This window comes from Pseudomonas sp. LBUM1672 (genome assembly GCF_059695655.1).
Window position 1 is genome coordinate 454,514 of record NZ_CP166781.1, and the last position, 57,671, is coordinate 512,184.

General features: G+C 60.0%; 40 protein-coding genes and 1 pseudogene (2 of these 41 running past the window's edge). 20 read left to right on the forward strand and 21 right to left on the reverse strand.

What is annotated here, in order from left to right:
• The 9 genes from ACA053_RS02100 to ACA053_RS02140 form a co-directional block, all read right to left on the reverse strand.
• On the reverse strand, window positions 1-1,210 hold the 5' portion of the coding sequence (locus tag ACA053_RS02100; RefSeq protein ID WP_497394434.1) for an HAL/PAL/TAL family ammonia-lyase. It extends 335 nt beyond the left edge of the window; only the first 1,210 of its 1,545 coding nucleotides appear in the window; its start codon is at window positions 1,208-1,210; the stop codon falls past the left edge of the window.
• Window positions 1,191-2,138: a lysophospholipid acyltransferase family protein gene (locus tag ACA053_RS02105; protein ID WP_497394435.1), complete on the reverse strand. Its 948-nt coding sequence runs from the start codon at window positions 2,136-2,138 to the stop codon at window positions 1,191-1,193. The genes ACA053_RS02100 and ACA053_RS02105 overlap by 20 nt, the downstream gene beginning before the upstream one ends.
• The gene (locus ACA053_RS02110) at window positions 2,135-2,869 is read right to left on the reverse strand and encodes a glycosyltransferase family 2 protein (protein WP_109627624.1); all 735 of its coding nucleotides are present in this window, start codon (window positions 2,867-2,869) and stop codon (window positions 2,135-2,137) included. Before ACA053_RS02110 ends, ACA053_RS02105 begins: the two co-directional genes overlap by 4 nt.
• Before the next feature lie 155 nt (window positions 2,870-3,024).
• Window positions 3,025-4,707, reverse strand: a complete 1,683-nt coding sequence (locus ACA053_RS02115; RefSeq protein WP_497394436.1) for an ApeI family dehydratase — start codon at window positions 4,705-4,707, stop codon at window positions 3,025-3,027.
• Window positions 4,704-5,249 carry a COG4648 family protein gene (locus tag ACA053_RS02120; protein ID WP_497315100.1) on the reverse strand — a complete coding sequence of 182 codons (546 nt, stop codon included), beginning with the start codon at window positions 5,247-5,249 and terminating at the stop codon, window positions 4,704-4,706. Before ACA053_RS02120 ends, ACA053_RS02115 begins: the two co-directional genes overlap by 4 nt.
• Window positions 5,246-5,500 carry an acyl carrier protein gene (locus ACA053_RS02125; protein WP_007992314.1) on the reverse strand — a complete coding sequence of 85 codons (255 nt, stop codon included), beginning with the start codon at window positions 5,498-5,500 and terminating at the stop codon, window positions 5,246-5,248. Before ACA053_RS02125 ends, ACA053_RS02120 begins: the two co-directional genes overlap by 4 nt.
• A 9-nt stretch (window positions 5,501-5,509) precedes the next feature.
• Entirely contained in the window at window positions 5,510-5,770 is a 261-nt protein-coding gene (locus ACA053_RS02130) for a phosphopantetheine-binding protein (RefSeq protein WP_008149626.1), read from the reverse strand.
• Window positions 5,751-6,560 (reverse strand): lysophospholipid acyltransferase family protein, encoded by an 810-nt coding sequence (locus ACA053_RS02135; RefSeq protein WP_497394437.1) that lies wholly within the window; start codon window positions 6,558-6,560, stop codon window positions 5,751-5,753. The genes ACA053_RS02130 and ACA053_RS02135 overlap by 20 nt, the downstream gene beginning before the upstream one ends.
• Window positions 6,536-7,255, reverse strand: coding sequence for a beta-ketoacyl synthase chain length factor (locus ACA053_RS02140; RefSeq protein ID WP_497315102.1), 720 nt, complete (start codon window positions 7,253-7,255; stop codon window positions 6,536-6,538). Before ACA053_RS02140 ends, ACA053_RS02135 begins: the two co-directional genes overlap by 25 nt.
• Before the next feature lie 361 nt (window positions 7,256-7,616).
• Here ACA053_RS02140 and ACA053_RS02145 point away from each other — a divergent pair, with 361 nt between their 5' ends.
• Window positions 7,617-8,387 (forward strand): ParA family protein, encoded by a 771-nt coding sequence (locus ACA053_RS02145; protein ID WP_403103163.1) that lies wholly within the window; start codon window positions 7,617-7,619, stop codon window positions 8,385-8,387.
• A gap of 130 nt (window positions 8,388-8,517) precedes the next feature.
• Here ACA053_RS02145 and trxC read toward each other — a convergent pair whose 3' ends face one another.
• Entirely contained in the window at window positions 8,518-8,952 is a 435-nt protein-coding gene (gene trxC / locus ACA053_RS02150) for a thioredoxin TrxC (protein ID WP_497394438.1), read from the reverse strand.
• Window positions 8,953-9,224: 272 nt separating this feature from the next.
• On the opposite strand from trxC, the gene mazE reads away from it, so the two are divergent.
• Window positions 9,225-9,494, forward strand: coding sequence for a type II toxin-antitoxin system antitoxin MazE (mazE, locus tag ACA053_RS02155; RefSeq protein WP_109627633.1), 270 nt, complete (start codon window positions 9,225-9,227; stop codon window positions 9,492-9,494).
• A complete protein-coding gene (gene mazF, locus ACA053_RS02160; RefSeq protein ID WP_109627634.1) occupies window positions 9,494-9,856 on the forward strand; it encodes a type II toxin-antitoxin system toxin MazF in 363 nt (120 codons plus the stop codon). Before mazE ends, mazF begins: the two co-directional genes overlap by 1 nt.
• A gap of 6 nt (window positions 9,857-9,862) precedes the next feature.
• Here the strand turns inward: mazF and selO are convergent, their stop codons facing one another.
• The 4 genes from selO to ACA053_RS02180 all read right to left on the reverse strand — a co-directional run bounded on the left by selO (window position 9,863) and on the right by ACA053_RS02180 (window position 18,423).
• The gene (gene selO / locus ACA053_RS02165; RefSeq protein WP_497394439.1) at window positions 9,863-11,326 is read right to left on the reverse strand and encodes a protein adenylyltransferase SelO; all 1,464 of its coding nucleotides are present in this window, start codon (window positions 11,324-11,326) and stop codon (window positions 9,863-9,865) included.
• A 48-nt stretch (window positions 11,327-11,374) separates the two neighbouring features.
• Window positions 11,375-14,725, reverse strand: a complete 3,351-nt coding sequence (gene mscK / locus ACA053_RS02170) for a mechanosensitive channel MscK (protein WP_497315108.1) — start codon at window positions 14,723-14,725, stop codon at window positions 11,375-11,377.
• Window positions 14,726-14,759: 34 nt separating this feature from the next.
• Entirely contained in the window at window positions 14,760-16,502 is a 1,743-nt protein-coding gene (locus ACA053_RS02175) for a potassium/proton antiporter (protein WP_109627637.1), read from the reverse strand.
• Between the two features lie 295 nt (window positions 16,503-16,797).
• Window positions 16,798-18,423 (reverse strand): methyl-accepting chemotaxis protein, encoded by a 1,626-nt coding sequence (locus ACA053_RS02180; RefSeq protein WP_497394440.1) that lies wholly within the window; start codon window positions 18,421-18,423, stop codon window positions 16,798-16,800.
• Between the two features lie 274 nt (window positions 18,424-18,697).
• On the opposite strand from ACA053_RS02180, the gene ACA053_RS02185 reads away from it, so the two are divergent.
• The 4 genes and pseudogenes from ACA053_RS02185 (at window position 18,698) to ACA053_RS02200 (ending at window position 21,265) form a co-directional block, all read left to right on the forward strand.
• Window positions 18,698-18,928, forward strand: a complete 231-nt coding sequence (locus ACA053_RS02185) for a hypothetical protein (protein WP_497394441.1) — start codon at window positions 18,698-18,700, stop codon at window positions 18,926-18,928.
• Window positions 18,925-19,227, forward strand: a complete 303-nt coding sequence (locus tag ACA053_RS02190; protein ID WP_008149648.1) for a cell division protein ZapA — start codon at window positions 18,925-18,927, stop codon at window positions 19,225-19,227. Before ACA053_RS02185 ends, ACA053_RS02190 begins: the two co-directional genes overlap by 4 nt.
• A gap of 145 nt (window positions 19,228-19,372) precedes the next feature.
• Window positions 19,373-20,398: pseudogene (locus ACA053_RS02195) on the forward strand (HAMP domain-containing protein); the annotation flags it as partial.
• Window positions 20,399-20,533: 135 nt separating this feature from the next.
• Window positions 20,534-21,265 carry a methyl-accepting chemotaxis protein gene (locus ACA053_RS02200; RefSeq protein ID WP_371922071.1) on the forward strand — a complete coding sequence of 244 codons (732 nt, stop codon included), beginning with the start codon at window positions 20,534-20,536 and terminating at the stop codon, window positions 21,263-21,265.
• A 144-nt stretch (window positions 21,266-21,409) separates the two neighbouring features.
• Here the strand turns inward: ACA053_RS02200 and ACA053_RS02205 are convergent, their stop codons facing one another.
• Window positions 21,410-23,212 (reverse strand): acyl-CoA dehydrogenase, encoded by a 1,803-nt coding sequence (locus ACA053_RS02205; RefSeq protein WP_497394442.1) that lies wholly within the window; start codon window positions 23,210-23,212, stop codon window positions 21,410-21,412.
• 246 nt (window positions 23,213-23,458) lie between these two features.
• Window positions 23,459-27,409, reverse strand: coding sequence for a trifunctional transcriptional regulator/proline dehydrogenase/L-glutamate gamma-semialdehyde dehydrogenase (putA, locus tag ACA053_RS02210; protein ID WP_497315113.1), 3,951 nt, complete (start codon window positions 27,407-27,409; stop codon window positions 23,459-23,461).
• A gap of 462 nt (window positions 27,410-27,871) precedes the next feature.
• Between putA and putP the strand changes: the two genes are divergently transcribed.
• The 7 genes from putP (at window position 27,872) to ACA053_RS02245 (ending at window position 39,422) form a co-directional block, all read left to right on the forward strand.
• Window positions 27,872-29,356: a sodium/proline symporter PutP gene (putP, locus tag ACA053_RS02215; RefSeq protein WP_497315115.1), complete on the forward strand. Its 1,485-nt coding sequence runs from the start codon at window positions 27,872-27,874 to the stop codon at window positions 29,354-29,356.
• A gap of 365 nt (window positions 29,357-29,721) precedes the next feature.
• Entirely contained in the window at window positions 29,722-31,740 is a 2,019-nt protein-coding gene (locus tag ACA053_RS02220; protein ID WP_497394443.1) for a type VI secretion system Vgr family protein, read from the forward strand.
• On the forward strand, window positions 31,730-32,467 hold the full coding sequence (locus ACA053_RS02225) for a DUF4123 domain-containing protein (RefSeq protein ID WP_497394444.1): 738 nt from the start codon (window positions 31,730-31,732) through the stop codon (window positions 32,465-32,467). Before ACA053_RS02220 ends, ACA053_RS02225 begins: the two co-directional genes overlap by 11 nt.
• Window positions 32,467-37,227, forward strand: a complete 4,761-nt coding sequence (locus tag ACA053_RS02230) for an RHS repeat-associated core domain-containing protein (RefSeq protein WP_497394445.1) — start codon at window positions 32,467-32,469, stop codon at window positions 37,225-37,227. Before ACA053_RS02225 ends, ACA053_RS02230 begins: the two co-directional genes overlap by 1 nt.
• Window positions 37,228-37,234: 7 nt before the next feature.
• Entirely contained in the window at window positions 37,235-37,645 is a 411-nt protein-coding gene (locus tag ACA053_RS02235) for a hypothetical protein (protein WP_403103123.1), read from the forward strand.
• Between the two features lie 355 nt (window positions 37,646-38,000).
• A complete protein-coding gene (locus tag ACA053_RS02240) occupies window positions 38,001-38,324 on the forward strand; it encodes a hypothetical protein (RefSeq protein ID WP_497394446.1) in 324 nt (107 codons plus the stop codon).
• Between the two features lie 258 nt (window positions 38,325-38,582).
• A complete protein-coding gene (locus tag ACA053_RS02245; RefSeq protein ID WP_497394447.1) occupies window positions 38,583-39,422 on the forward strand; it encodes a 23S rRNA (adenine(2030)-N(6))-methyltransferase RlmJ in 840 nt (279 codons plus the stop codon).
• Between the two features lie 148 nt (window positions 39,423-39,570).
• Here ACA053_RS02245 and msrA read toward each other — a convergent pair whose 3' ends face one another.
• From msrA to aceE, 5 genes are all read right to left on the reverse strand, one after another.
• Window positions 39,571-40,218 (reverse strand): peptide-methionine (S)-S-oxide reductase MsrA, encoded by a 648-nt coding sequence (msrA, locus tag ACA053_RS02250; protein WP_497396114.1) that lies wholly within the window; start codon window positions 40,216-40,218, stop codon window positions 39,571-39,573.
• 214 nt (window positions 40,219-40,432) lie between these two features.
• On the reverse strand, window positions 40,433-43,126 hold the full coding sequence (locus ACA053_RS02255; RefSeq protein WP_497394448.1) for a putative bifunctional diguanylate cyclase/phosphodiesterase: 2,694 nt from the start codon (window positions 43,124-43,126) through the stop codon (window positions 40,433-40,435).
• Window positions 43,127-43,317: 191 nt separating this feature from the next.
• On the reverse strand, window positions 43,318-44,712 hold the full coding sequence (locus ACA053_RS02260) for an alkaline phosphatase D family protein (protein WP_497394449.1): 1,395 nt from the start codon (window positions 44,710-44,712) through the stop codon (window positions 43,318-43,320).
• 269 nt (window positions 44,713-44,981) lie between these two features.
• Complete coding sequence (gene aceF / locus ACA053_RS02265; RefSeq protein ID WP_497394450.1) at window positions 44,982-46,937, reverse strand: dihydrolipoyllysine-residue acetyltransferase; 1,956 nt, start codon at window positions 46,935-46,937, stop codon at window positions 44,982-44,984.
• 11 nt (window positions 46,938-46,948) lie between these two features.
• The gene (gene aceE / locus ACA053_RS02270) at window positions 46,949-49,594 is read right to left on the reverse strand and encodes a pyruvate dehydrogenase (acetyl-transferring), homodimeric type (RefSeq protein ID WP_109627652.1); all 2,646 of its coding nucleotides are present in this window, start codon (window positions 49,592-49,594) and stop codon (window positions 46,949-46,951) included.
• Window positions 49,595-49,978: 384 nt separating this feature from the next.
• Here aceE and glnE point away from each other — a divergent pair, with 384 nt between their 5' ends.
• The 6 genes from glnE to ACA053_RS02300 all read left to right on the forward strand — a co-directional run.
• A complete protein-coding gene (gene glnE, locus ACA053_RS02275) occupies window positions 49,979-52,918 on the forward strand; it encodes a bifunctional [glutamate--ammonia ligase]-adenylyl-L-tyrosine phosphorylase/[glutamate--ammonia-ligase] adenylyltransferase (RefSeq protein WP_497394451.1) in 2,940 nt (979 codons plus the stop codon).
• Between the two features lie 307 nt (window positions 52,919-53,225).
• Window positions 53,226-54,260, forward strand: coding sequence for a lipopolysaccharide heptosyltransferase II (gene waaF, locus ACA053_RS02280; protein ID WP_497315137.1), 1,035 nt, complete (start codon window positions 53,226-53,228; stop codon window positions 54,258-54,260).
• Between the two features lies 1 nt (window position 54,261).
• A complete protein-coding gene (waaC, locus tag ACA053_RS02285) occupies window positions 54,262-55,323 on the forward strand; it encodes a lipopolysaccharide heptosyltransferase I (RefSeq protein WP_497394452.1) in 1,062 nt (353 codons plus the stop codon).
• Entirely contained in the window at window positions 55,323-56,444 is a 1,122-nt protein-coding gene (locus tag ACA053_RS02290) for a glycosyltransferase family 4 protein (protein WP_497394453.1), read from the forward strand. The genes waaC and ACA053_RS02290 overlap by 1 nt, the downstream gene beginning before the upstream one ends.
• Window positions 56,444-57,250 carry a lipopolysaccharide core heptose(I) kinase RfaP gene (gene rfaP, locus ACA053_RS02295; RefSeq protein ID WP_497394454.1) on the forward strand — a complete coding sequence of 269 codons (807 nt, stop codon included), beginning with the start codon at window positions 56,444-56,446 and terminating at the stop codon, window positions 57,248-57,250. Before ACA053_RS02290 ends, rfaP begins: the two co-directional genes overlap by 1 nt.
• Window positions 57,250-57,671 carry the 5' portion of a lipopolysaccharide kinase InaA family protein gene (locus ACA053_RS02300; protein WP_497394455.1) on the forward strand. Its footprint extends 313 nt past the window's final position, so 422 of the gene's 735 nt are visible here — the first part of the coding sequence; the start codon lies at window positions 57,250-57,252; the stop codon falls past the right edge of the window. Before rfaP ends, ACA053_RS02300 begins: the two co-directional genes overlap by 1 nt.

A 57,671-nucleotide genomic window follows, 5' to 3' on the forward strand; every position in this document is an offset into this window, starting at 1 on the left:
CTTCGGCGGTCCAGGCGCTGGTGCCGATCTGCACGGCCTTGAAGCCGTGATTGAGCATCGCGCGGTCAGCCGTGGCACCGGACAGGTTGCTCGGCAGGCCATGGTTGTAACGCTCGTCCACCAGCAGCGCGAGTTGCCGGTCCAGCAGATCGGCAACGTTGGCCACCAGGTTTTTCAGGCTGTCCATGGCGAACGCAATGTGGCCGCCATAGAAGTGCCCGCCGTGCAGTACGCGTTCGGCTTCGGCATCAATGATCGGGTTGTCGTTGGCGCTGTTGAGCTCGATCTCGATGAACGAACGCAGCCAGTTCAGGCTGTCGGCAAGCACGCCGAGGACATGCGGCGCGCAACGCAGGGAGTAACGGTCTTGCAGACGATGCAGCGGCGCGGTCGGCGCGTCGATCGCCAGGTCCTTGCGCAGCCACGCGGCAACTTGCATCTGCCCCGGATGCGGTTTGGCGGCGAACAGGCGCTCGTCGAAATGCTCGGGATTGCCTTGCAGCGCGACCACATTCAGCGCGGTGATGCGCGTGGCCAGTTGCAGCAGGTAATCGGCGCGGGCATAGGCCAGGCAGGCGAGGCCGGTCATCACGGCGGTGCCGTTCATCAATGCCAGCGCTTCTTTCGGGCGCAGCACCAGCGGCGTCCAGCCGAGTTCACGATGCACGTCGCCGGCTTGGCGGCGTTCGCCACGGAACATCACTTCGCGCTCGCCGGACAAGGTTGCAGCGACGTAGGACAGCGGCGTCAGATCACCGCTGGCGCCCACCGAGCCTTCTTCGGGGATCAGCGGCAGGATGTCATGTTCGAGGAACGCCTGAAGGCGCTCCAGCAGTTCCACGCGCACCCCGGACACGCCGTGGCACAGCGACTGCAAACGCGCCGCCAGCACAGCGCGCGTGGCTTGCGCGTCGAGCAGTTTGCCCAGGCCGCAACCGTGGAAGGTATACAGATGACGGGGCAACGCCTCGACGTGATGCAGCGGCACCGCGACCACGCAGGAGTCGCCGTAACCGGTGGTCACGCCATAGATCACGCCTTCCTTGTCCAGCAGGGAGTCGAGGAATCGCGCGCCCTTGGCGATGCGCTCGCGGTACGCAGGATCATCCTGCAACTGCGTCGGCACCTGACGGTTGGCCGCGGCCAGCACGTCTTCGATGCGCAAAGGGAGTTCGCCGAAGGTTACCGGCTCAAGCGTTGGCGTCGTCATCGGTCTTCCAGAATGGGTAAAAGTTGAACCATTGTCGGGGCGCTTCGAGGCAATAGTGACCCAGGCGTTCAGCGTAGCGGGAAGCCCACTGATGAATGACATGCTCGCGGTCACTGCGTTTCCACACCACGGCCTCGGCAAACGGTTCGAGGGTTACTCGATATTGGCCCGTCGGTTTCTTCAGGCACATCAGCAGATGGATCGGGCATTTCAGCAAGCCGGCCAGCAGCCACGGCCCTTGCGGAAACGCGGCCTGATGACCGAGGAAGTCCACGGTCACGCTGCGCCCGCCGTGCAGCGGGACGCGGTCGCCGGCGATCGCCAGCCACTCGCCGCGCTCCAGGCGTTCATGCAGTTGCAGCATGATCACCGGGTCCAGCTCACTGACCTGAATCAGCCGCAGATTGGTCGCGCCGGCTTCGCCGAGCAAACGGTTGAACTGCTCGGCGTGCTTGGTGTGCACCAGCACGTTCATGGTGACTTTCTCACCGATTTCCGCCAGTGCGCGACAGACTTCGAGATTGCCCAAATGCGCGCCCACCAGCATCTGCCCGCGCGTGCCACGCAGCTGACTGCGCAGCAGAGCCGGGTCGACGATTTCGATGTGATCGATGCTCAACTTGCCGTTCCACACGTCAAGCTTGTCGAGCATCGAGTCGGCGAAGGCCATGAACTGGCTGAACACTCGCCAGTGGGTCGGACGCAAGTGCGGGCGCGCGCTCCAGTCCGCGAGGCGTTGCTGGTATTGCCAAGCGCTGCGGCGGGCGCTGCGACCGAACAGGAAAAAGTACAACACGATGCCGTACAGCAGCGGACTCAACAGCCGTCGGCCCAGCACTTTGGCGCCGAACGCGGTGAGTTTCATCAGCCAGAAACTGCCACGCTCCTGACGGTCGGCCCAGTGTTCTTTGTCTGTGTTGATGCTCATGCTCGCCACCGTCGCCAGAGGATCACCGGTGCCCGCAGCAACATGCCGAAGAACAGCCGGGTGTGCATGCTCGAAATCAGCACATTGTCGTGGAACATCCGGAAATGCGAGACACCGTCCAGCGGGTAATGGACCTTGGTCGGCAGCCACTGCATCGGCTGATTGCGCCAGGCCAGGCGCACGAGGATGTCCGAGTCGAAGTCCATGCGCTTGCCGATCTTCGCCGAGTCGATCAGCGCCAGGGTCGGAGGCAAGGGGTAGACGCGGAAACCGCACATCGAGTCGCGGATCTGCAATGACAGCGTGTTGATCCAGACCATCACGTGGGTCAGGTAACGGGCGTACAAGCGGCCTTTCGGCACGCTGGCGTCGTATTGCGGATAGCCGCAGATCACTGCGTTGGGGTGCGCGCGTGATTGTGCAATGAAGGTCGCGACATCGTGCAGGTCGTGCTGGCCGTCGGCGTCCACCTGCAAAGCATGGCTGAAACCCAGGCGCGAAGCTTCGCGCAGCCCGGTCATGACCGCACCGCCCTTGCCTTGGTTGGCGGCGAGGCGGATCAGGTTGACCATTTCACGCTGGGCCAGTTGGTCGAGCACCCTGGCGCAGGGCTGATCGCTGGCATCGTCCACCAGAATGCACGGCAGGCCACTGGCGATCAGCGCGTCGACGACCGTGGTGATCGCGGTTTCGTGGTTGTAGACCGGGATGATTGCGCAGGGGTTATGCATGTTTCGAAACCTCCCCTGAACCACTGTGGCGAGGGAGCTTGCTCCCGCCCGAGTGCGAAGCGCTCGCCATGAAATCTACGCCGGATGGTTTTGGGTCTGCTTCGCAGCCCAGCGGGAGCAAGCTCCCTCGCCACAATGATCTCCATTGCCACAGGTTATGCATCGGGCATTGCCTCCAGCAAAATCCGCCCACTTGAGCAGGTCGCGGTTTCATTGCGGTAGGCGAAATACAGTTTGCTGCGTTCCGGGTCGAAGCGCAGGTGCAACTGGACTTCATCGCCGGGGCGCACCAGTTGCTGGAACTTCAGCACTTCCATGCCGGCAAATTTGCCCGGCAGGTTCATCAATTGCTGGCCGAGGCTCAGCGCCCAATCCACCTGCACCACACCGGGCAGTACCGGCGTTTGCGGGAAGTGTCCGCTGAAGTAGGCCAGGTCCGGCGGCACGGCCAGTTGCAGGCTCCATTCGCCATCGACTTCGACCTGCTCCAGCACTTCCGGTACCTTGGGGCGGGGTGCCAGCAGCAAGGCCTCGACGTCGGCCTGCGGCAGTTTGCCCTGAGCGTTCAGGGGCAATTGCCGCAGCATTCGCCAGCGTCGTGGCAGGGCCAGGGCTTCGCAATGCTGGCTCAGGTGCTGACGCAATTCCTGCGTCAGGGTGCGCCGACCTTGATTGCGCAAGGCATGCAGGCCCGCGTCCGTCAGCACCAGCAGTGCACCCAGTGAGGCGCGGTTTTCCTGGACCACGCCGAGGCGCGCGTCGGCGACCCAGTCATGCTCCATAAGCGCCTTTTCCAGCATCGGCAACGAGATACGTTTTTCTTCCAGTTTGACGATCCGGTCCAGCCGTCCGAGCAGTTCGAATCGGCCGTCGGCAGCGATTCTGGCGGCATCGGCGGTGTGTTCGATATGGCCGGCAGGCAAGTAGGGCGAGGAGATCAGCAGCGCGCCCTCGCTGTCCTGACTCAGCTCAACCTCAGCAAACGGTTGCCAGAGATCGTGACCCTGACGCCAGGCGATGCCGCCGGTTTCCGAGCTGCCGAGGATTTCCGTCGGCCATTGTTGCAGGCGCTCGTGAAGACTTTGCGCAGCCTCGGCCGGTAGCGCGCCACCGGAAGAAAACACTCGGCAAACCGCACTCAAGGCCGGCCAGTCGAGGTTGTCGCCCATGCGCTTGAGCAGCGCCGGGCTGGCGACCCAGGCAAACGTCGGGTGTTCGCGACTGGCGCGCTGCAAGTCTTCCGGAAAGGCCAGTTGCTTGCGCACGAACGGGCGCCCGGCGCACAGCGGCCACAGCACCCGAAACAGCAAACCGTAGATGTGCTGGGTGGCGACACTGCCGATGATGCACGCCTGGCCCAGGTCGGCGCCCCAGAGCTGCTCCAGCGCCTGAACTTCATTGGCGAGCTGGCGCAGAGTCTTGTCGATACGCTTGGGTTCGCCGCTGGAACCGGAAGTACACAGGCTCAGCTGGCAGGTGTCCAGATCCAGTTTGGCGGGGGACAGGGGCGCCTGTCGATAATCGATAAGGTGCGCATCATCGGCCTGATCGGTCAGCCACAGATCGACTTCGCTCGACCAGCGTTGGCGAGTCTGTGGTTGCAGGTCAGCAGGCAGCAGCACGCTGACCCCGGCACGCCAGGCGCCGAGCAGGGCAATCGCCAGGTCAGCGGCGTCTTCAAGGTGCACGGCAATGCGGTGCACGCCTTGGGATTGCAGGCCGGCCGCGAGGCTCAATGCCTGTTCGCACAGCTGTGCGTGATTCAACGCCGGTTCGGCCGTCACGGCACGCTCCGGCTGAGCCTTGAGCAACAGCTGCTCAAGTGTTATCCAATTCATGGGTGGCCTCGTACCCGTTGTCGTATGAGCCATTCAATGGCAAACAGCAGGCCCATCAATCCATAGGAAATCAGGCCGGTGTACAACATCCACCAACTCAGCGGCGCCCACAGGGTCAGGGCGGCGGCGAGCAAACCGTTACAGAGGAAAAACACACACCAGACGATGGTCACCTGGCGGGTGTAGACAATCGCCTTGGCCGGCAAGTGCGGTTCCCGCAGGCGCGCCAGGCGTTCCACCATCGGCGGCCCGACTTTCAGGCTCAGGCCAAACAGGCCAAGCATGAAAGCGCTGATCAGCACCGGGTACCAACGCAGCAACAGCGGACTGTCGAACAACGCCAGCAACAGGCAAAAGCCAATCGCGGTGATCGCCATCCACAGGTTGCCGGGGCGACGCGCACCCAGCAGCGCCCGCGCCAGCCACAGGCTGCCCAGCAGCAGACCGAACTGCCACGGAGCAAAGTGTTCCATGCCGAAATACACCGCGAAGGGGTACAACAGGCCCGCCAGCAGCAGGCCAAGGCCGATCAGTCGACTCATGCGGCCGGTTGAACCAGACGGTAGACCGCCTCGACCACGTCGCTGACGGTACGCACCGATTTGAATTCTTCGGCGGCGATTTTCTTGCCGGTCTGACGCTTGATGTGATCGATCAGGTCGACAGCGTCGATGCTGTCGATTTCCAGATCCTGATAGAGATTGGATTCGAGGCTCACGCGCTCAGGGTCCAGCTCGAAGAGTTCGACCAAGGCATCGCGCAGGGTGTTGAAAATGTCATCACGAGTTTGCATGGTCCGGTCTCAAGCTGCCTGTTTTGCGGTGACGAACGCCGCAAGGCTCGCCACGTTACTAAAGTGATTACGGGTGTCTTTGGCGTCGGCGTCGATTTTGATGCCGTACTTTTTCTGGATCGCCAGGCCGAGTTCCAGGGCGTCTACCGAGTCCAGGCCCAGGCCTTCGCCGAACAGCGTCTGGTCATCGCCGATGTCTTGTGCGCTGATGTCTTCGAGGCCGAGGGCGTCGATGATCAGTTCTTTGATTTCACGGTGTAGATCGCTCATCTTCGGCGAGCTCCTTAATAAAGTAAGAATGCAAATAATCGTTGAGCTTGCGCGAAGCCTGAGGCGCAGGGCCACACGCGGCAAAGGCTTGTGGGTCTATATCGGCTCCCACACGAAAACTGAAGTGCACGCGACGTTTCGGGATGCGATACCAGGGTTCGGCCTTGGTCAATGTGGTCGGGCTGACCTTGATGATCACCGGGGTCAGGATTTTCGCACCCCGCAGGGCAATCGATGCACCCCCCCGATGAAAGGCTGGCGGTTCGCCTGGCTGGGTGCGAGTGCCTTCGGGAAAGATGATCAGCGTCTGACCGCTTTTCAGTGCGTCGGCCGCGGCATCGAGCATGTCCATGCTGCCGTCGTTGCTGATGTATTCGGTGCGGCGAAGCGGGCCGCGAGTGAAGGGGTTCTCCCAGAGGCTTTTCTTGACCACGCAGTTGCTGTGACGCACCAGTCCGATCAGAAACACCACATCGATCAGCGACGGGTGATTGGCCATGATCATCTGGCCCGGGCGACCAAGCTTCTCCGCGCCCTGGATGTCGTAGGTCAGTACGCCGGTACGGGCCATGAACCGGACAAAAAACCAAAAGCAGCGACTGACGGTTCTACGTGCCCGCAGCCGATGAGTCTGGGCATCGCCGGGCAGGCAACTCAGCAACGGGAAAACCACCAGGCGCAGGCACAGCCCGCCTAACCCGAACAGAGTGAAGCTCGCAGCGGTCGCCAGCAAACGCCAGTAATAGGCGTCGCGGTTTTTTTCGCTTACAGGTTGCGTTGCCAGGTCCATACACGATTTTTCCAGGCATGTTGGCAGGTAGTCTGCTGGCCGAGCAGGGTACGCAATAGATTCAGGGCATGGGGCCAGTGGGCTTTGGACAACGCATCCGAAGTGCTGTTCAGGGACAGCTGCCAGTCGGTACCCGGTGTCAGCAACAGACCGACGGCATACGGGAACGGCACGTCGTCGATCCAGGCCGAGTAGGCCTGGGGCGGTTTTTCTTCAGTGACGATCAGCAGTACCGCAGGCGCGCCTTCGGCAAGCAGCGCCGCGGCCTCTAGCATGCCGTGTTCAAGGCCGTCTCCGGCGGCGGCAAGGGCAGTCATCTCACTGGTTTCGCCACGCATGATCGACCACAGGCCAATCACCGCGTTGTGCACCGACAAGCTGAATTGCGTCGGTGACAACGGTTGTTCGGCTGCCAGATCGCGCAGGATGTCGAAGGTGCGGGGCGTTTCGCCATGACGGGAAATAAAGACCAACGGTAGGTCCTGGCGACCATCGGCCAGGGGCCAACCGACGCTGAATGCCATCCGCGCCAGACGGCTGAGCCGCCGGCGCTGCATGGCCGGCAAAAAAGACACGTCGGGGGCGGCATCGCTGCTCTGAAGCACGACCGGTTGTCGGCTCCAGGCCTGCCAATCGTCCACGCTTTCGAGCCCAGGGGCCCACGCGCGCCATTGGGCGATGTTGAAATTGATCACAGGCTTTCATCCCGCCCCTGCGGGCTATTCTGACGCGGCGAGTCGCAGAAAAACGCGACGACCTTACGTGGCGCTTGGCGCCGAGTGGCGCGCATTATCCCGTTGCGACGGGCGTGTAGCAAATGATGGTTACGTTTTGCGCAGTCAAATGAACTGATTAGTCCGCGAAAAGCTGTCGTTTGGCCATTATCCACATCGTGCTGAGCAAGTCTGTCGGCTCTGTCGGCGATCGATGGCAGAGTTGGCGGTTTTTTTATTGGGAGATTGCCGCTGACTGTGTAGTCCCCGTGCCGACGAGGTAGCTAAGCAGCGCCATGGACTACTACACTCGATCATTCTTTGATACACGGAGGTTTTTCACATGCGGCGCGTGGTGTTCAATCAGAAAGGTGGCGTGGGCAAATCCAGCATTGCCTGCAATCTGGCGGCGGTCAGCGCCAGCGAGGGGTATCGCACCCTGTTGGTGGATCTCGATGCCCAGGCCAACTCCACTCAGTACCTGACGGGACTCACCGGGGATGACATCCCGATGGGCATCGCCGACTTCTTCAAGCAAACCCTGTCCTCAGGACCGTTCTCGAAGAAGAACCAGGTCGATATCTACGAAACGCCGTTCGAAAACCTCCACGTCATCACCGCGACCGCCGAGTTGGCCGATCTGCAGCCCAAGCTTGAGGCTAAACACAAGATCAACAAGCTGCGCAAATTGCTTGAGGAGCTGGGGGAAGATTACGATCGCATCTACCTTGATACCCCGCCTGCGCTGAACTTCTATGCGGTATCGGCATTGATTGCCGCTGACCGGGTGCTGATCCCGTTCGACTGCGACAGCTTCTCGCGCCAGGCACTGTACGGGCTGCTGGCGGAAATCGAAGAATTGAAGGACGACCACAACGAAGGCCTGGAAGTCGAAGGCATCGTGGTCAATCAGTTCCAGGCCCGTGCCAGCCTGCCGCAGCAGATTCTCGACGAGCTGATCGCCGAAGGGTTGCCGGTGCTGCCGGTGTACCTGACCAGTTCGGTGCGGATGCGCGAATCCCATCAGGCCAATACGCCGCTGATTCACCTCGACCCACGGCACAAGCTGACGCAGCAGTTTGTCGAACTGCATAACCTGCTCGAAAACGCCTGAATCTGTCGACGTCGCCTAACCCAATGTGGGAGCGGGCTTGCTCGCGAAGGCGGAGTGTCAGTCAACATTGATATCGACTGACACTCCGCCTTCGCGAGCAAGCCCGCTCCCACATTAAATCGCGGTGGTTTTAGATCCCCTGGCTACGCAACCAGCTCATCAACTGCGGTAACGGAAACGCCCCGCTCTGACGCGCCACTTCCCGGCCGTTCTTGAACAGAATCAGGCTCGGAATCGAGCGAATACCCAACTGCGCCGACAATTGCTGGTTCGCCTCACTGTCCAGTTTCGCCAGCCGACATTTCCCCGCCAGTTGCCCCGCTGCCTGCTCGAACACCGGCGCAAACGACTTGCACGGCCCACACCACTCCGCCCACACGTCCACCAGCAACGGCAGATCGCCTTTGATCTGGCTGGCGTAATCGCCTTGTTTCAATTCGAACGGCTTGTTCAGCAAGACCTCGGCCTTGCAGCGACCGCATTTTGGGTGATCGTTGAGGCGTTCGGCGGGGATGCGGTTGAGGCCGTTGCAGTGGGGGCAGGGGATGAGGAGTGGGTCGGTCATGGTCGAGGCTCTGAATGTTTGGGCAGTCTAAAGCTGATTTGGAGTCGCAAGCTTCATTTATCAAGCCAGCAAAAGACGGGGGCAGGCGCAGTGATTGTCGTAAATGCTCACATATTCTGGAGTTTCGGGGCGGGATCGGTGGCTACGCTGGAAGCAACTTCACCGTTTTCTAATCTCTTTATGAGGAGTTCGCTTTGCCTTTAAGCTCGTGCTACTTTTGTTGCACTTATCGAGAAGTCGATATCTCTCAATTGTCGGATAGGAGTTATCCCGTGTCCGTGACTTCCAAAATCCGCCGTCAAGGTGGCGCTGCAGTGATTACTCTCCCGCCAACGCTGCTGAAGCTCCTGCACCTGGAAGTAGGAGCACAACTGGAACTGAATGTGGTCGATGGTGAGTTGATTGCCCGTCCGGTTGTACGGCCTTCTCGCAAGCGCTATAGCCTTGCAGAGTTGCTTGAAGGTTCCGAAGAAGTAGCCGAGTTGAATGCGCAGACGGCGTTTGCACGTGAAGGCGATCCAGTTGGCCGGGAGTTGGGTTGATGGTTCGGCGTCAGGCCCCACAGCGGGGGGATGTTTACTGGATTGATCCGAACCCGGTTGCGGGACGCGAAATGATGAATCGGCATCGATTCGTGGTAATTACGCCAAGGGAAATCAACGCCTTGGGTGTCAGCATGACTGTGCCGGTGACCAGTGGCGGCAGCTTCAGTCGAAACACCGGCTTGGCGGTCATCGTCTCCGGCCACGAAACGAATGGTGTCGCAGTTTGTAATCAGGTTCGTAGTTTTGATATAGAGCAGCGTGTGCGCGACGGCTCAGCCAAGTTCATTGAGCGACTTGATGACGTTACGATGGCAGACATCGTTGCTCGCGTCGTCAGTGCCATTGATCCGCTTGACTGACCAATCTCACGACGAACAACTGATCTCCAAATGCTTGCCCCACTCCGGCGGCCGCTCGGCGTAGCTTTCCATCCCCGCTTGCTCGTCGAATGGATTGCTCAATACCGCATGCAGTCGCCGAACCTCTGAATAATCGCCGCTCTCCGCTGCATCGATCGCCTTCTGCGCCAGGTAGTTGCGCAGGATGTACAGCGGATTGACCGCGTGCATCCGCTTGCGCCGCTGTTCCTGATCAACCTCGCCTTCACGGCCAACCCGGGCGACATACAACTCAGCCCAGGCATCGAAGCCCTTGATGTCGACGAAGTCATCGCGCAAACGGGCGACGGCCAATTCGGGTGATTCATCCCCTAAACGGCGGAAGAACAGCGTGTAATCGACGCCGCTGTTCTGCATCAGTTGCAGCAGCTGCTCCAGCAGTTTCTGGTCATCGTCTTCGGCCGTGGTGAGTCCGAGGCGACGGCGCATCAGGTCCAGGTAATGGGCTTGGTACAACGGCAAGTACAGGCCGAGGGTTTCGCGCAGGGCGTCGACGCTGATGAACGGCGTCAGGGCCTGGGCGAGGGCGCTTAGGTTCCACTGGCCGATCGGCACCTGGTTGCTGAAGGAATAGCGGCCTTGGTCATCCGAGTGGTTGCAGATGAAATGGGCGTCGAAGTCGTCGAGGAAGGCGAACGGACCGAAATCGAAGGTGATGCCGAGGATCGACATGTTGTCGGTGTTCATCACGCCGTGGCAGAAGCCGTAAGCCTGCCATTTGGCGATCAGCTCGGCATTGCGCTCGACGATTTCGCGGAACATCGCCAGGTACGGTTCCGGTTGTTCCAGACACTCGGGGAAATGCATAGCCAATACGTGCTCGCCGAGTTCTTTCTGCTTCTCCGGACGTTTGGTGTAGTAGAAATACTCGAAATGCCCGAAGCGCACATGGCTCGGCGCCAAGCGCAGAACCATCGCTGCGCGTTCCTGCTTCTCGCGCCACACCGGGGTGTCGGAGCCGATTACGCACAGAGCGCGGGTGGTCGGGATGTTCAGGGCATTCAGCGCTTCGGAGGCGAGAAACTCGCGGATCGAGGAGCGCAATACCGCGCGTCCATCGCCCATTCGCGAAAAAGGCGTCTGACCGGCGCCTTTGAGGTGCAGGTCCCAGTGTTCGCCGGCCTCGTTGTAGACCTCGCCCAGCAACAGGCCGCGACCATCACCCAGCTGCGGGTTGTAGGAACCGAACTGATGGCCGGAATAGACCATCGCCCGAGGCACTGCGTCGGCCCAGAGCTTGTGGCCGCTGAACAGCTCGGCAAACTCCGGGGTGTCCGCTACTGCGGGATCGAGATCCAGCAGCGCCATGGCCGCAGGGCTGGCCACCACCAGACGCGGGTTGTCGATGGGCTCGGGCAGCACATGGGCGGAAAACGTATCGCCAAGGCGGGCGAAGCGATTATCGAAGGTCAGTTCGTCGAGGGCTTTCAACGGCCATCTCCAGCAGAATGTCCGAGTATTCTGCTAGGGATAAGGCCGTTAGTCGAGCTTGGCGGGCGGTGGCTCAAGGGGCGACTTGCCATCCACCAGCGGCACGATGGTTTTGGTTTCCGGTTCGATCGGTACCATTTTGTATTCCTGGCCGTGAAGGTTCTTGAGATAGACCTCCATCTGCCGGAACGAGATGTTGATGTGCTGCTTCTTGAACTCGCGATTGATGAAGCGGTTGACCTCGTCCAGCACCGGGTTACGGTCACCGAGGTCGCGCACGTGCATGCGCAACTCGTGGTCGAGGGTGCTTTCGCCGAAGTTCAGGAAGTACACGTGGGGTTCCGGGTCTTTCAGGACACGTGGGTTGTCGCGCGCGGCTTTGAGCAGCAGCTCTTTCACCAGGTCCAGGTCCGAACCGTAGTCGACGCCGAGCTTGAGGGTCACCCGGGTGATGGTGTCGGTCAGAGACCAGTTGATCAGTTGCCCGGTGATGAACGTCTTGTTCGGGACAATGATGTCCTTGCGGTCGAAGTCGGTGATGGTCGTGGCGCGGATGCGGATCTTGCTGACCGTGCCCGACAGGTTGCCGATGGTGATGGTGTCGCCGATCCGCACCGGACGCTCGAACAGGATCATGATGCCCGAGATGAAGTTCGCGAAAATCTCCTGCATCCCGAAACCGAGCCCCACCGACAGCGCCGCCACCAGCCATTGCAACTTGTCCCAGCTCACGCCGAGGGTCGACAGGGTCGAGACGAAGCCGATGCCGGCGATCACGTAGGACAGCAACGTGGTCGTGGCATAAGCACTGCCTTGTGCAAGATTCAACTTGGACAGCACCAACACTTCCAGCAAGCCTGGCAAGTTGCGCGCGAGGGCGAAGGTGATACCGATGATGATCAGCGCGCCGAGCATGTCGCCGATGCTGATCGGCACCATGCTCATGTTGGCGCCGGTACCGCTGGTGTATTCGTACAGGGTGATGTTGTCGAGGTACGAGAACACCGAGATCAAATCGGACCAGACCCAGTACAGCGCCGCAATGAAACCGCCAAGCAGTGCCAGGCGGATCAGGCGCAGGGACTGTTCGTTGACCTTCTCGATGTCCAGCGTCGGCTCTTCGATCACCGCTTCGCCGTCGCCAGCCTCCTTGGCGGCCTGACGTTTGGCCAGGGCGCGCTGGTAGGCCAGGCGTCGTGCTGCAACGCTGAGGCCGCGAACGAAAGTGGCTTCAATCACCAGCCAGAACATCAGCAGGTAAAGGGTGTTGATCAGCCGGTCACTGAGTTTCAGCGCGGTGTAGTAGTAGCCGAAGCACACTGCCACAAATAACGCGACGGGCAGGACGGTGAACAGGACCCCGACCGCTTTGCGGAACAGCGACGCGTTCTGGTGCGTCGGGCTGGCGATCAGAAGGCGGCTGAGCAGCCAGGCCATCAAGGCGTAACAGATCAGCACCACGGGCATGCCGAGCACGTCATCCGCCAGCGTCGAGGGTTGCAGTTCGGCAACCGCTACCACGGCAACCAATGCCATCACCACCAAGCCGAGTCGGCGGACCCAGCCCTGCAGGAACTCGACCTGGGGTTTTTCCCAGCGGAAATGCAGTTCAGCGACGCCGCCCGGTGCGAGGATCCGGTAAGCGGTGTAGAACACCAGCCAGGCCTGGGCCATTTGCAGCAGCGCCGCGCCCATGTTGGCGTTCTGCCCGCGGGCGTCGATCTGCAACGCCAGGCCGCACAAGGCCAGGCCCAGCGAGACCGGCATTGCCAACAGAATATTGATCAGGATGGCCTGAGGCGTGTGCCACTGGCTGTCGCGCTTGAAGTGGCCGATGTCCTGGTGAACTTTGCTCAGTCGGGCATACAGACTTTTACGTCGCCACAGCAGGGCACCGATCAGCAACACCAGGGGCAGGAACAGCAGCGGTCGCTGTATCAGGCCATCACTCAATTCGCTCAGGCTGGAAGCCCACGGCAGCGTAGTGACCTGACGTTCCAGACGCTCCGGCACGGCGCGCATCCATTCCAGGTCCAGCGGCTTGTTGCTGGGAATCCAGAACATCTGCTCATCGAGGGTCGCCCGCAGGCTTTGCGCGGTACTGAGCAGCTGTTTCTGATTGAGTTGCAGGGTGATGGATTCGTTGAGCACCGCACTCAGTTCGCGGTTCAGGCGTTCCAGCAGGTCTGCGCGGGTGGTGGCCAGCTCCAGCAGGCTTTTTCGCAGCTGCGGGGTAACTTGCTCCGGCGGCTGGGTGGACAGCAGGTTGTCGACATAGGTCGCGGGGTTGCTGAGCAATTCCCGCTGCTGGCTCACTTCAAACTGGTACAGGCGAATATCGGCGATCTGGTCGGCCAGGTCGCGGTCGAGCTTGAGACGTGGCAGGGCCTGTTTCTGCTTATAGAGAATCTTGGAGAGCAGCAGGCTGCCCTTTAGTACGTTGATTTGTTCGTCCAGTGCCGAATCGCTTTGGGTCACGTTGTCCAGCTGCTGTTTGGTCTGCAGGTTCTGCTGGGTGACCTCATTGAGGCGGTCAGTGCTTTTGAGCAGGTAGTCCGAGAGCTTCAGGTTGGCCGAACTTTCGGTGGCCAGCAGCGCGCTGCCGCCGGATTTCTGCGCTTCGATGGACTGTTGCGTCACCGTCTCCTGGGACTGGGCCAGACGCTTCTGGTTGATCAGGGTTTGCAGCTCCTGGATTTCCTGATCCAGGCGATCGGATTTTTCGGTCAGCAAGTCGTGCTGGCTGTTACCCAGATCCTGCAACTGGTTGTTGCCGGCCAGTTCCTGGCGACGCAGCGGAATCAGCGCATTCAGTGCCGCGAGTTCGGCATTCAGGAGGTCACGCTGTTCACCGCTCAAAGTCTTGCCGGCGTCCTTGCCGGCTTTGAGTATGTTGTTGATCTGTTGAATACGCGTCTGGCTGGCGGAAATTTCGGCCTGTGCGCGCTCGGGGCGGGTCTGGGCGGTGATCACCAGACTGTTGGCGTCGGCCAGCGCCTTCTGCAGGTCGCTTTGCTGGGTCGAGCGCTCGGTGAGCATTTGCTCGAGCTGCTGGATCGACTGGTTAGCGTAGCGTTGCGGCACCGGCGGCATTCTGGTGGCTTTGAGCTTGGTCAGCTCACGCTGGTTTTCGATGTTCTGCTTGGGCGCGGTGGCGAGCTGCTGCTTGAGAGCGACCAGCTTTTGCTCGTAATCACGCTGGTTGCCGAGCTGGGTCAGCGTGCTTTGCAGGACGGATTGCAGGGCTTTCTGATCCGCTTCCGGCAGTTTGCGATCGGCGATCTTGTCCAGATTCGCCTGCACGGCTTCGCTGGTCGGCGGTTCGGCCGCTTGCAATGTACCGACAGAAAGACTCAAGCCCAGCAGGGCCATGATGAAAAAAGTGCGCAGGGTAGACATAGAGACCGATCGAAAACGAGACGAAGTGTGGAGTTTAGAGGAACAAGCCCGGACCCGGGCGACTTCCTTCGGGGAATCTGACGCCCACTTTGCCGATCTTGTTCCCCTCCATGACCGCGACGGTCCAGATGGTGTTGTTCCACTCCACCTGGTCGCCGACGACGGGAGCACCGCCGACTTTCTGGGCAATGAAACGGCCCAGGGACATGTCCGGATCGATGCCTTCGACTTTCAACCCGTACAGCGCCGCAACCGCTGCCAGCTGGGCGTCTCCTTCGAGTACGAAGTCGCCGAAGAAGCGCAGATCGAGGCCGCGTTGCGGTGCCTGGCTGAAGAGTTTTCCGAGGGCTGGAAGGTTGTGTTCATGGCCGATAACACACAGCAAATCATCGACTTCGAGCACCGTACTACCCGACGGATGGAGCAGTTGTTGGCCACGAAACAGCGCTGCAATACGTGTGCCTTCGGGCATTTTCAGCTCGCGAAGGGGCGAACCGATGCACCATTTCTCGGCACCGAGGCGATAAACGAACAGCTCCCACTCGCTGGTGACATGCACCTCAAGGGCTGCGCGCGAGATTGGCGCCGGCTCCGGCGGAACGGTCACTTTCAAAAGCTTCGCCACCCAGGGCAGGCTCGTGCCCTGCACCAGCAGTGACACCAGCACGATAAAGAAGGCGAGGTTGAAGTAGAGCTGGGCATTCGGCAGGCCGGCCATCAGCGGGAACACCGCCAGAATGATCGGGACCGCGCCGCGTAATCCGACCCAGGAGATAAACGCCTTTTCGCGGCCGTGGAACGCTTTGAACGGCAGCAGACCGACCAGCACCGACAGCGGCCGAGCGAACAGAATCATCCACAGCGCCAGGCCCAGAGCGGGCAGGGCGATCGGCAGCAGATCATGCGGCGTGACCAGCAGCCCCAGCACCAGGAACATGCCGATCTGCGCAAGCCAGGCCATGCCGTCGAGCATGTGCAGAATGCCGTGGCGGCTGCGCACCGGGCGGTTGCCGATCACCAGGCCGCACAGGTAAACCGCCAGGAAGCCGCTGCCATGCAGGGCGTTGGTCAGGGCGAACACGACCAGGCCGCCGGCAATCACCAGAATCGGATAGAGGCCGTTGGCCAGGTGGATCCGGTTGACCAATTGCAGCATGACCCAGCCACCGCCAAGGCCGATGACGGCACCGATGCCGAACTCACGCACGAAGTGGGCGAGCAGGCTCCAATGGAGGCCGGTCTGGCCGCTGGCGAGCATGTCGATCAGGGTGACGGTGAGGAACACCGCCATCGGGTCGTTGCTGCCGGACTCGATTTCAAGGCTGGCGGTGACCCGTTCGTTCAGTCCTTTGCCGCCGAGCAGCGAGAACACCGCCGCGGCGTCGGTGGAGCCGACGATAGCGCCGATCAGCAGGCCCTGAATCAGGTTCAGATCGAATAGCCACGCGGCGGCCATGCCGGTCATCCCCGTGGTGATCAACACCCCGACCGTCGCGAGCGACAGCGCTGGCCATAACGCCACGCGGAAGCTGGAAACCCGGGTGCGCAACCCGCCGTCGAGCAGGATGACTGCCAGCGCGAGGTTGCCGACCAGATAAGCTGTTGGGTAGTTATCGAAAATAATGCCGGCGCCATCGACACCGGCCGACATGCCCACCGCGAGGATGATCACCAGAATCGGGATACCAAGGCGCGATGAAAGGGAACTCACCAGAATGCTTGCACCTACCAGCAACGCGCCGATCAAGAACAGGCTGTTGATGGTCGTCGCATTCAAAGGCAGTACTCCAGAAAGCTGAAAGGCGGGCACAAACTGACCATGCAGTCTGCGTGCCAGCGATTCTAACCTGTTGAAATGTGATGCTGTCAAAAAGCTTTTGCAGCCGCGACAACGTCACCCGGATTGAGCTTGATCCTGTGGCGAGGGGATTTATCCCCGTTGGGTTGCGGAGCGGCCCCTGCGTTCTTTCAGGCACACACCGCAAACAGATCTTGCGACGGCTTCGCCGCCGAACGGGGATAAATCCCCTCACCACAGATAAATCCCTTAGCCACAGAGAAAGTGTCGCTGCTTACAGGCTGAACCGCCCAACCATGTTGTTCAGGTCCAGCGCCAATCGCGACAATTCATTGCTCGCCGCACTCGTCTGATTCGCCCCGGTCGCCGATTGCACCGACAAATCACGGATGTTCACCAGGTTGCGATCGACTTCACGGGCCACCTGCGCCTGTTCTTCAGCCGCGCTGGCAATCACCAGGTTGCGCTCGTTGATCTCGACAATGGCGCTGTTGATCGTGTCCAGGGACAGGCCTGCACCGCGGGCGATGTTCAAGGTCGATTCGGCACGTTCGGTGCTGTTACGCATCGAATCCACCGCGTGTTCGGTACCGCTCTGGATGCTGCCGATCATGCGTTCAATTTCGCTGGTCGACTGCTGGGTGCGATGCGCCAGTGCACGAACCTCATCCGCCACCACCGCGAAGCCACGCCCGGCTTCACCGGCACGCGCCGCTTCGATTGCGGCGTTCAAGGCCAGCAGGTTGGTCTGGTCCGCCAGGCCGCGAATCACGTCCAGCACCTTGCCGATGTCGCGGGATTCATTGGCCAGATCGCCAATCAGGGTCGCGGTGCTCTGCACATCGGCACTCATGCGTTCGATGGCACTGACGGTTTCCTGCACCAGGTCACGACCGTCGCCGGCCGAGGTGGTGGCGTTTTTCGAGGCCTCGGAAGTGCTCACCGCGTTGCGCGCGACTTCTTCCACGGCGCTGGTCATTTCATTGACGGCGGTGGCGGCCTGTTCGATTTCGTTGTTCTGCTGGGTCAGGCCGCGGGCGCTTTCGTCGGTGACGCTGTTCAGCTCTTCAGCGGCGGACGCCAGTTGCGTAGCCGAGCCGGAAATCCGCTGCAGGGTGTCACGCAGCTTGTCCTGCATCTTCGACATGGCCAGCAGCAAGCGGCCGGCCTCGTCTTCACCATCGACATGGATCGGGCGAGTCAGGTTGCCTTCGGCGATTTCTTCCGCAGCGCTCAAAGCGTTGGCGATCGGCTTGGTGATGCTGTTGGTCAGCAGCCAGGCGAACAGCAGGGTCAGGCCAGTGGCGATCACCAGCAGGGTGACGACCAGCTTGAACGCCGAAGAGTACTGATCGGATGCTTGCTGATTAAGATCGACCGCCTGTTGGTTGTTGATCAGCATCAGGCGGTTGAGCACCGCGTTGACGGCTTCAGAGTTGTTCAACAGATCGGTGTTGAGCAAGGTGCGCAGTTCTTCCACCTGATTGTTGCGCGACAGGCTCTTCATCCGGTCTTCAAGCTGACGATACTGGCCAAGCAACTGCACGTACTGGTCGTAGGCCGCACGCTCGTCAGGGCTGCTGATGAATTTTTCATACTCAGTCTGAGCGGCACGGATCTGCTGGTTGCGTTGATCGAACAGCTCGATGGTTTTTTGCTGTACGTCGGGTTCGCGGTTGGTCAACAGGCGATAGGAAAGAACCCGAAGGCGCAACGTCAGTTGGGTGAACTCATCCAGTGCCTTGATGCTCGGCACACTGCTCTCGACGATGTTCTCGCCGGCGCCGCGAATCTTGCTCATCTGGTTCAAGGCAAACACGCCCAGAACCAGCATCAAACCGCCAATCAGGGCGAAACCGAGGAACGCCCGTGGTGCGATATTCATATTACGAAGGGACATGCTGTTTACCAAAGTGAGCGCACCCGTGCGGCGCTGAAGCTGACGTGTGAGTGACTTATCGGTCATACGACTAAAGTCTTGAGGGCCTGCGCGTTTTTGTCGCAGACAGGCCCCGGCGACGAAGTGCAGGAACCAGATCCGCCAATCACAGTCTTTAAAGCTCGCGAGGAAGGTCGCCCGCCAGGAAAATCAAGGCCTTGCGCCCGAATAACCCTGGCATCCGTGGTGACTTTTCTTTATCGTACGCGCCCCTTGAAATGCTTGGAAAATCAAAATGTTGGAAGCATCCCTAAGCCAATTGGAACAGCTGGTCAGCGACCTGGTGCAACAGAACCAGAGCCTGCTCGCCACCAATCAGACCCTGAGCTACGAGCTGGCCCAGGCCAAGGATGAAAACGAAAGCCTGCAACTGAACCTGATGGAACAGGAAGAGAAACAAGGCGCCACCGCGGCCCGCATCCAGGCCCTGGTTGAGCGCGTCAGCGCCGGCCCGGTCAGCGCATGAATCACGGCGCCGCAGGGGTAAAAGTCGTCTCGATCCTGGGGGAGGACTATTCGATCAAGGCGCCGGCCGGGGAAGAGCAAACCCTGCTGGACGCCGCGCTGATGTTGAAAGCTGCCTTGGCCGATACCAAAAGAAAGTACCCGACGCTGATCGGTGACCGCCTGCTGGTGTTGGCCGCGATGAATCTGTGCTCCCAGCAGATTGAAATGCAGAAGCAGCACAAGCAGGAACTCGACCGTTACCAAGAGCAAGTCAGCGCCACGGTTGAAGTGATCTCCAAGACGATCAATCAGGCCTGATCGGCTTTGCGCACAACCAAAGAATAGATTGTCCATTGTGTTGTATACAATCGGCACGGCTGTTGCAGTGTTTCAGCCTCTTATTCTTTGGGGGTGCTCCATGCAGTTCTGGCGACGCAGTATTCAATGGCAGTTGATCCTCAGCATGGGCACCGCCCTGCTGGTCAGCATCCTGATCGTGGTTGGCATTTATACCCTCGTGGTCAACCGTCTCGCCCAGAGCTATCTGGTCGAGCAGGCACTGCCGTCGAGCATCGAGGCGATGCGCAATGACATCGAACGAATCCTCGTTCAACCTCTTACCGCCGCCAAGGACATCGCCAGCAACAGCATGGTGCGCGACTGGCTGGCCGGGGGTGAAAACAGTGCCCAGACAGACGCGTTCGTCCAGTATCTGGAAGGCATTCGCGCCGAACACAAAGCCTTTACCGCGCTGATTGTCGGCACGGCTTCAAACCATTACTTCACTGAAAAAGGCCTGGACCGGACCCTCAGCCGTTCCAATCCCAAGGACGCCTGGTTCTACGCCTTCCTCGACAGCAACCAGCCGCGCACCCTCAATATCGACAATGACACCGCGACCGGAGAATTGGCGCTGTTCATCGACCTGAAGGTCGAGCAGGGCGGCAAAGTCGTGGGCGTTGCCGGGCTCGGGTTGAGCATGAAAGAGCTGTCGGAGCTGATCCACAATTTCAACTTCGGTGAGCGCGGCAAGGTCTATCTCGTGCGTTCCGACGGTTTGATCCAGGTTCATCCTGAGGCGCAATTCAGCGGCAAGCGCACACTGGCCGAGCAAATTGGCGCAACCGCCGCACAATCGGTCATGGGTCAAAAAGTTGCCACCAACAGCAGCTTCGTTCGCGACGGCGAAGATTATCTGGCGTTAAGCCTGCCGTTACGGGACTTGGGCTGGACCCTGGTGGCCGAAGTGCCACAGTCGCAGATCTATGCCGAGGCTCGTCGCGCCATGTGGATGAGCAGCGGTATTGGCCTGGCGGTGGCGCTGGTGTGTCTGTTACTGGTGGTTTTGCTGGCCCGTGGGTTGGTGCGGCCGATCCGTCAGGTAACAGCGGCGCTGGTAGCCATCGGTAGCGGCGGGGGAGATTTGACCCACCGGTTAGATTCCAGCCGCGCCGATGAACTGGGTGACCTGGCACGCGGCTTCAATCGATTCCTCGGCAGTCAGCGCGAAATGATTGGCGAAGTGCTGACCACCAGCGAGCGTTTGCGCACGGCCGTTGGGCAGGTAGCACGGGTGGTGGATAACACCGCCGAACGTTCGGGTCGTCAGCAGGAAATGACCGACATGGTCGCCACCGCCGTCCACGAAATGGGCCTGACCGTGCAGGAAATCGCCCAGAACGCGGGTAACGCCGCGGTCGCTTCACAGAACGCTCGCGATGAAGCGATGCAGGCGCGTGAAGTTGTGGGTGGGTCGATCCGCCATATAGAAAGCATGTCCGATGAAATCGGCCTTGCGGCGGGAGCTGTTGGTGAGCTGGCTAATCAAGTGGCGTCGATCGATCAGGTGCTGGCCGTGATTCGCGGAATCTCCGAGCAGACCAATTTGCTGGCACTGAACGCGGCTATCGAAGCCGCGCGGGCCGGGGACATGGGGCGCGGGTTTGCGGTGGTGGCGGATGAAGTGCGGACGTTGGCGCGGCGCACGCAGTCGTCGACAGATGAGATCCAGCAGATGATCGGCAGTCTCAAGCAGGGCGCGGAAAATGCCGTTTCATCCATGCATTCCGGGCAAGCCGCGACGGGCACCGGCGTCGAATCGAGCCAGCGCACTGGCGCGTCGTTGACGGCGATTACCGGTCAGGTCGAGCGCATCAGCGACATGAACCATCAAGTGGCGACGGCCACGGAAGAGCAATCGGCGGTGACGGAGGAGATCAACCGCAACGTGCAGGGCATTTCCGATCTGGCCCGGGCGACGGCCGGAGAGGTCAGAGCTTGCCGTGAAGACTGTCAGACGTTGCAGCGGTTGGCGGATGATTTGGCGCGGCAGATGGGTGGGTTCAGGCTGAGCTGATAAATGTATCGCCAGACTGACGCCATCGCGGGCAAGCCCGCTCCCACAGGGTTATCGTGCGAACACAAATTATGTGTCCGACATAGAACTTGTGGGAGCGAGGCTTGCCCGCGATTGGATGTCAGCTTCACTACAAGGCTCTAATCAGAACCACTCATCCTGCATCGTCAGGCAAACATCATCCCGAGCCTCAAGAATCGCCAGCTCGTGGTGACAACCCGGTACTTCCCACGTCAGGAAATACCGCGCCGCCTGCAGCTTGCCCTTATAGAAGCTCACATCCGCCGCATTCCCCTTCGCCAACCCTTCCTCAGCCCGAATCGCCTGTTCGAGCCAGCGCCAGCCAATCACCGTGTGCCCGAACACCTTCAGGTACAACGCCGAGTTTGCCAGGCTGCTGTTGACCTTGCCTTGGCCCAGGTCTGTCAGCAAACCGATGGTCACCGTTTGCAGGTGCGCCACCAGTTTCTCCAGCGGCTCACGCAACGCGGTCAACGACTCATACGCTTGCGCCCGTTCGGCCGTGCCAGCGATCAGCCGAATCAATTGCTTGAGCCCCGCACCTCCGTTCTGCGCCAGTTTGCGTCCCAGCAAGTCCAGCGACTGAATGCCGTGGGTGCCTTCGTGGATCGGATTCAAACGGTTGTCGCGGTAGTACTGCTCCACCGGATATTCGCGTGTGTAACCGTGGCCGCCGAGAATCTGGATAGCCAGTTCGTTGGCCTTCAGGCAAAACTCCGACGGCCAGGATTTGACGATCGGCGTCAGCAAATCCAATAGCTCATGAGCCTGTTTACGCTGGTCTTCAGTCTCCAGGGTCGTGGTGTCATCGAACAGACGCGCCGCGTACAACCCAAGGTCGAACGAGCCTTCGACATAGGCTTTCTGTGTCAGCAGCATGCGTTTGACGTCGGCGTGCTGAATGATCGCCACCGGCGCGGTGTTCGGGTCCTTGCTGTCCGGCACGCGGCCTTGCGGACGCTCGCGGGCGTACTCCAGGGAGTACAGATACCCGGCGTAACCAAGCATCACCGCGCCCATGCCGACACCGATGCGCGCCTCGTTCATCATCTGGAACATGTAGCTCAAACCGTGGTGCGGCTTGCCCACCAAATAGCCTACACACTCGCCGTTATCGCCGAAGTTCAGCGCGGTGGACGTGGTGCCGCGCCAGCCCATCTTATGGAACAGACCCGCCAGCAAGACGTCGTTGCGCTTGCCGAGGCTGCCGTCATCGTTGACCAGGAACTTGGGCACGATAAACAGCGAAATGCCTTTTACGCCGGCCGGTGCATCCGGCAGTTTTGCCAGGACCATGTGCACGATGTTCTCCGACAGCGGATGGTCGCCACCGGAGATGAAAATCTTGTTGCCCTTGAGTCGATAGGTGCCGTCAGGCGCTGGCTCGGCGCGTGTACGAATATCCGACAGCGACGAACCGGCGTGGGGTTCGGTCAACGCCATGGTGCCGAAGAAGCGACCGTCGATCATCGGTTGCAGGAAGCGCTGCTTCTGCTCATCGGTGCCGAAGCTTTCAATCAGGTTCGCCGCGCCCATGGTCAGGAACGGGTACGAGGTCGACGCCGCGTTGGCTGACTGGAAATGCGCGAAGCAGGCCTGGGACAACAACGTAGGCAGTTGCATGCCGCCGGCGTCGAAACTGCGCGCCGCGTTGAGGAAACCGGCCTCGAGGAACGCATCCACCGCCGGCTTCACTTCTGGAATCAGAATCGCCTGACCGTTCTCGTAGCGCGGCTCGTTCTCGTCATTCTTGCGGTTGTGCGGCGCGAAGAACCTCTCGGCGATGCTGCGGGCCGTGCCGATGGCGGCATCGAAGGTTTCGCGGTTGTGCTCGGCGAAACGCTCACGCTGGGTCAGGCCCTCGGCATCGAGGACTTCGTACAGCTCGAAAGCCAGATTGCGGGAACTGAGCAACGTCTCGGACATGTCGGCCTACCTTTTTTTGGAATGGACCGAGTCTAGGCGTGGGAATAAAGGCTGAACAGGATGATTGATGAGCGTGATGGTGTGTTGCGGGCACCGCTAATCAAATGTGGGAGCGGGCTTGCTCGCGAAGGCGGTGTAACAGTCAATATTGATGTCGACTGACACTCCGCCTTCGCGAGCAAGCCCGCTCCCACAAGGGATTTTGCATACCGGGCAGCCATTGCGGTTGCCCGGTTTTGTTGCGATTTAGCCGATCGTCATCAAGCTGGCATTACCACCCGCCGCAGCGGTGTTAACACTCAATGCCCGCTCAATCACCAGACGCTCCAGCGCAATGCTGGTCTCGCCCTGCGACAGACCATGAACCCCGACAATCGCACCGGCACGCTTGGCCACTTGCTGGCACACCGCACGCAGCTGGTCGGAATGGCCATGATGCAGAACCGCATCAAACACCACTTCGTCCTTGCTCCAGTCGGAAACCAGCTTGATCTTCGCCTGAATTTCCTTCGGCAGACGTGCGAACAGTGCCTTGGTCAATTCAGCTTCCGGCCACACCGCCGAACCGCCGACGGCCAGTACCGCTGCCAGTTGCGTCAGCAGATCGCCTTCGACTTCCGCCAGGCACAGCACGTGTTCACGCGGCAGGATGGCGTAGCTGTTGCGCTCGCCAGTCGGGCCAGCGAGTACACGGGTGATGCCGCTTTGCGATTGCGCCGCGAACTGCCCACACAGGGTGCTCAAATCAGCGAACTTGTTGCTATCGGCCCAAGTCTTCAGGGCGGTCAGCGGTTTGCTCATGGCATCACGCAGACGGACATCCGGGGCAGCGAAGGCGTCACCGCGAGCGAAGGATTGTTCGATGGCATCGGTAGGGCGCGTCGACAACAGGCGGTACAGGTACAGCGGACCACCGGCTTTCGGGCCGGTGCCCGACAGGCCTTCGCCGCCGAACGGTTGCACGCCGACCACAGCACCCACGATGTTGCGGTTCACATAGACGTTACCGGCGTTGACGTTGTCGATCACCTTGGCGATGGTCTCGTCGATCCGGGTGTGCACACCCAGCGTCAGGCCGTAGCCGGAAGCGTTGATCTGACCGATCAACTGGTCGATGTCTTTGCGCTTGTAGCGAACCACGTGCAGCACCGGGCCGAAGATTTCCCGTTGCAGTTCGTCGAAGCTTTCCAGTTCGATCAGCGTTGGCATCACGAAGGTGCCGCGTTTGACTTCTTCGCTGTTGGCGATGGCCACCTGATACACATTGCGGCCTTTGTCGCGCATGGCCTGGATGTGCTTCTCGATGCCAGCCTTGGCTTCGGCGTCGATCACCGGGCCAATGTCCACGGACAGGCGCTCAGGGTTGCCGAGACGGCATTCAGCCATCGCGCCCTTAAGCATTTCAATGACACGTTCAGCGGAATCTTCCTGCAAGCACAGCACACGCAGTGCCGAGCAGCGTTGACCGGCGCTGTCGAAGGCCGACGATACGACGTCGATCACAACCTGTTCGGTCAGTGCCGAGGAGTCGACGATCATCGCGTTCTGGCCGCCGGTTTCGGCGATCAACGGAATCGGACGACCCTGTGCATCCAGGCGACCGGCGACGTTGCGTTGCAGCAGACGAGCAACTTCGGTGGAGCCGGTAAACATCACGCCTTTGACCCGATCGTCGCCGACCAGACGGGCGCCGACGGTTTCGCCACGGCCCGGCAGCAGTTGCAGCACGCCTTCCGGAATACCGGCTTCGATCATCAAACGCACGGCTTGAGCAGCGACCAGCGGAGTTTGTTCCGCAGGCTTGGCCAGTACCGGGTTACCGGCGGCCAATGCAGCAGCGACTTGACCACTGAAAATCGCCAGCGGGAAGTTCCACGGGCTGATGCACACCACCGGACCCAGTGGGCGGTGGGCGTCGTTGGTGAAATCGTTGCGCGCCTGCACCGCGTAATAACGCAGGAAGTCCACGGCTTCACGCACTTCGGCGATGGCGTTGGCGAAGGTTTTGCCGGCTTCGCGAGCCAGCAGGCCCATCAGCGGCTGGATCTCTCCTTCCATCAAGTCAGCGGCACGTTCCAGAATCGCAGCGCGTTCGGCGGGCGGGGTGGCCTGCCAGATCGGTGCAGCGTTCAGGGCGCACTGGATCGCGTTGTCGACGTCTTCGACGGTCGCTTCCTGCACATGGCCGACCACGTCACGCAGATCGGACGGGTTGAGCACTGGCGCAGGGGCTTCGGAGCTGGAGGCGCAACCGAGCATCGGCGCGGCTTTCCAGTGGTTGTGAGCGCTGGCCAGCAAAGCGCAGGACAGCGAAGCCAGACGATGTTCGTTGGCCATGTCGATGCCGCTGGAGTTGGCGCGCTCGGCACCATAAAGATCACGCGGCAGCGGGATACGCGGGTGCGGCAGGCCGAAGCCACCTTCCAGCGTCGCCATCTGCTCGATGCTGGCCACTGGATCGGCCACCAGCTCCTGAATCGAAATAGACTGGTCGGCGATGCGGTTGACGAACGAAGTGTTCGCACCGTTTTCCAGCAGACGACGCACCAGGTACGCCAACAGGGTTTCGTGAGTACCGACCGGTGCGTACACGCGGCACGGACGGTTCAACTTGCCTTCGGAAACTTTGCCTACAACCTGTTCGTACAACGGTTCGCCCATGCCGTGCAGGCACTGGAACTCGTACTGGCCGGGGTAATAGTTCTGACCGGCGATGTGGTAAATGGCCGAAAGGGTGTGGGCGTTGTGCGTGGCGAACTGCGGATAAATCACTTCCGGCACCGACAGCAGTTTGCGGGCGCAAGCGATGTAGGAAACGTCGGTGTACACCTTGCGGGTGTAGACCGGATAGCCTTCCAGGCCTTCGACCTGGGCGCGCTTGATTTCGCTGTCCCAGTACGCGCCTTTCACCAGGCGGATCATCAGGCGATGACGGCTGCGGCGAGCCAGGTCGATCACGTAGTCGATCACGTACGGGCAACGCTTCTGGTAAGCCTGGATCACGAAACCGATGCCGTTCCAGCCGGTCAGTTGCGGCTCGAAGCACAGGCGCTCCAGCAGATCCAGCGACAATTCGAGGCGGTCAGCTTCTTCTGCGTCGATGTTCAAGCCGATGTCGTACTGCTTGGCCAGCAAGGTCAGCGACAGCAGACGCGGGTACAACTCGTCCATCACACGCTCGTACTGCGCGCGGCTGTAACGCGGGTGCAGTGCCGAGAGCTTGATGGAAATGCCCGGGCCTTCATAAATCCCACGACCGTGGGACGCTTTGCCGATCGAGTGAATGGCTTGCTCGTACGAGGCCAGGTACTTCTGGGCGTCATGCTCGGTGAGTGCGGCTTCACCCAGCATGTCGTAGGAATAGCGGAAGCCTTTGGCTTCGAACTTGCTGGCGTTGGCCAGGGCTTCAGCGATGGTTTCGCCGGTGACGAACTGCTCGCCCATCAGGCGCATGGCCATGTCGACGCCCTTGCGGATCATCGGCTCGCCGCTCTTGCCGATGATGCGGCTCAAGGAGGAAGTCAGGCCCGCTTCGTTATGGGTGGCGACCAGTTTGCCGGTCAGCAACAAGCCCCAGGTCGCAGCGTTGACGAACAGCGACGGGCTGTTGCCCAAGTGAGGGTGCCAGTTGCCGGTGCTGATCTTGTCGCGGATCAGCGCGTCACGGGTGCCTTTGTCCGGGATGCGCAGCAGCGCTTCGGCGAGGCACATCAGCGCTACGCCTTCCTGGGACGACAGGGAAAATTCCTGCAACAGACCCTGAACAATCCCGGCACGGCCGCCGGCGCTTTTCTGATTGCGCAGTTTCTCGGCAATCGAGGAGGCGAGCTTGTTGGTGGCTTCGGCCATCGCCGCCGGCAGGCGCGCCTGCTCGATCAGCATCGGCACCACTTCAGGTTCCGGGCGACGGTAGGCGGCGGTGATCGAGGCGCGCAGTACCGATTGCGGCAGGATGCTTTCGGCGAACTCGAGGAAGCACTGGTGGGCGTGATCCAGGGGCGCGTCGACGGCTTCGTCGGAATCCTTGGTCAAACCGCTCAGCTCGGTCAGGGTTGCACCACCCTCGAGTTTTTCCAGGTAATTGAAAATTGCCTGCTTGATCAGCCAGTGCGGCGTGCGATCAATCGAGGTCGCGGCCGCCTTGAGGCGTTCGCGGGTCGGGTCGTCAAGTTTGACCCCAAGGGTGGTGGTAGCCATATTTTTATCCTCATGTTTGCCACGACCGCGTGGCATCAGCTGGCCGCAAGATTAGCTGGGCAACCTTTGAGGTGCAACCGGGTGCAACCCTTTTTTTGTCGGAATAATAAGCAGCTCGTCAGGAAATAAATTCCGGAACGAACGTACCGCGCCGGCTTGGTGCTTTTCATTCTAGTAAACCGTCAGGACTGCCCTAAAAGGGAGCAAAAACAGGGGTTTTTCAGGTAAATCCGACTAGGTGCAACTTATTCTCGAAAAATGGGTTGCACCTTATTTGCTTTGTTGAATAGCATTCGCGGCCAAGGTGCAACCGGTCATAAAAGACAGGTGTACCGGCTGATGGCTTTCCTGGGGAAACATCAGTCATAAATGCGCGGGACCTGAAATCGTCTGTCAAACGTCGTCGTTTGCGCGCGGTTCACCAGCCGCCGCTACATAAAAACAAAGCCAGGGCGAAACTTAATGAGCGTTAGCAATCCAACTCTGATCACGTTCGTGATCTACATCGCAGCAATGGTGCTGATCGGCTTCATGGCCTATCGCTCCACCAACAACCTTTCTGACTACATTCTGGGCGGTCGCAGCCTGGGCAGCGTCGTGACTGCATTGTCCGCCGGCGCCTCCGACATGAGCGGCTGGTTGTTGATGGGCCTGCCGGGCGCCATCTACATGTCCGGTCTGTCCGAAAGCTGGATCGCCATCGGCCTGATCATCGGTGCTTACCTGAACTGGCTGTTTGTCGCTGGTCGTCTGCGTGTGCAAACCGAGCACAACGGCGATGCATTGACCCTGCCGGATTACTTCTCCAGCCGTTTTGAAGACAAAAGCGGTCTGCTGCGGATCATCTCTGCCGTCGTGATCCTGGTGTTCTTCACCATTTACTGCGCTTCCGGCATCGTGGCCGGCGCCCGTCTGTTCGAAAGCACCTTCGGCATGTCCTACGAGACAGCGCTGTGGGCCGGTGCTGCGGCGACGATTGCCTACACCTTCGTCGGCGGTTTCCTGGCAGTGAGCTGGACTGACACCGTACAAGCCACGCTGATGATCTTCGCCCTGTTGCTGACGCCGATCATCGTGCTGCTAGCCACCGGCGGCGTCGACACCACGTTCCTGGCCATCGAAGCGCAAGATCCAAGCAACTTCGACATGCTGAAAAACACCACCTTCATTGGCATCATCTCGCTGATGGGCTGGGGCCTGGGCTACTTCGGCCAGCCGCACATCCTCGCGCGTTTCATGGCGGCGGATTCGGTCAAGTCGATCGCCAACGCTCGCCGCATCTCCATGGCCTGGATGATCCTTTGCCTGGGCGGCACTGTTGCGGTAGGTTTCTTTGGTATCGCGTACTTCTCGGCGCACCCTGAACTGGCCGGTCCTGTGACCGAAAACCCAGAGCGTGTGTTCATCGAGTTGGCGAAAATCCTGTTCAATCCTTGGGTTGCCGGTGTACTGCTGTCGGCCATTCTGGCTGCCGTCATGAGCACCCTGAGCTGCCAGTTGCTGGTGTGCTCGAGCGCCCTGACCGAAGACTTCTACAAAACCTTCCTGCGTAAAACCGCTTCCCAGGTGGAACTGGTCTGGGTCGGCCGCGCCATGGTGCTGCTGGTTGCCTTGATCGCCATCGCGTTGGCCGCTAACCCGGAAAACCGCGTACTGGGTCTGGTCAGCTACGCCTGGGCCGGTTTCGGTGCTGCATTCGGTCCGGTTGTCCTGATCTCCGTGATCTGGAAAGACATGACCCGCAATGGCGCACTGGCCGGCATCCTGGTCGGCGCGATCACCGTGATCGTGTGGAAACACTTCGAGCTGCTGGGCCTGTACGAAATCATCCCTGGTTTCATCTTCGCCAGCCTGGCGATCTACATCGTCAGCAAACTGGGCGCCCCGACTCAGGGCATGCTTCAGCGCTTCGCCGCTGCCGAGGCAGATTTCCGCCTGAACAAGTGATCGGGAAGAGCTGATGCTCTGACCTTTCGCCGAACATGAAGACGGCCCGCTTCCATTTGGAGGCGGGCCGTTTTTTTTTGCCTACGCAAATCCCGAGATGTTGAAGATCCTTGTGGGAGCGAGCTTGCTCGCGATAGCGGTTGATCATTCAAGATTGATGTCGACTGACCGGACGCTATCGCGAGCAAGCTCGCTCCCACAGTGGTTAGGGGTGGTTTTGAGGGAGATGTCTGTAGCCAAACACACTGATTCTTGAAGGACAAATCTCTAAAAACGTAGGCCAAATCTGATTTTCCTGTCCCTCCCTCAACACCCCTTGTTGCTCATGCAGAATCGCCCGCCTTCATTCTGCAGAGACACATCGGATGTTCGCTCCTGCCAATCAACCGCGTTTCACGTTGACGATCGACGGCGTCCAGATTGAGCTCAAGGTGCTTGAGTTCACGGGCACGGAAGCCATCAGCCAACCCTACCGCTTTGACCTGGAACTGGTCAGCGACCGGTCGGACATCGAGCTCGAAAACCTGCTGCATCGTCAGGCCTTTCTGAGTTTCGATGCACAAGGCTCCGGCATACACGGTCAGATCTTTCGCGTCGGTCAAAGCGACTCCGGGAAACGTCTGACCGGCTATCAGATCAGTCTCGTACCGCGATTGGCCTACCTCGGTCAGCGCATCAACCAGCGGATCTTCCAGCACAAAAGCGTGCCGGCGATCATCGCGCAGGTCCTCAAAGACCATGGCATCCAGCGCGATGCGTTCGAATTTCAACTCGGCAGCGACTACGCGCCTCGCGAGTACTGCGTGCAGTACGCCGAAAGCGACCTCGCATTTATCCAGCGCCTGTGTGCCGAGATCGGCATTCATTACCACTTCCAGCACAGCGCCGACGGGCATCTGCTGGTGTTCGGTGATGACCAGACTGTTTTCCCGCGCCTGCCCGAGCCGACCCTTTACCTGCCGGGCAGCGGCATGGCGGCGGATGCGCCAGCCATCAAGCGTTTCAACGTACGTCTGGAGACTCGTACCACGGCGGTCACCCGTCGCGATTACGACTTCCAGAAGCCGTATCTGCAACTTGAAAATCGCGTCGACAGCGAACAGCGCCCGGTGCTGGAGGATTACCACTTTCCCGGCCAATTCACCGATCGCGAATACGGCAAACAACTGACGCAACGAGCCTTGGAGCGCCACAACGCGGACTTCCGCCAGGCCGAAGGTCGCGGCGACGACTCTGCCTTGGTCAGCGGACATTTCCTGCACCTTGCCGAGCATCCGCGTCAGGCGTGGAACGATCTGTGGCTGATCACCGGCATCGAACACCGTGGCCGACAGCCGCAAGTGCTGGAAGAGTCCGCCACCAGCGACGACCCGGATGATTTCCAGGGTTATCGCAATACCTTTCTGGCGACACCGTGGGATGTTTCGTTTCGTCCATCCCTGGGGCCGGAAAAACCACGGATGCTCGGTTACCAACCTGCCGTGGTCACCGGTCCGGTCGACAGCGAAATCCATTGCGACGAGTTCGGCCGGGTAAAGGTCCAGCTCGCCTGGGACCGCGACGGTCAGCTCAACGAACATTCCAGTTGCTGGCTGCGCGTGGCTACCGGTTGGGCCCACGACCATTACGGCAGCGTGCTGATCCCGCGAGTCGGCATGGAAGTGCTGGTGGGTTTCATCGACGCCGATGCCGACAAACCGCTGGTAATGGGTTGCCTGCCCAACGCCGCAACACCGGTGCCACTGGATCTGCCCGCCGACAAGACCCGCAGTATTTTCCGCAGCCAAAGTAGTCCGGGCGGCGGCGGTTACAACGAATTGCGCATCGAGGATCGCAAAGGCGCCGAGGAAATCTACCTGCGTGCCCAGCGAAACTGGACTCAGCATGTGTTGAATGATCAGCAGGTGCAGGTCGATAACCAGCGCAGCATTGTCGTCACGGGTACGGCTCGTCATGAGCTGAAGGCCGACGAGCAGCGCATCACCCACGGCCAGCGTCAGGCCGAAGTGAAGCTCGACGATCACTTGGTGGTGATCGGCGACCGGCACATTCGCGTGACCAGCCAGGCGCTCAATGCCAGCCAGCAATTCCACGTCAGCGCCGGTCAGCAAGTGGTGATCGATGGCGGCGCCAGCGCGACGATTCAGGCGGGCGGACAGTGGATCAACATCGGTCCCGGCGGGATTTTCAGCAGTGTGCCGATTCAGGTCGGCGGCGCACTGATGCCGCCGATGGCGGCCGCGCCCGTGTCGCCGAATACGCCGTTGAAACTCGTTGCCGCCCCGGCTGCCTTGCTGAGTGCCGCACAGATTATGAGCCTGCAAAGCGACGCGCCGTTCTGCGAAGAATGCGAGCGCTGCAAGGAGGGTGTCTGTGCAGCCTGATTGCTTGTCGCCCCACGCCTGGCTGGAACGCCAGCCGCTCAAACCTGCCGAGCAGTTGTTTGCGATTTTCGGCAACGCCAGTGCTGCGCAGCCGTTCAACGCCTGGCAACGCTCAACGACGGCACAAGCGCCGAGCCCTATCTGGGCGGACACCGCGTATGCCGAGTGGGAACCCGTGATGCCCTATGTCGGAATCGTCGCCGCTGGCAGTGAGTTTCTGGAGTGGGTCGCCACGAGCGAGTCTTGTGACTGGGGTTGGCTGGCGGTTTCTTCTGCGCCTCAAGAAGCGCTGGTGGAGCATCTGCGCAGCCTCACTCAAGTGCTTTTGCCCAACGGTAATACGGTGTTTTTCCGGTTCTGGGATGGGCGTTATGTGTTGCCGATTCTTCAGTCGGCCGACGTTAACCCTACGCAATTAATGCCGGTGATTGACCGCTGTTTGATCAATGGACAGCCGCTCGATATCGGCGGCAGTGCATTGAAAACCTCCAGGGTTTTTCCGTGGTGGGAAGTGTCCCAGTCGCTGCTCGAAGACCTCGCCACCGAATCCGCGACAACGCGCATCAACAACTTGATCAAGTGGTTGAGCGAGGACCGTCCTGATCTCTTTGAGGCGTTCTCGGAGCCAGTATTGCGGCACAAAGTCGCGATCTTTCTGCAGGCGCCGGACCTCCCTCAAGCACCGAAACATGACTTGGTGGATTACCTGATGGCGGAGCTGAACTGATGGATCAGATCGTACGGATCGAGCAGGAGCTCGACGGTTTTAAAGACACGTTGGTTTTGTATCGCGAGCAGCTTGGCGAATTCTTGAGCCGAAATGCGGACAAGGTCAGCCGGGCGATGGACATGCCTTCGCTGATGGGCATGGAGCGGCAGATAAGGCTTGGCGATTCGACGACAGCGGTGAGTAGTCGCGACGATGATTTTTTCTCGGGTTTGGCGCGATGTCCAGCGAACGGAATTCTGGAGATCGAGAGTAAGTTTGAATCGGTTTATGACATTCCATTGGGGAATATTTCGGTCGATGTTATTGCCAGCGATGGCGGAGAGAGCAAGTCAGTCACGCTCGATGAAAACGGTAAAGGACAGTTCAACGGCACAGCCGGCAAGTTCTATCGCATTCATGTCCAGAGTGAAGTTTCATCGGATCAAATTGAGGATCTGTTCTCCTCTTACGATGGCCTGACCAAAGAGCTGGAGAGCTGGCTGCGCAAAGAGTGGGAAGGCTTCAAACCGCAGTGGTCGCAGTCGGCTTTTGCAGCTGCGGGTAATGGAATGCTCGCGGGAAGTTGGGCTGCGATTGTCGGTGTGTGGGACAGCATCAGCCTGCTCTCGGACATTCTTCAGGATCCCCTAAAGTTCGTTGACCGCCTGGGAAGTGGTGCTGCCCAACTGGCCGACCTGGCAGAAAAATTTCCGGCAACGATGGAAAAGGTCCAGCTGCTGGTCAGCGATGAAGCGGCCCTCTGTTTGTTGCTGCGCACGGCCAGCCTTTGGTTGGAGATGCTGCCCCCCAGCGAAATCGCCGGCAAAACTGCCGAAGCGTTTTCAACCGTGGTGGTGCAACTGCTCATCGATATTCTTATCGGGCTTGTTCTGACTTTTGCGGGCGCAGGCGCAGGCGTTGCCTATTTGGGGATGCGCCTTGCCAACTACGGCGCCCGAATCGTCGACGCTGTTGTGGGCTTCGTCAAAGCCATCTTCAACATCATTAACAGCTTCCTTACCTACGTTGACCGCTACAAAAAAGTGGCCGCACGCGGTGTAGCGGCAGGCCTGAAAAAAGGTCGCATGCAACTGCGCTGGGATGCCAAGCGCAACACCACCCTCAAGCAAAACGAACCCCACGACAACGCCCCGGATCAAGCGAAAAACCCCAACGGCGACAGCGCCGATTCCGTCGATAAAACCGCCACCAACAAATGCCCGGTCTCGATGGTCACCGGCGAAGAACTGCTGACCCTCACCGACGGTTCGCTGGACGGCATCCTGCCGTTCGACTTCACCCGGCTCTACCGCACCAGCGCCGCCGAGATCGATGTCGGCCTCGGATTTGGCTGGAGCCATTCGTTATCCCATCGGCTGGAAATCGACGGCGAAACGGTCATCTGGATCGACCACGAAAACCGACGCACCACGTTCCCGCTGCCGAGCAGCGCACGCCCGGCAATCCACAACAGCCTCTCGCGCGCTGCGATTTACCTCGGCAGTGAACCCGAAGAGTTGATCCTCGCCCAGGCCGGCGACGAGGCACGTTTCTTCCATTTCCATAATGGTTTTCTGACAGCGATCAGCGACGGATACGATAACCGTCTACGCATCACCCGCGACCGCCATGACCGCATCCAGCGCCTCGACAACGGTGCCGGCCGCGCCTTGCTGCTGCGTTATGAGCGCAGCCATCTGGTCGCCGTCGACTATCAGGTTTTTGTCCCGGCCCAAACCCTCGATGAAGCCTGGAAGACCGAGCAAACACTGGTCGGTTACCGCTACGACGAACGCAATCGACTCATCGAAGCCACCAACGCCGCCGATGAAAGCGAGCGCTACGATTACGACGATCAGCACGTCATTCTCCAGCGGCAACTGGCCGGTGGGGCGAGTTTCTTCTGGGAGTGGGAAAGGTCCGGCAAGGCCGCCAGATGCATCCGCCACTGGGCGTCGTTTGCGCAGATGGATGCGCGGTATGCCTGGGATGACGAGGGCAGCGTCACCGTCCACAACATTGATGGCAGCGAAGAGGTTTACGTCCACGACGAGCGGGCGCGGCTGGTGCGCAAGGTCGAGCTGGACGGCGGCGAACACCTAAAGGCTTACGACGACCAGGGGCGTTTGATTGCCGAGCAGGACCCGCTCGGCGCCGTCACCGAGTACCGCTACGACGAAGTCGGACGCCTCGTGGCGCTGATTCCGCCGGAAGACGAGCCGACGTCCTACGAGTACCGCAACGGTTTCCTGCACGCGCGCTATCGCGGCAAAGCGGTGTGGAAATATCAGCGTAATACACAGGGCGACATCACCGAAGCGACCGACCCCGACGGCCACGTCACCCACTATCACTACAACGAAAAAGGTCAGCTGCTGTCGATCCGCTACCCGGACACCAGTCGGCATGTGTTCGTCTGGAATGGCCTGGGGCAATTGGTCGAAGAGACGTTGCCGGGCGGTGGTCAGCGGCGGTTTTCTTACGATGCGCTGGGGCGGCAGATTACCCGGCAGGACGAACATGGCGCGGTCACGAAGTCGCAATGGGATGCCGTTGGCCGGCTGATCCAGACGACGCTGCCTACCGGTGCCAGCCGTGCTTTCAGCTACAACGCCTACGGCAAGATCACCGCCGAACGCGATGAACTGGGCCGGGTCACTTGCTACGAATACGTCGACGGTCTGCACCTGGTCAGCCGCCGCCTCAATGCCGATGGTACCCAGCTCAAGTATCGCTACGACAACGCGCAACTGCTTCTTACCGAGATCGAAAACGAATCTGGCGAAAAATATCAGCTGGACTACACACCTGGCGGATTGATCCGACAGGAAACCGGTTTCGACGGCCAACGCACGGCGTACGCCTACGACCTCAACGGCCACCTGCTGGAAAAAACCGAGTTTGGAGACGATGGCTCGCAACTCGTCACCGCTTATGAACGAGACTCGGCAGGGCGGTTGCTGGGCAAAACACTGCCCGACGGCATCAAGGTCGAATACCGCTACGACAGCCTCGGCCGACTGGTCGGCGTCGATGACGGCCACGACCATCCGCTGGAATTCGAGTACGACCAACGAGATCGGTTGATCACGGAGCATCAGGGCTGGGGCACGTTGCGCTATTCCTACGACGCCTGCGGCCAGCTCAACCGCCTGCGCCTGCCGGACGGCAGCAAACTCGATTACCACCACGCCAAGGGCGGCGCGCTGACCGCCATCGACCTCAATGGCGCGCGGCTCACCAGCCACCAATTTACCTACGGCCGCGAACAGCAACGCCAGCAAGGCCAACTGCTCAGCGACTTTGCCTACGACGATCAGGGCCGACTGAAATCCCACGCTGTCAGCCATCAGCAACAACCGTTGTATCGCCGGGATTATGCCTACAGCGCCAACGGCAATCTCGACAGCATCACCGACACTCGCCACGGCCAACGCAACTATTACTACGACCCGCTCAACCGCCTGACCCGCGTGCGCCACACCCGCGACGACCCACCGGAAACCTTCGCCCACGACCCCGCCGGCAACCTGCTGATGCAGGACCGACCCGGTTTGGCGACCGTTAAAGGCAATCGCCTGCTCATGCAGGGCGACCGGCATTACGACTACGACGCCTTCGGCAATTTGATTCGTGAACGCCGCGGCACCGCGCAAAAACTCGTCACCGAATACCGCTACGACTGCCAGCACCGATTGGTCGGCGTCACTATGCCGAACGGCCACTGCACCAGTTACCGCTACGACGCCTTCGGCCGCCGCATCGCCAAAACCGTCGACGGCAAAACCACCGAGTTCTTCTGGCAAGGCGACAACCTCATCGCCGAAAGCAGCCGCGAACACTACCGCAGCTACCTCTACGAACCCGGCAGCTTCCGCCCCCTGGCCATGCTCGACGGCAAAGGCCCACGCAAGGCTTGCCCGTTCTACTACCAACTCGACCACCTCGGCACGCCGCAGGAACTGACCGATTTTGGTGGCGAGATCGTCTGGTCTGCGAAGTACAACGCCTACGGCAAGGTCACGCGCCTAGCGTTGGGCGGGGGTGAGCACCTAGAGCAACCGTTGCGGTTTCAGGGGCAGTACTTTGATGCCGAGAGCGGCCTGCACTACAACCGGCATCGGTACTATGATCCGGAGGTTGGACGGTACCTGACGCCGGACCCGGTGAAGTTGGCGGGTGGGCTGAACCAGTACCGGTACGCGCTGAATCCGACGGGATGGGTTGATCCGTTGGGGTTGAGCGGGAATTGTCCGCAGTCGGGTAAGCCTGGGTGTGGGGCGCCGGATGATACGACTGGGGTTAAGGTTGATGAGGGTGAGCCTGAGTTACCGAAGCTTAAACTGACTGCTGCGGAGCTTGCCAAGAAAGAAGTTAAAAGATTGAACGATAGTCAAGGCATGCATATGGTTGGAAAACATGACCCTGAAGTTCCTCGTGCGGCTCATATTCAAAGGGCAATTGATGGTACGAACCCTATTACGGGTAAGACACCTCGGAATAAGAAAGGTAATTCCAGCTCCAGATTTCACAGTTGGGAAATCATGCTCAAAGCCTACAACCTCGGAACAACACGGACGGAGCAAGGGCTAACACGTTTTACGGGAAAAGATTCCCAGAAGGCCGATATTGTGAGGATGAGACTCCCTGGCGCGGGAGAGGGTTATATACCTAATCCAAAGTCGGAAAAAAATCCGAAATTGATTCAAATGGATGGATTTGAAATGAAGTTCGATCCTGTAACTGGCGTGCCGTTTACGCTATATCCAATTAAATAGGTGAGAAATGTTTATTGATCCAGATGATGGGCAACCATACCTTCCGACCCCCGCATTTTTTTTGGGGGGAGTTGATATTTATGATCGTGAAGAAACGCTAGGGGAGGCTCTTGAAAAACTTGATCCTAATGACCCGGCTGATAGAGAAGAGATAATACTTAAATACTGCTTGCCTACAAGAAAGTCATACCGGCACAAATTTTTTATTTATAAAAGCTTGGAGGAAGCTCTTCAGGATAAAGATTATGATTTTCAGTCGCTGCTGGCGTATGACCCTGAAGAATATTCGTCTTTCCCTTGTGGTTGGGATGAGATGGAGAACACCAGAGCTTTTTTCGAAGATATTTTTCGATTGGCAACTGTGGAGTGGAAAGATGATCTTCACAAAGCGGGTCTTGAAGATCAATCCACTTGGTAGATGAGGGCTCTGAACCAGAGCGAAATTTCTGGGCAAGGTCGTCGGAAGTTTCCTTCATGTCGCGGCGGTTTCCATGAACTGGTGTGAAATGTTCTCAATCGATAATCTCTGGTGGTCACTGAAAACTCAGTGGCGGGGTGTAGGAACCCTTTAAGACTAGAGAGGACGCTTTGGCGTCGACACCTGAATTGCGGCCATCAACATGCGTCCGTAAGATCAGTTGCGGCGGCTGTGCGCGGGCACGCTTCGGTGTGGTCGAGTTCTCTGGTCTCGATATTCCTACCCCGCGTATAGCTGCCACCCAAGCCTGTAGGAAGGCCGATGGTAGCGCCCATTACTACCAGAGGTTTCAATTATGAAAAATCTTCACCCCGATCCACCCTACGAAAAACCAATCCCCCACCCCGACAACCGCTTCATGGCCCTCACCAGCAACTGCACTGACATGCCCACGCTGTTCGTCGATACCCACGCGCCGCTCGATGTTTTATACGACGCTGCTAACTATCGAATTCGCGCCGTGACCCAGGTGCTTGAGAACCTTTCGATGCGCGGTTCGGTTGAGTGTGAGTCGTTCATTCTTAGTGATTTTGCGTTGCTGTGTGCCATTCCGTTGCGGGATGGGTGTGATGTGCTGGATGTGATTGGGCGGCGGTTGCGGGCTCGGCCTTCGGAATAAGGGCTGGATGGCTTTTGTGGCGAGGGGGCTTGCCCCCGTTTGGCTGCGGGAGCAGTCGCCAAACCACGCGCTGCGGTGTGTCTGACAACCCTGTGGTGCTGGGTTTGGGGCTGCTACGCAGCCCAGCGGGAGCAAGCTCCCTCGCCACAGGTTTTTGTGTTGGCATAAGATTGCGTGGCGGTGATTGGCCGCTCAGCTGCGAAGCCCTGACGTTCGGCGCCGTACAAGGTAAACTTCCCGGCCTTCGCAGGAGCAATCATGAATTATCGTCACGCCTTCCATGCCGGCAATCACGCCGATGTGTTCAAACACCTGACTTTGACCCGCCTCATCGCCCTGATGTCGCGCAAGGAGCAGCCGTTTGCCTATCTCGACACTCACGCCGGCATTGGTCTGTATGACTTGCAGGGCGATCAGGCGAGCCGTACCGGTGAGTACCTGGAAGGCATCGCGCGGTTGTGGGATCAGCCGGATCTGCCGGACCTGACCGCCGATTACATGAAGGTGCTGCACGACATGAACCCGGATGGTCAGTTGCGCTATTACCCGGGTTCGCCTGAGTTGGCGCGGCGTCTGACGCGGCCGCAGGATCGGGTGATGCTCAACGAGAAGCACCCCGAGGATGGCGTGTTGCTCAAGGACAACATGGCCGGCGACCGTCGGGTGAAGGTGCATCTGGGCGAAGGCTGGCATGTGCCGCGGGCGATGTTGCCGGTGCAGGAGAAGCGGGCGGTGATGTTGATTGATCCACCGTTTGAGCAGCTCGATGAGATGCAGCGGTGTGCGGCGTCGCTGAAAGAGGCGATTGGCCGGATGCGCCAAACCGTGGCGGCGATCTGGTACCCGGTGAAGGACCAGCGCATGTTGCGTCGTTTTTATCAGGATCTAGCGGGCACGGGCGCGCCGAAGTTGTTGCGCGTGGAGTTGCTGGTGCATCCGCTGGATACGCCGAACAGTCTGAACGGGTCTGGGTTGGCGATTGCGAATCCGCCGTGGGGGCTGGAAGAGGAATTGCGTGAGTTGCTGCCGTGGTTGTCGAAGAAGCTTGGGCAGACCCAAGGTGGGTGGCAGATGGATTGGTTGATTGCTGAGAGTTGATGGCTGATCAGATGGATTGATGGCGTCTGATCGGACGCCTTCGCGGGCAAGCCCGCTCCCACGGGGTTTCATGTCGATCACAAGAGTGTGGTGAGACATGGATCCTGTGGGAGCGGGCTTGCCCGCGATGCTTTTAGGGCCTGAAAGATCAGATCGGGCAGGTCACGCCTGTACCGCCAATCCCGCAATACCCTTCAGGGTTCTTCGCCAGGTACTGCTGGTGATACGCCTCGGCGAAGTAGACCGTCGGCGCTTCGTCGATTTCAGTGGTGATTTCGCCTTTCCCGGCCTTGGTCAACTCGGCCTGGAACACGTCCTTGCTGTGCTTGGCGGCGGCCAGTTGCGTCGGGTTGGTCGCGTAGATCACCGAGCGATACTGCGTGCCGATGTCGTTGCCCTGGCGCATGCCTTGGGTCGGGTTGTGCAATTCCCAGAACATTTTCAGCAGCTCTTCGTAGCTGACTTTTGCCGGTTCGTAGACCACCAGCACCACTTCGCTGTGGCCGGTCAGGCCCGAGCAGACTTCTTCGTATGTCGGGTTCGGCGTAAAACCGCCGGCGTAACCCACTACCGTGCTGACCACGCCTTCACGTTGCCAGAACTTGCGTTCCGCACCCCAGAAGCAGCCCAGGCCGAAGATCGCGAAATCCACGTCCATCGCAAACGGGCCCAGCAGCGGGGCGTCGTGCACGAAGTGTTTTTCCGGGAGGTTCATTGGGGTTTCGCGGCCAGGCAGAGCTTGTTCTTTGGTAGGGAGCACGTTTTTGTTCACCAGTATTTCCGAGCGCAAGACCATCATCAGTCCCCTCAGTCAGGTTGAATGTGAATTGTCAGACACGCAGTTTGCCCAATGCCGGCCGGTTACGCACTACCCGTGTGCCCCTGTGGGAGCGAGCTTGCTCGCGATAGCGGTGGATCAGTGACATGGATGCTGACTGACACGCCGCCATCGCGAGCAAGCTCGCTCCCACAGGGGTTGGGGGTGTTCCACAGGGATTTGCGGTGTTATGTCAGACGATCGGGCCGCGCGGGTAGCGCTTGAGCTTTTCGATCAGCTCGGCGCCGGGGATTGGCCGGTCGAACAGGTAACCCTGGCCGACGTCGCAGCGGTGACGACGCAGGAACGCCAATTGCTCGGCCGTCTCGATGCCTTCCGCCACGACCTTGAGTTTCAGGTTGTGGGCCATGGCGATCACTGCGGAGGTGATTTCCATGTCGTCCTGGTTGTCCGGGATTTCGTGGATGAAGCTGCGATCGATCTTGATGATGTCGATCGGGAATTTTTTCAGGTAACTGAGCGACGAATAACCGGTGCCGAAGTCGTCCATGGCCAGGGTCAGGCCCAGGCGCTTGAGCTGGTCGAGCTGCAAGTGGGTGTCTTCGGTGGCTTCCAGCAACAGGCCTTCGGTCAGCTCCAGCTCCAGCAGGTTCCCCGGCAGTGCTTCTTCCTTGAGGATGTTGGCGATGGAGGCCACCAGGTCCGGGTCAGAGAACTGCTTGGGCGACAAGTTGATCGCCACTTGAAGATTGCCCAGGCCGGCGGCGGTCAGGTCTTTGCTCATGCGGCAGGCCTGGCGGGCGATCCATTTGCCGATGGGGATGATCAAGCCGGTTTCTTCGGCGACGCTGATGAACTGGTCCGGGCGGATCATGCCTTTTTCCGGATGGTTCCAGCGCAGCAGCGCTTCCATGCCCAGCAGGCGACCGCTGCGCAGGCACAGCTTGGGCTGGTAGAACACGTCCAGCTCGTTCTGGGTCAGGGCGCGGCGCAGGTTGTTCTCGACGAACAGCTTGTAACTGGCCTCGGCGTTCAGCGCTTCGGTGAACACCTGGACCTGGTGTTTGCCGTTGGCCTTGGCCTTGTGCAGCGCCAGGCCGGCGTTGCGCATCAGGGTCTGTGGATCGCGACCGTGCAGCGGCGCGCAGGCCAGGCCCACGGAGCCGGTGACGCTGATCAACTGGTTGTCGACGAACATTGGCTTGTCGAGGGTCGCCAGCAATTGGTTGGCGACGTGCTGGCCCATTGCGAGGTCGGTGTTGTCCAGCAATACGGCGAATTCGTTACTGGCGAACCGCGCCAGGCTGCCGCTCGGGCTCAGGCTGTTGCGCAGGCGCCGGGCCAGGCTGATCAGCAGTTTGTCGCCGGTCTGGTGGCCGAGGCTGTCGTTGATGCGTTTGAAGTTGTCGATGTCCACCAGCAACAGGCTGATCGGCGTATCGCTGTCTCGGGCGAAGCGCTCGTCGAGGTTGCGGATGAACGCCGGGCGGTTGCCGAGGTTGGTCAGGTTGTCGGTGTAGGCCAGGCGCTCGATGCGCTGCTGGGCGAGCTTGGTCTGGGTGATGTCTTCGTAGATGCCGATGTAATGCGTCAGCTCACGGTTGTCGCCGTAGACCTTGGAAATCGACAACTGGCCCCAGTAGGGTTCGAGGTTTTTACGGCGGCTCTTGAACTCGCCCTGCCAACTGTTGCTCTTGGCCAGCGCCGAGGGCGCGTCGAACAGCAGCTCGCTGAGATTTTCCAGTGCCGGCAGTTCCGACAGGCGCTGGCCGTGGACTTCTTCGGTGGTGTACTGGGTGATCGCCGTGAAGCTCGGGTTGACGTATTCCACCACGCCATCGCAATTGACCAGCAAAAAGGCGTTGGCGCTTTGCTCTACCGCACGCTGGAACAAATGCAGGGCACTGGTGGCGGTGCGGCGGTTGTGATTGTTGATGACCTGAGCGAACTGATCGGCCAACTCGCCAGCGAAGGCGATTTCATCCGACTGCCAGGCGCGAGTCGCGCCGGTCTGTTCCAGGCACAGCACGCCGACCACCTGGCCGTCGACACGAATACTGGCGTCGAGCATCGCGTTCACATCGCGCGGGCGCAGGCTCTCGGCCATTTCCCGGGTGCGTGGGTCGCGCATGGCGTTGTGGGCGTCGATGGCGCGGCTGCTGTGCAAGGCGTCGAGGTAATCGGGGAAGCCGCTGACGTCGATCGGGTCCGGCAGTTGGTAATCCCCGGAGGCGCGGTGATAGGCCGAGATCGGCACCAGCAGCGAGCCTTCGAGGTTCCACAGGCTGGCGCAATCGATTTCGTAGATATCGCACGCGCTACGGGTGATCAGTTCGGCGGCTTCTTGCAGGGAATTGTTGGTGCTGTAGCGCTGGCGGGTCAGCAGCAGAATCAAGTCTTGCTGGGCGCGCACCCGGTCCAGGTGCTGCAGTTGTTCCAGCTGGGCGCGCTGATTGAGCTCCAAGGCGATTTGCAGGCGCGAGTTCTGCGTTTCCAGGTCCAGCGACGGCAGCAGCGGTTCACCCTCGAACAAGCCGTCCACGACCATCAGGTAGCCGCGCAGCAGGTGTCGATTGTGTTGGCGGTAGGCTTCGCCGAGCTCGAGCAGGCTCAGGGAGCCCTTGGCGGTGTGCAGCTTGTAGCGGATCAGGTAATGCGGGCCGTCGCTGAGTTGCTGCTGAATCGCGTCGTGCAGCTGATAGCGCGCTTCGGGCTCCATCAGGCTGGCGTAAGGTGAGTCGACCAGGGCACAAAGCTCCACGGCCGGCAGACCAAACTGTCGTTCGCAATTGGGATCGAGAAACAGCAGTGCCCAGCTAGCTTCATTCAGCCGTTCGAAACGCAGCATGCCGAGCCGCGAGGGCACAGGCAATTGCGTCACTACCTCGGCCACCATACGGCTGGCGGCATCGGGTTGGCTTTTCATTGAGGGAAACTCGCTTCGAATGTGCTGATCGCGCCGGGCTCTCGCCCTCTTTACTGTTGCCTGCGGCAAGGTTGCATCATTGCGACACTGACTGACAAGAGACATGAAGGCCAAGTGCTATAAGAATATGTCGGCAGGGGCGAAGATTTCTCCAGCAAGAGCCGAAAACTAATGCATTTGGCCTCAGTGCCTTAGCGCAACGGGATGCTGATCGATTGCAGGCGCTTTCCATTGCGGTCGTGGTAATTGACCTGAATCTGCTCCCGATCCACCACCAGATGGGCGAAGTTGTCTTCGCTGACCACCTCGCTGGTCAATTCATGTCGATAGTCTCCCGCAGCGGTTCGTGCCAGTGCCTGATCGAGAATGAAGGTGGATGCGGAGGCATACGGCAGCAGTTTGCTGTTGCACAGGGGTGACGACACGATGGTGTGTACTTCAAAGTCCGGATCCTCGCTGTGGGTCAGTCGGCTGGTCAGAGAGCCGTGGACATCGCCGGAAACGAAGATGACATTCTTGATGCGATGCGTACGAATCGTCTCCAGCAGCCGTAGGCGTTGTTCCGGGAAGGCTTTCCAGGCGTCATCCCCGTTGAGTTTGCGGTCGGGGTAGAACATCACGCTGGTGACCACGAACTTGACCCGGGCCGGGCTGTGGATCAGCCATTTACACAGCGCCTGTTCCTGATCTTCGTCGAGGATGCGTCGATCATCGGGCGACAGATTGCGACGGGTCCGGCTGTCGGTGACAAACCATTCAATATCGCCCTCGGCGAACTGATACCAATACCGTTCAAGCTTTGGGCTTAATTGGCCATTGGCTAATAAGGTATGCGCCGGGCTGTGGCTGGCCTGATATATCTCATAGGCTGCCATGGCGTTCTTATATAAATAAGCATCGGCCTTGCTCTCGTTGGCAGGCCAGTTGTCTTCTATTTCATGGTCGTCGAGGATCATATAAGTCGAAATATTGGACATTAATCTGGTGATATTCGGCTGAGAAAAGGCCGCGCGATACTTGCTGAGTATTTCCTTGTATTCCCGGTCGGGCGCAATGACGTTCAAGTCATCCACGTAGATTTGATCGCCCGTCATCAGCATCGCGCTGATGGGTGGTTCCGCCCGCTGCGCGAGTTCGGTGATCGCGGCAAAAATCCGGTCGCCGGCCTGGGGGGCGATGGCCACACCCGCTGTCAGGCGCAGATAGCGGCATGAACCGACAATGTACGCTCGCGCAATGCCGGCTTTGCTGGACCGGGTGCGAAAGCGATAAGTCTCTCGTGGCCATTGCAGCGGCAGTTCCTGGACGGTTTCCACGGTATGCACCGGGCTCATGGGACTGAACCATCCGGCCTGGTATTCGTACACGGTGTCGGTGGCGAGGTTTTTCAGTGCAATCACATCGGACATGTCACGCAAGATAGACAGTTTGGTAAAGACGCCTTGCGACCAACGCTCTTCTCCAATGTGCCGATAACGAACGCCGGCAAATACCAATGAATTTTCTTGAAGTTCGCCGCGCAGGAAAATACGTACGTGGTTAGTTGTAGTGTGGCCAATAATAGGGCCGACAGTCGGTTTAAACATGTTCGAATCCGTTCGAAATAACGCTAACTAAGCAATGAGGTTTTCAGTGTGTATAAGAAAACTCCGTCGAACTAAGCCTAGTTATTAAATAGCAAAAAATATCGAGCGAAAGTCGCCGTGAGTTGTGGGTGATGTAAGCCACGACTGTAGGAAATTACTTTATTCAAGGCAAAAAAAGCCCCGCCAAATTGGCGGGGTTGAGGTACGAGCGTGGCGCTCGGAAAACGAGGAACGCGACAGGCCCTCCGGTGAAGGAGGGCCGGCCGGTGTTACAGCAAGATGGTGCGGATGTCCGCCAGCAGGCTGCTCAGACGCTGGGTGAAGCGTGCAGCAGCGGCGCCGTTGATCACGCGGTGATCGTAGGACAGCGACAGCGGCAGCATCAGTTTCGGCTGGAAGGCTTTGCCATCCCAGACTGGCTGGATGGTTGCCTTGGAAACACCGAGGATCGCCACTTCCGGCGCGTTGACGATCGGCGTGAAGCCGGTGCCGCCAATGTGGCCGAGGCTGGAAATGGTGAAGCAGGCGCCTTGCATGTCGTCAGCGGTGAGCTTCTTGTCGCGGGCCTTGGCGGCCAGCGCAGCGGCTTCGGCTGCCAGTTGCAACAGGCTCTTCTGGTCGACGTTCTTGATGACCGGTACCAGCAGGCCTTCAGGGGTGTCGACGGCGAAGCCGATGTTCACGTACTTCTTGCGAATGATCGCCTTGCCGCTTGGTGCCAGCGAACTGTTGAAGTCCGGCAGTTCCTTGAGCAGGTGCGCGCAGGACTTGAGCAGCAGCGGCAGGATGGTCAGCTTGACGCCAGCCTTCTCTGCAACGGCTTTCTGAGCAACACGGAACGCTTCCAGGTCGGTGATATCAGCCGAATCGAACTGAGTCACGTGCGGGATGTTCAGCCAGCTGCGGTGCAGGCTCGACGCGCCGATCTGCATCAGGCGGGTCATCGGCACTTCTTCGGTTTCACCGAAGCGGCTGAAGTCCACGACCGGAATCGGCGGAATGCCCGCGCCACCGGTTGCGCCTGCAGCAGCGGCCGGTGCTTCCTTGGCCTTCTGCATCATGGCTTTGACGTAAACCTGCACGTCTTCTTTCAGGATGCGACCGTGCGGGCCACTGGCGCCGACGGCGTTCAGCTCGACGCCGAACTCGCGAGCCAGTTGGCGTACAGCCGGGCCAGCGTGAACCTTGGCGCCCGGCTTGGCCGGTGCAGCGGCAGGTGCGGCAGGTGCCGGAGCAGCAGGCGCCGCGGCGGCCGGAGCAGGAGCGCTCGGTGCAGCAGCAGCGGCTGGAGCTGGAGCAGCGGCCGGAGCAGCCCCTTTGACTTTCAGCTTCAGGATCAGGTCGCCGGTACCGACTTCGTCATCCAGCTTGATGGAAACGCTTTCCACCACGCCAGCGGCAGGCGATGGAATTTCCATGCTCGCCTTGTCGGATTCCAGGGTGATCAGCGACTGGTCGGCAGTGACGGTGTCGCCTGCCTTGACCAGCACTTCGATGATCTTGGCCTTGCCCGACGAACCGATGTCCGGGACATGAATGTCTTGAACACTGTCGGCAACCGGTGCAGCCGGGGCTGCAGCGGCAGGTGCCGGAGCAGCAACAGGCGCAGCGGCTTGAGCTGGCGCGGCCGCAGCAGGGGCCGCAGCACCCGCCACTTCCAGGTCCAGAATCAGGTCGCCGGTGCCGACTTCGTCGTTGAGCTTGACGCTGATGGCCTTGACCACGCCAGCGGCAGGCGATGGGATTTCCATGCTCGCCTTGTCGGATTCCAGGGTGATCAGCGACTGATCAGCTTCGACGGTGTCGCCGACCTTGACCTGGATCTCGATGATCTGGGCCTTGCCCGCCGAACCGATATCCGGCACGTGCACTTGCTGAACCGAAGCGGCAGCAGGTGCGGCGGCTGGCGCTGGAGCAGCGGCGGCAGGAGCGGCAGCCGGTTTCTCTTCAGCTTTGGCAGCCGGTGCAGCCGCAGGGGCCGCATCAGCGGCTCCTTCGACTTCCAGCTCCAGCAGTTCGTCGCCTTCTTTCAGGCGATCGCCCAGCTTCACTTTCAGGTTTTTGACGATGCCGGCCTTGGGAGCAGGGACTTCCATGCTCGCCTTGTCCGATTCCAGCGTCAGGATGCTCTGTTCGGCTTCGATACGGTCGCCGACCTTCACAAACAGTTCAATTACTTCACCTTCACCGCTGCCGATGTCAGGTACGCGAATGAGTTCGCTCACAGAGTGTCTCCTCAGCAGTCCAGTGGGTTGCGTTTTTCCGGGTTGATCCCGAACTTGGCGATGGCTTCAGACACCACCTTAGGTTCGATATCACCACGGTCAGCCAAGGCTTCCAGGGCTGCCAACACCACGAAATGACGGTCGACTTCGAAGAAGTGACGCAGCTTCTTGCGGCTGTCACTGCGGCCGAAACCGTCGGTGCCCAGGACTTTGAATTCCTTGGACGGGACCCACTGACGAATTTGCTCAGCGAACAGCTTCATGTAGTCGGTAGACGCGATGACCGGACCTTTACGGCCGTTCAGGCACTCTTCGACATAGCTCAGTTTAGGCTTCTGGCCCGGGTGCAGACGGTTGGTGCGCTCGACGGCCAGGCCATCGCGACGCAGTTCGTTGAAGCTGGTAACGCTCCAGACGTCGGCGGCAACGTTGAACTCTTCACGCAGAATCTTCGCCGCTTCACGGACTTCACGCAGGATGGTGCCGGAGCCCATCAGCTGTACGTGGTGCGCCGCTTCGCGGGTGTCTTCCTCGAGCAGGTACATGCCCTTGACGATGCCTTCCTCGACACCGGCCGGCATGGCTGGCTGCTGATAGGACTCGTTCATCACGGTGATGTAATAGAAGATGTCCTGCTGTTCTTCGGTCATCTTCTTCATGCCGTCCTGAATGATCACCGCCAGCTCGTAGCCGTAGGTTGGATCAAAGGTGCGGCAGTTCGGGATGGTACCAGCCAGGATGTGGCTGTGACCGTCTTCGTGTTGCAGGCCTTCGCCGTTCAGCGTGGTCCGGCCTGCGGTGCCGCCGATCAGGAAGCCACGGGTACGGCTGTCGCCGGCAGCCCAGGCCAGGTCGCCGATACGCTGGAAGCCGAACATCGAGTAGAAGATGTAGAACGGCAGCATTGGCTGGTTGTGGCTGGAGTACGAAGTACCGGCAGCGATGAAGGAGCTCATGGCGCCCGCTTCGTTGATGCCTTCTTCGAGGATCTGGCCCTTCTTGTCTTCCTTGTAGAACATCACCTGGTCTTTATCGACTGGCTCGTAGAGCTGGCCGACGGACGAGTAGATGCCCAACTGGCGGAACATGCCTTCCATACCGAAAGTACGGGCTTCGTCCGGGATGATCGGAACGATGCGCGGGCCGATTTCCTTGTCCTTGACCAGCTGCGCGAGGATCCGCACGAAGGCCATGGTGGTGGAGATTTCACGGTCGCCCGAACCATCAAGAATGGCCTTGAGGGTATCGAGGGACGGAGTCGGCACGCTGAAACTTTGCGCGCGGCGCTGTGGCACGAAACCGCCCAGTGCAGTGCGGCGCTCGCTCAGGTAGCGGGCTTCGGCGCTGTTTGGTTCTGGCTTGAAGAACGGCAGGTTTTCCAGCTCTTCGTCGCGTACAGGAATATCGAAACGGTCGCGGAACAGCTTCAGGCTTTCAACATCAACCTTCTTGGTGTTGTGCGCGGTGTTCTTCGCTTCGCCGGCACCGGTGCCATAACCCTTGATGGTCTTGGCCAGGATGACGGTCGGTTGTTCTTTGTGGTTGACCGCTTCGTGGTACGCCGCGTAGACCTTGTACGGGTCGTGGCCGCCACGGTTGAGTTTCCAGATCTCGTCGTCGGACAGATCAGCAACCATCGCCTTGAGTTCTGGCGAGTTGAAGAAGTGTTCACGCACGAACGCGCCGTCTTTGGCTTTGTAGTTCTGGTACTCGCCGTCGATGACTTCGTCCATGCGACGTTGCAGGATACCGTCGACGTCTTTGGCCAGCAGTGGGTCCCAGAAACGGCCCCAGATGACTTTGGTCACGTTCCACTGAGCACCGCGGAACACGCCTTCGAGTTCCTGGATGATCTTGCCATTGCCGCGAACCGGGCCGTCGAGGCGCTGCAGGTTGCAGTTGATGACGAAGATCAGGTTGTCGAGCTTCTCGCGGCCAGCCAGCGAGATCGCGCCCAGGGATTCCGGCTCGTCGCACTCGCCGTCGCCCAGGAAGCACCAGACTTTCTGCTTGCCTTCAGGGATGAAGCCACGGGCTTCCAGGTACTTCATGAAGCGTGCCTGGTAGATCGCCTGGATCGGGCCCAGACCCATGGATACGGTCGGGAACTGCCAGAAATCAGGCATCAGCCAAGGGTGCGGATAGGACGAGAGGCCCTGACCGTCGACTTCCTGGCGGAAGTTGTTCATCTGGTCTTCGGTGATGCGGCCTTCCATGAACGCGCGGGCATAAACGCCTGGCGAGGTGTGGCCCTGGAAGTAGATCAGGTCGCCGCCGTGTTCGTCGGTCGGGGCCTGGAAGAAATAGTTGAAGCCGATGTCATACAGGGTGGCGCTGGAGGCGAAGCTGGAGATGTGACCGCCCAGGTCAGAATCTTTCAGGTTCGTACGCATCACCATGGCCATCGCGTTCCAGCGCACCAACGAGCGAATGCGGCGTTCCATGAACAGGTCGCCAGGCATGCGTGCTTCGTGGGTTACGGGAATGGTGTTGCGGTATGGCGTGGTGATGGCGTAAGGCAACTGCGAACCGCTACGGGTTGCGAGTTCACCCATACGGGTCATCAGATAGTGAGCGCGGTCTTCGCCTTCTTTGTCGAGAACCGATTCCAGGGCGTCCAGCCATTCCTGGGTTTCGACGGGATCGAGGTCTTGCATGGCTTGCTCCAGGGCGGAAAGGCTTCCAGAATCGGTTGCCTGAGTTTGCGACTGGCCTTGTGGGCAGACGATATAAATTCTTGGATTGCCGAGTGGTAGGTTCCGGCGGCGTGTAGTTTTACTACAAATCATCGGGCATTTCAGCTATCTGGATGTATATACGAGTAGTAAAACTACAGATGAGCGGCTTGTGGCCTCCGGCTGCGTTGTGAGAATAATCGTTAAGGTTGGTCTTTTGCCAACCGAAAAAGGTGAAAGCTTGATGCTGTCTGCCAAAAACAAAGAAATTTCAGCTATTTCTAACCTTTGTTCGACAGTCGATCACGTAGTGCGATTTGAAAATTCACTACATGCCGCCCTCTACACGCCGATCAAGGATAGACCATGAGCCTCCCTGTGCTTGCCGAACTGCCCGGCATTCTCCTGCCGTTTGTCACCCGTGCCGAGCAGTCGTTCCGCACCGCCGTGGCCGAACTGGAAAACGACCATGGCCTGTCTGCCTGGACGCCTGAGCGCTGGGCGCAATTCGCCCGCGTCACCGCCGCCAGCGACTTCGTGACCGAACAGTGTGTGCGTGACCCTTTGATGTTGCTGACGCTGGTGCAGTCCGGCGAACTGGACCGCAGCTTTGCGCCCGGCGAGCTGTGCGGACAGATCGCGGCGGCGGTGAATGCGGCTGAAACCGAAGACGAGCTAGGTCGTGTCCTGCGCCGTCAGCGCACCCGTCATCAAGTGCGGATCATCTGGCGTGACCTGACTCGCCAGGCGGACCTGATCCAGACCTGCCGCGACCTCTCGGGCATGGCCGATGCGAGCATCGATCAGGCCTATCAGTGGTTGTACGCGCGGCATTGCCAGCAGTTCGGTGTGCCGACCGGCCGGCGCAGTGGCGAGCCGCAGCAAATGGTCATCCTCGGCATGGGCAAGCTCGGCGCCGTGGAACTCAACCTGTCGTCGGACATCGACCTGATCTTCGCCTACCCCGAGGGCGGCGAAACCGTCGGGGTGAAACGCTCGCTGGATAACCAGGAATTTTTCATTCGCCTCGGCCAGCGTCTGATCAAGGCACTGGACCCGATGACCGTCGACGGTTTTGTCTTCCGCGTCGACATGCGCCTGCGGCCTTACGGCTCTGCCGGCGCGCTGGTGCTGAGCTTCAATGCGCTTGAACAGTATTACCAGGACCAGGGCCGCGACTGGGAGCGCTACGCGATGATCAAGTCGCGGGTGGTGGCCGGCGATCAAGTGGCCGGCGCGCAACTGCAAGAAATGCTGCGCCCGTTCGTTTACCGACGTTACCTCGATTTCTCGGCGATCGAAGCGCTGCGCACCATGAAGCAACTGATCCAGCAGGAAGTGCGGCGCAAGGGCATGGCCGACAACATCAAGCTTGGGTCGGGCGGCATTCGCGAAGTTGAATTTATCGCCCAGGCGTTTCAGCTGATCCACGGCGGTCGCGACTTGAGCCTGCAGCAACGTCCTCTATTAAAAGTGCTGAGCACCCTGGAAGGTCAGGGGTATTTGCCGCCGGCGGTGGTCAGCGAACTGCGCGAAGGCTACGAATTCCTGCGTTACACCGAGCACGCGATCCAGGCGATTGCCGACCGTCAGACCCAGATGCTGCCGGACGGCGCCCAGGATCAGGCGCGCATTGCCTTTATGTTGGGCTTCGCTGACTGGGAGGCTTTCCATGAGCAGCTGATGTATTGGCGCGGCCGCGTGGCCTGGCACTTTGGTCAGGTGATCGCCGACCCCGATGAAGAGGAAGGCACCGAAAGCGAAGTGGTGGTCGGCGGTGAATGGTTGCCGCTTTGGGAAGAAGCCCAGGATGAAGAGGCCGCTTGCCGCCAGTTGGAGGAGGGCGGTTTTGCCGATGCCACCAAGGCCTTGAAGGCGTTGGCCGGTTTGCGCAACAGCCCGCAATTGCGCGCGATGCAACGCTTGGGGCGCGAGCGCCTCGATGCGTTCATTCCGCGGTTGCTGGCTCAGGCGGTCGAGCATGCCAATCCGGATCTGGTGCTGGAACGCGTGCTACCGCTGGTGGAAGCGGTGGCCCGTCGCTCGGCGTATCTGGTGTTGCTGACCGAGAACCCCGGCGCGCTGCGGCGTTTACTGACGTTATGCGCGGCAAGCCCGTGGATCGCTGAGCAAATCACCCGCTTCCCGCTGCTGCTCGACGAATTGCTCAACGAAGGCCGGTTGTTCAAGCCGCCCATGGCGCCGGAGTTGGCCGCCGAGTTGCGCGAGCGCCTGACGCGGATTCCCGAAGACGACCTCGAACAGCAAATGGAAGCCCTGCGTCACTTCAAACTGGCGCACCGGTTGCGGGTCGCTGCCTCGGAAATCGCCGGCAGCCTGCCGTTGATGAAAGTCAGCGATTACCTGACCTGGCTCGCTGAAGCGATCCTCGAACAAGTGCTGGCGCTGGCCTGGCGCCAAACCGTGGCCAAATACGGCACGCCACTGCGCACCGACGGCACCTTGTGCGATCCGGGCTTCATCATTGTCGGTTATGGGAAAGTCGGCGGGCTGGAATTGGGGCATGGTTCGGACCTGGACCTGGTTTTCATCCATGACGGCGATCCGCAGGCCGAGACTGACGGGGCGAAACCCATCGACGGCGCGCAATTTTTCACCCGGTTGGGGCAGCGGATCATTCATTTGATTACCACCCAGACCAACTCCGGTCAGTTGTATGAAGTCGATATGCGCCTGCGACCTTCCGGTGCCTCGGGGTTGCTGGTGAGCTCGGTCGGGGCGTTTGCCCGGTATCAGGAGAACGAAGCCTGGACCTGGGAACATCAGGCGCTGGTACGGGCGCGGGTGCTGGTGGGCAGCAAAGATGTTGGCCTGGCGTTCGAGAAGGTCCGCGCGGCGATATTGGGCAAACCACGGGACCTGGCGACTTTGCGCCAGGAGGTGAGCGAGATGCGCGCCAAGATGCGCGATAACCTTGGCAGCAAGAGCACCGCGGCCGGCACCGCGGCAAATGCCTTCGAGGCCACGGCGCCGTTCGATCTCAAGCAGGACGCCGGAGGTATCGTCGATATTGAATTTATGGTGCAATACGCGGCCCTGGCGTGGTCCGAAACACACCCGCCATTGCTGCGCTGGACAGACAACATCCGCATTCTGGAAGAGCTGGAACACGAAGGGCTGATGCCCGCCGAAGACGCCAGCCTGTTGCGCGAGGCCTACAAAGCCTACCGCTCCGCCGCGCACCGGCAGGCCTTGCAGAAGGACGCCGGGGTGATACCGGGTGACCAGTTTGTAGATGAGCGCCGGCAGGTATTGCGGATCTGGAAAGAGTTGGGGCTAAGCTGAAGCTGACTCGGGACGTGGCGGGCTTTTGTGGCGAGGGAGCTTGCTCCCGCTCGGCTGCGAAGCAGTCGTAACCCAGTCGGCGCGGTTTGCCAGATGAAATTCAGTAGCAGGTTTTGGGGCTGCTTCGCAGCCCGGCGGGAGCAAGCTCCCTCGCCACAGAGTTTTATGCTGATTGATATTGATGTGTATGAAATTGATCCGATGAGCCCCAACCGGCTCGTCCAAATGACCTGACAGCCAAGGCTGCGGGTGCTGGATTCTCGAGGCGGGGAGGCGTATGCCTCCCCGGTTCGTTTATGGAAACCACATGAAAATTCTGATCGTTGGGCCCAGTTGGGTCGGTGACATGGTGATGGCGCAGACACTGTTTCAGTGTCTCAAGCAACGCCACCCGCAATGCGAAATCGACGTCCTGGCCCCCGAGTGGAGCCGGCCGATCCTGGAGCGCATGCCCGAAGTCCGTCAGGCCTTGAGCTTTCCGCTCGGTCACGGCGCCCTCGAGCTGGCGACGCGTCGGCGCATCGGCAAATCCCTGGCCGGCCAGTACGACCAGGCGATCCTGCTGCCAAACTCCTTGAAGTCGGCGCTGGTGCCGTTCTTCGCCGGTATCCCGAAACGCACCGGCTGGCGTGGCGAGTTCCGCTACGGCCTGCTCAATGACGTGCGCACGCTGGATAAAGATCGTTATCCGCTGATGATCGAGCGCTTCATGGCGCTGGCTTATGAGCGCGATGCCGAACTGCCAAAGCCGTATCCACGACCGAGCCTGCAGATCGATCCGGTCACCCGCGAGGCGGCACTGGCCAAGTTCGGCCTGACCCTCGACCGTCCGGTGTTGGCCCTGTGCCCCGGTGCCGAGTTCGGCGAATCCAAGCGCTGGCCGTCCGAGCATTACGCCAAGGTCGCCGAAGCGAAGATCCGCGAGGGCTGGCAAGTCTGGTTGTTCGGCTCGAAAAACGATCACGCGGTCGGCGAAGACATCCGCGCGCGGCTGATTCCCGGTTTGCGTGAAGAGTCGGTGAACCTCAGCGGTGGCACTTCCCTGGCGGAAGCCATCGACTTGATGTCCTGCGCCGATTCGGTGGTGTCCAACGACTCCGGCCTGATGCACGTCGCCGCGGCGTTGAACCGTCCGTTGGTAGCGGTCTACGGCTCGACATCTCCGGGGTTCACGCCACCTCTGGCCGAGCACGTCGAAATCGTACGCCTGGGCCTCGACTGCAGCCCGTGCTTCGATCGCACTTGCCGTTTCGGTCATTACAACTGCCTGCGCCAGCTCATGCCGCAAGCAGTGAACGAAGCCTTGCAGCGGTTGCAGGGCACTGTGGTCGAGGTCAAATAGTTTGCGTGTTCTGCTGATCAAGACTTCTTCGCTGGGCGACGTGATTCACGCGTTGCCGGCGTTGACCGACGCGGCGCGGGCGATCCCTGGCATCACGTTCGACTGGGTGGTGGAAGAAGGCTTCGCCGAAATCCCGACCTGGCACCCGGCCGTGGGCAAGGTGATCCCGGTGGCGATTCGTCGCTGGCGCAAAAACATCTGGCAGACCATTAAAAGTGGTGAGTGGAAGCGCTTCAAACAAAGCGTTCGCGCCACCCCATACGATCTGGTGATCGACGCCCAGGGCCTGCTGAAAAGCGCCTGGTTGACGCGCTATGTCAAAGCGCCGGTCGCCGGCCTCGACAAGGACTCGGCGCGCGAACCCATCGCCGCCCGCTTCTATTCCCGTCGCCTGGCCGTGGGCCGTGGACAACACGCGGTCGAGCGAGTACGTCAATTGTTCGCCCTGGCGCTAGGCTATGACCTGCCCAAAGGCCTGGGCGATTACGGCCTGAACGTCGAGCGCCTGGTGGAATTGCCGCGCAAGAATCCTTACGTGCTGTTTCTGCACGGCACCACGTGGGACACCAAACACTGGCCGGAAGCCTATTGGCGTGAATTGGCCGAGCGCGTTGGCTATCTCGGCGTCGCCGTGAAGCTGCCGTGGGGCAATCCGGTCGAGAAGGCCCGGGCCGAACGCATCGCTGCCGGGTTCCGGCATGTCGAAGTGCTGCCCAAACTGAACCTGGCCGGTGTTGGCAAAGTATTGGCCGGCGCTCAGGCCTGCGTGGCAGTCGACACAGGCCTCGGTCACTTGGCCGCCGCGCTCGACGTACCGACCCTGTCGCTGTTCGGCCCGACCAATCCAGGCCTGACCGGTGCCTACGGCAAGGCGCAGATTCACATCGCCAGCGACTTCCCCTGCGCACCGTGCCTGCAAAAGAAATGCACCTATCAACCGACGGCCGAAGATGCCCGTCAGTTCGACCTGAAACGCGAGTGGCCCCTGTGCTTCACGCGTCTGAATCCCGAGCGTGTCGCGACCCGACTGAGCACGTTGTTACTGGCTGAGGAGCTGCGCTGATGCAATTGGCATTCGTCTTGTACAAGTACTTTCCGTTCGGGGGCTTGCAGCGCGATTTCATGCGCATCGCCCTGGAATGTCAGCAGCGCGGCCATCAGATTCGCGTCTACACGCTGATCTGGGAAGGCGATGTCCCGCCCGGTTTCGAAGTGCTGGTGGCGCCGGTCAAGGCGTTCTTCAACCATCGGCGCAACGAGAAGCTCAGCGAGTGGATGGAAGCGGACCTGGCCAAGCGTCCCGTGGACCGTCTGATCGGTTTCAACAAGATGCCGTGCCTCGACGTTTACTACGCCGCCGACGGCTGTTTCGAAGACAAGGCGCAGAACCTGCGCAACTCGCTGTACCGTCGCTGGGGCCGCTACCGGCACTTCGCCGAGTACGAGCGCGCGGTGTTCGCCAAGGACGCCAAGACGGAAGTGTTGATGATTTCCGAAGTCCAGCAGCCGCTGTTCATCAAGCATTACGACACACCGCTGGAACGCTTCCATTTACTGCCGCCGGGCATCTCCCAGGACCGTCGCGCGCCGGCCAACGCCGCCGAAATCCGGGCCGATTTCCGTCGCGAATTCAACCTGAAAGACGATGAGCTGCTGCTGGTGCAGATCGGCTCCGGGTTCAAGACCAAGGGTGTGGATCGCAGCCTCAAGGCGCTGGCCGCGTTGCCCGCTGATCTGAAGAAGCGCACCCGGCTGTTTGTAATTGGCCAGGATGACCCCAAATTATTCCAGATGCAGAGCGTCACTTTAGGGCTCGGCGACAACGTGACGTTCCTCAAGGGCCGCAGCGATATCCCGCGTTTCCTGCTCGGTGCCGACCTGTTGATCCACCCGGCGTACAACGAAAACACCGGGACCGTATTGCTCGAAGCCCTGGTGGCCGGGTTGCCGGTGCTGGTGAGCGCGGTCTGTGGTTACGCCCATTACATCGCCGAGGCCGACGCCGGGCTGGTGCTGGACGAGCCATTCGATCAGGCGCAACTGACCCAGTACCTGACCGGCATGTTGAACGACACTCAAGCACGGGCGGCCTGGAGCCGCAACGGTCTGGCCTTCGCTGAGACGGCCGACCTCTACAGCATGCCGCAACACGCGGCCGATGTGATTCTGGCGGAGCACGCTTAATGAAGTTGATGCTGGCTGAACCGTTCAAGAGCCTTTGGGCCGGGCGCGATGCGTTCACCGAAGTCGAAGGCTTGCAGGGCGAGGTTTACCGTGAGCTGGAAGCGCGCCGGACCTTGCGCACTGAAGTGAACGGCAATGGTTTTTTTGTGAAAATCCACCGCGGCATCGGCTGGGGTGAGATTTTCAAGAATCTGCTGACCGCCAAACTGCCGGTGCTCGGCGCGGGGCAGGAATGGAAAGCCATTCAACGCTTGAAAGAAGTCGGCGTGCCCACCATGACCGCCGTGGCTTATGGCGAGAAGGGCAGCAACCCGGCGGATCAGCACTCGTTTATCGTCACCGAAGAACTGGCGCCCACCGTCAGCCTCGAAGACTTCAGCATCGACTGGATCAAGAACCCGCCCGAGCCCAGACTCAAGCGCGCGCTGATCGCCGAAGTCGCACGCATGACCGGCATGATGCACCGCGCGGGGGTCAACCACCGCGACTGCTACATCTGCCACTTCCTGCTGCACACCGACAAACCGGTGACGGCTGATGACTTCAAGCTCTCGGTGATCGACCTGCACCGCGCCCAGACCCGCCCGGCGATCACTCAGCGCTGGCGCAACAAGGATCTGGCGGCGCTGTACTTTTCGGCACTGGACATTGGCCTGACCAAGCGCGACAAACTGCGATTCCTCAAAGGCTACTTCCAGCAGCCGCTGCGCCAGATTCTGGGCGAGGAAGCTGGATTGCTTGCCTGGCTCGAAGGCAAGGCCAACAAACTCTACGACCGTAAACAGCGATACGGGGATGCGCTCTGATGCCGGGTTGGAGGCTGGAACCTGCTTACAGCGACCTCGCGGAAGATTTTGGCAGCCTGGAAGCGGTGTTCGCGCTTCAGGGCGAACGCCTGACCCGTGACCCGCTGTCCGAGGTTATCCGGGTCAATCGCAACGGCGTCAATTACTACGTCAAGCGCTACAGCGGCGCCGGCAAAGGTCTGCGCCGTTACTTGGGCAAACCACGGGTCAAGGCTGAATGGCAGAACCTCAAGCGCTTCGCCAAGTGGGGCATTCCGACCGCTGAAGTGGTTGCCTGGGGCCTGGAGCGGCGTGGCGCGGCGTATGCCCGTGGCGCGATGATCACCCGTGAACTGCCGAACACCGAAGATTTGTCAGCCCTCGCCGACCGTCACGATCCGAAGCTGGCGGACCGCGTCTGGGTCGATACCGTCAGTCGTCA

Bases quoted from the DNA above. Each gene is read 5' to 3' on its own strand.
- ACA053_RS02180 (WP_497394440.1), bottom strand. From the start codon at position 18,423: ATGTCCCTTCGTAATATGAATATCGCACCACGGGCGTTCCTCGGTTTC.
- mscK (WP_497315108.1), bottom strand. From the start codon at position 14,725: ATGTCTACCCTGCGCACTTTTTTCATCATGGCCCTGCTGGGCTTGAGT.
- ACA053_RS02235 (WP_403103123.1), top strand. From the start codon at position 37,235: ATGTTTATTGATCCAGATGATGGGCAACCATACCTTCCGACCCCCGCA.
- ACA053_RS02240 (WP_497394446.1), top strand. From the start codon at position 38,001: ATGAAAAATCTTCACCCCGATCCACCCTACGAAAAACCAATCCCCCAC.
- ACA053_RS02200 (WP_371922071.1), top strand. From the start codon at position 20,534: ATGGTCGCCACCGCCGTCCACGAAATGGGCCTGACCGTGCAGGAAATC.
- putA (WP_497315113.1), bottom strand. From the start codon at position 27,409: ATGGCTACCACCACCCTTGGGGTCAAACTTGACGACCCGACCCGCGAA.
- putP (WP_497315115.1), top strand. From the start codon at position 27,872: ATGAGCGTTAGCAATCCAACTCTGATCACGTTCGTGATCTACATCGCA.
- msrA (WP_497396114.1), bottom strand. From the start codon at position 40,218: ATGGTCTTGCGCTCGGAAATACTGGTGAACAAAAACGTGCTCCCTACC.
- rfaP (WP_497394454.1), top strand. From the start codon at position 56,444: ATGAAGTTGATGCTGGCTGAACCGTTCAAGAGCCTTTGGGCCGGGCGC.
- ACA053_RS02125 (WP_007992314.1), bottom strand. From the start codon at position 5,500: ATGCAAACTCGTGATGACATTTTCAACACCCTGCGCGATGCCTTGGTC.
- ACA053_RS02115 (WP_497394436.1), bottom strand. From the start codon at position 4,707: ATGAATTGGATAACACTTGAGCAGCTGTTGCTCAAGGCTCAGCCGGAG.
- ACA053_RS02105 (WP_497394435.1), bottom strand. From the start codon at position 2,138: ATGAGCATCAACACAGACAAAGAACACTGGGCCGACCGTCAGGAGCGT.
- ACA053_RS02255 (WP_497394448.1), bottom strand. From the start codon at position 43,126: ATGAAAAGCCAACCCGATGCCGCCAGCCGTATGGTGGCCGAGGTAGTG.
- waaF (WP_497315137.1), top strand. From the start codon at position 53,226: ATGAAAATTCTGATCGTTGGGCCCAGTTGGGTCGGTGACATGGTGATG.
- ACA053_RS02110 (WP_109627624.1), bottom strand. From the start codon at position 2,869: ATGCATAACCCCTGCGCAATCATCCCGGTCTACAACCACGAAACCGCG.
- aceE (WP_109627652.1), bottom strand. From the start codon at position 49,594: ATGCAAGACCTCGATCCCGTCGAAACCCAGGAATGGCTGGACGCCCTG.
- ACA053_RS02260 (WP_497394449.1), bottom strand. From the start codon at position 44,712: ATGTTTAAACCGACTGTCGGCCCTATTATTGGCCACACTACAACTAAC.
- ACA053_RS02245 (WP_497394447.1), top strand. From the start codon at position 38,583: ATGAATTATCGTCACGCCTTCCATGCCGGCAATCACGCCGATGTGTTC.
- ACA053_RS02230 (WP_497394445.1), top strand. From the start codon at position 32,467: ATGGATCAGATCGTACGGATCGAGCAGGAGCTCGACGGTTTTAAAGAC.
- ACA053_RS02190 (WP_008149648.1), top strand. From the start codon at position 18,925: ATGAATCACGGCGCCGCAGGGGTAAAAGTCGTCTCGATCCTGGGGGAG.
- ACA053_RS02120 (WP_497315100.1), bottom strand. From the start codon at position 5,249: ATGAGTCGACTGATCGGCCTTGGCCTGCTGCTGGCGGGCCTGTTGTAC.
- ACA053_RS02135 (WP_497394437.1), bottom strand. From the start codon at position 6,560: ATGGACCTGGCAACGCAACCTGTAAGCGAAAAAAACCGCGACGCCTAT.
- ACA053_RS02290 (WP_497394453.1), top strand. From the start codon at position 55,323: ATGCAATTGGCATTCGTCTTGTACAAGTACTTTCCGTTCGGGGGCTTG.
- ACA053_RS02145 (WP_403103163.1), top strand. From the start codon at position 7,617: ATGCGGCGCGTGGTGTTCAATCAGAAAGGTGGCGTGGGCAAATCCAGC.
- mazF (WP_109627634.1), top strand. From the start codon at position 9,494: ATGGTTCGGCGTCAGGCCCCACAGCGGGGGGATGTTTACTGGATTGAT.
- ACA053_RS02205 (WP_497394442.1), bottom strand. From the start codon at position 23,212: ATGTCCGAGACGTTGCTCAGTTCCCGCAATCTGGCTTTCGAGCTGTAC.
- ACA053_RS02220 (WP_497394443.1), top strand. From the start codon at position 29,722: ATGTTCGCTCCTGCCAATCAACCGCGTTTCACGTTGACGATCGACGGC.
- trxC (WP_497394438.1), bottom strand. From the start codon at position 8,952: ATGACCGACCCACTCCTCATCCCCTGCCCCCACTGCAACGGCCTCAAC.
- ACA053_RS02185 (WP_497394441.1), top strand. From the start codon at position 18,698: ATGTTGGAAGCATCCCTAAGCCAATTGGAACAGCTGGTCAGCGACCTG.
- ACA053_RS02130 (WP_008149626.1), bottom strand. From the start codon at position 5,770: ATGAGCGATCTACACCGTGAAATCAAAGAACTGATCATCGACGCCCTC.
- glnE (WP_497394451.1), top strand. From the start codon at position 49,979: ATGAGCCTCCCTGTGCTTGCCGAACTGCCCGGCATTCTCCTGCCGTTT.